The following is a 56,869-nucleotide window of genomic DNA, read 5'->3' on the forward strand; positions in this document are numbered from 1 at the left end:
GGTGCACCTGGTGCAGCGGCACCTCGTGCTCACCGGTGGCGGCGTAGAGCTTGACCGGCACGTTGACCAGCCCGAAGGCCACCGCACCCTTCCAGATCGCGCGCATCGTCGACTCCCTCCGGTGCGTGTGCGGCCGATGCTGTGGCGGATCGCGACAGCGTCCGTTCTCTGGGCAGGATGGCCCCATGCAGCCCATGCTCGCCACCGCAGCGACACCCCCGGACGCCCCGCCGGCCGGTGCCGGCTGGCGGTACGAGGTGAAGTGGGACGGGGTGCGCATCCTGGCGGACACCACCGGCGGGCGACTGCGCCTGCTGGGGCGCAACGGCCGGGACGCCCGGGCCGCCTATCCCGAGCTGGACGTCCTGGACGCGTTGCCCGGTGCGGTGCTGGACGGGGAGGTCGTCGCGATGCGGGACGGGGTGCCGTCGTTCTCCGCCCTGGCCGAACGGATGCACGTCCGGGACCGCGCCAGGGCGCTGCGGCTGAGCACCCGGCTGCCGATCAGCTACGTGGTCTTCGATGTGCTGAGCCTGTACGGGGTGGACCTGACCCGCAGCCCGCTGGACGAACGGCGGGCGACGCTGGAACGGCTCGACCTGCCGGTGCCGGTCACGCTGTCGCCGGTCTACGACGACGGCGCGTTGCTCTGGCAGGCCACCCGGGAGCAGGGGTTGGAGGGGGTGGTCGCCAAGCGCGCCGGGTCGACCTACCAGCCGGGCCGACGCTCCCCGGACTGGGTGAAGGCCGTGCACCGTGCCACCCGCACCGCCCTGGTCTGCGGCTGGCGGCCGGAGAGCACCGGCTCGGGCCGCCTCGGGTCGCTGCTGCTGGCGGCACCCGGGCCCGACGGCGAGCTGCGCTACCTGGGCAAGGCGGGATCGGGCCTCACCGACGCGATGGGGCTGCAGGCGCTGCTCGCCCCATTGCGCCGGGACGGCTCGCCGCTGGCCGAGGACCTGCCGCCGGAGGACAGCCGTGGCACCGTGTGGGTCGAACCCCGGGTGCTGGTGGATGTCCGCTACCTGGCCCGCACCCCGACCGGGCGGTTGCGCCAGCCGGTGATCCGGGGCGTGCGCGATGACACCGACGTCGACCCGTGGGAGCAGCGATGACCGACCAGCCGCAGATCGTCCGGGTCGGCGACCGGGACGTGAAGCTCACCCACCTCGACAAGGTGCTCTACCCCGGCGGCTTCACCAAGGCCGAGGCGGTCGACTACGTGGTCCGGGTGGCCGCACCGCTGCTGGCCCAGCTGCGCGACCGGCCGGTGACCAGGATCCGGTTCCCGGACGGCGTCGGTGGCCAGCAGTTCTTCGAGAAGAACACCCCGCGCGGCGCGCCGTCCTGGCTCCGGCGGCAGACCCTGCGCGCGGCACCCGGTGCGGAGGACGAGGGCAAGGAACTCGACCTGCCCTTCCTGGACGACGTGGCGGGCCTGGTGTGGGCGACCAATGCCGGGGCGCTGGAGCTGCACACCCCGCAGTGGCGGGTCGGCCCGCGCGGTGGGCTGCGGAACCCGGACCGGCTGGTGATCGACCTCGACCCGGGTGCCCCGGCCGGACTCGACGAGTGCGCCCGAGTCGCCCACCTGGTCGCCGACCGGCTGGCCGAGGACGGGCTGACCGACACCGTGCCGGTCACCTCCGGGTCCAAAGGCCTGCAGCTGTACGCGGTGCTGGACGGCAAGCGGGACGCGATGACGATCCGGCAGTACGCCCGCGACCTGGCGCACGAGCTGGCCGCCGCCCACCCGGGGCAGATCGTGGCGACCCAGAAGAAGGAGCTGCGCCGGGGCAAGGTGCTGCTCGACTGGTCGCAGAACCACCCGGCCAAGACCACCATCACGCCGTACTCGCTGCGCGGGCGCGAACGGGTGGCGGCGGCGGCACCGCGCTGGTGGCCGGAGGTCGAGCCCGGCCTGACCCAGCTCTCCCCCGCCGAGGTGATCGCCCGACTGGACGAACGCGGGGACCCGTTCGATCGCCTCTGACGTGTCATCTATCATCGCGGGGCGCCCGGACGCATAGGGGTGGGCCACCAGCCGCGGTGGCACAGCCGGCGTGCACCCGACGTCGGAGGACCCAACCCCGTGATTCGGATCGGCATCGTCGAGGACGACCCGGCCAGCGCGCAGCTGCTGGTCGGCTACCTCCGGCGCTATCAGGACGAGCACGCCGAGGAGTTCGACGTCCGGGTGTTCTCCGACGGCGCCCAGGTGGTCAAGCACTACCGGCCGGACTTCGACATCCTGCTGCTGGACGTGCAGATGGCCGAGCTGGACGGCTTCGCCACCGCCGAGCGCATCCGCGCCGTCGACCGGGACGTGGTGATCGTCTTCATCACCAACATGGCCCAGTACGCGATCCGCGGCTACGAGGTCGACGCGCTGTCCTACCTGCTCAAGCCGGTGGCCTACTTCCCGTTCTCCCAGGAGATCGCCCGGTCGTTGGAGCGGATCCGCCGCCGCAGCGCCGAGTACCTGCTGCTGCCGGTGGACGGCGGGGTGGCCCGGGTCGACGTCGCCGACGTGATCTTCGCCGAGAGCGTCAAGCACCGGATCGTGCTGCACACCACCGCCGGGATGTACGGGATGACCGGTGCGCTGAAGACCCTGGAGGGCCAGCTCGGTGCGCACGGGTTCTTCCGGTCGAACTCCTGCTACCTGGTGAATCTGCGACACGTGCAGGGGGTGCGGCAGAACAGCTGCCAGTTGGTCGGCGGCCATGACCTGGTGATCAGCCGCCCCCGGAAGAAGGCGTTCCTCGCCGCACTCACCGACTACCTGGCCGGGCGGCCGCTGTGATCACCCAACTGCTGCCGGACATCCCACGGGAGCTGACCGGCTTCGCCGAGTGGTCCGCCTGCCTGGTCTACGTGCTCCTGCTGCGCAAGCGGATGCGCTGGCGGCGGCTGGTCCCGGTGCTCGCGGTGGGTCTCGGGGCGCAGATCGGCGTGCAGATGCTGGCCGGGACCTTCCCGCTGGCGCTGTGGTCCTTCGGCATGGCGCTCGCCGTCGTCACCATGTTCGGCACCATCTGGGCGGCGGCCCGGGTCACGGTGCGCGAGGCCGGGTACTTCTGCGCCCGTGCCCTGGTGCTGGCCGAACTGGTCGCCGCCCTGCACTGGCAGCTGCACTGCTACTTCTTCGTCGAGGGTCGGCACCCGTTGACGCTGCGGGCGCTGGTGTTCGCGCTGGTCTACCTGGGCGCCTTCGCCCTGGCCTGGCTGATCGAACGGCGGCATTTCGGCCCGGAGGCACCGCTGGACATCACCCGGCGCGACCTGGCGTCGGCCGCGGCCATCGCCGGGGTGACCTTCCTGGTGAGCAACCTGAGCTTCCTGACCGCGAACAGCCCGTTCAGCGGGCGGCTCGGGTTGGAGATCTTCTACATCCGCACCCTGGTCGACCTGTGCGGCTTCGTGGCGCTGTACGCCCAGCAGGGTCAGCACCTGGCGCAGCGGGCCGCCGCCGAACTGCGGGCGATCGACGACATCCTGCGCACCCAGCACGCCCAGTACCTGGTCTCGAAGCGGAGCATGGACCGGATCAACCGCAAGTACCACGACCTGAAGCACCAGATCGGGGTGATCCGCGCGGAGATGGATCCCGGCCGCCAGGCCACCTACCTGGACGAGCTGGAAGCCAGCGTCCAGACCTACGAGCAGCAGGCCCGCACCGGCAACGGCGTGCTGGACGTGCTGCTGACCACCAAGTCGATGGCGGCGGCCGAACGGGACATCGACCTGACCTGCGTGGCGGACGGGCAGGCGCTGGACTTCCTGTCGGTGATGGACATCTGCACGGTGGTCGGCAACGCGCTGGACAACGCGATCGAGGGCGCGCAGGCGGTGCCGGACACCGAGAAGCGCCTGGTCAAGCTCGCGTTGCACAGCCGGAACGGGTTGACGGTCTTCACCGTGGAGAACTACTTCACCGGTGAGCTGCGCACCGAGGACGGCCAGATCGTCACCAAGCACGCCGACCGGGACAGCCACGGTTACGGACTCAAGAGCATCCGGTACACGGCGGAGAAGTACGGCGGCTCGATGACGGTGCACGCCGCCGACAACTGGTTCTCGCTCCGGGTGCTGCTGCCCGCCCCCGACGGGCGTCAGCGCTGAGCGCTCATCCGGTCCCAGAGCGCCAGTGCCGACGCGATCGCCATGTGCATGTCGAGGTAGAGGTAGCTGCCCAGCCTGCCGCCGAAGTGCACCTGGGGTTCCCCGGCCGCCAGTTCCCGGTACGCGGCCAGGCGTTCCCGGTCCTGCGCGGTGCCCACCGGGTAGTACGGCTCGTCCTGCGGCCCGGCGGTGTGCGAGAACTCCCGCATGATCACCGTGCGCTCCTGGCTGTGCCGGTCCTCGCGCTCGGGGTGGAAGTGCCGGAACTCGTGGATCCGGGTGTAGGGCACCTCGGGGTCGGCGTAGTTCATCACGCTGGTGCCCTGGAAGTCCCGGGTGTCGACCACCTCGGTCTCCAGGGTCAGCCCGCGCCACCCGAGCACCCCGGCGCTGTGGTCGAAGTACCGGTCCAGCGGTCCGGTGTAGACGATCGGCAGCTGCCCGCGGGTGGCCGCCTGGTGCAGCGGCTGGGACGGGTCGAAGAAGTCCACGCCCAGCGCCACGTCGATCCGCGGGTGGGAGGCCATCGCCTCGAACCAGGCCGGGTAGCCGTCGCGGGGCAGCCCCTCGTGGGTGTCGGAGAAGTACCGGTTGTCGTAGGCGTAGCGCACCGGCAGCCGGGTGATCACCGACGCCGGCAGCTCCCGCGGATCGGTCTGCCACTGCTTGGCGGTGTAGCCCTTGATGAAGGCCTCGTACAGCGGGCGCCCGATCAGCGAGATCGCCTTCTCCTCCAGGTTCGACGCCTGCGACCCGTCCACCTCGGCCGCCTGCTCGGCGACCAGGGCGCGGGCGGCGTCCGGACCCAGCGCGGTGCCGAAGAACTGGTTCAGGGTCCCCAGGTTGATCGGCAGCGGGTACACCGTGCCGCCATGCGTGGAGTACACCCGGTGCCGGTAGTCGGTGAAGGCGGTGAACCGGCGCACGTACGCCCAGACCCGCTCGTTCGAGGTGTGGAAGATGTGCGAGCCGTAGCGGTGCACCTCGATCCCAGTGCCCGGATCGACCTCGGTGTAGGCGTTGCCGCCCAGGTGCGTCCGGCGGTCGATCACCTGCACCCGCAGCCCCGCCTGCGCCGCCCGCTCCGCCACGGTGAGTCCGAACAGCCCGGCGCCGACGACGAGCAGATCCATGCGAGCAGAGCCTTCCAGGTGACACGACCGATCCGGGCGAGTGTAGCCAGCCGCGCCCGGCGACAGATCGTGGCCCCGAACCGACAGATCGTGCACCACACCCCTCCCGCGCGCGGTGACTCGGCTGTGCTGTGCCCACACACCGACGTCGCCGGCTACGACAGCCGCGCGCGCCCACTCGAAGGAGAGCTGTGACGGACAGGGCGGCAAGGAAGCCGATGAGCAACAAGAAGTTCCTGGCGATCTGGGTCCCCGTGCTCAGCGTCGTCCTGGTGCTGGTGGTCGGGGCGAACATCGCGCTCGGCATCTTCTCCAACTGGGTCTCCTCCCAGCTGGGCACCGGCACGTACACGATCACCAACGCCGAAGGCACCGAGGACTGGGACACCGAGTACTCGAAGGCCGACTACGCGACCGCCGACGAGGCCGAGGACGCGGCCGACGCGCTGGTCCGGGAGATCGCCGCCGAGGGCATCGTCCTGCTGAAGAACGAGGGCGACGCGCTCCCGCTCGGTGGCGACGACCTCAAGGTGACCCTGCTCGGGCGTGCCGCCGCCGACCCGATCTACGGCGGCTCCGGCTCGGGCTCCACCGACACCAGCAGCGCCGTCAACGTGCGGCAGGGCCTGGAGGAGTCCGGGATCGAGGTCAACGACGCGGTGTACACCGAGCTGAGCGACTTCGCCGCCGACACCCCGCGCACCAACATCGTGATGGACCTGCCCGCCGACTCGGTCTACAACATCGGCGAGATGCCCGCCGCCGACTACTCCGACGAGGCGGTGGCCTCCTTCGCCGACTACGACGACGCGGCCGTGGTCGTCATCGGTCGTGCCGGTGGTGAGGGTGGCGACCTGGCGACCAGCATGGAGGGCTGGGACGACAACTACGTCCCCGGTCAGCACCAGCTGGAGCTCAACCAGGACGAGAAGGACACCATCGCCCTGGCCCAGTCCCACTTCGACACCGTGGTGGTCGTGGTGAACGCCTCGACCAGCATGGAGCTGGGCACCGTGCAGGACGACACCGGCGTGGACGCCGTGCTCCAGGTCGGCTCCCCCGGCCAGAGCGGCTTCGCCGCCCTCGGCCAGGTGCTCACCGGTGAGGTGAACCCCTCCGGCCGCACCGTCGACCTGTACGCGGCCGACTTCACCCAGGACCCGACCTTCCAGAACATCGGCTCCTACCAGTACTCGAACGTCTCCGGCCTGGCGTCCGACGCCGGCAAGGGCGTGGACGGCAACGGCTACTTCGTCCAGTACGAGGAGGGCATCTACGTCGGCTACCGGTACTACGAGACCGCAGCCGCCGAGGGTTTCATCGACTACGACCAGGCAGTGGTGTACCCCTTCGGCTACGGCCTGAGCTACACCGACTTCCGGTGGGACGTGCTGGGCTCCACCGAGTCCGACGGCACGATCAGCACCCAGGTCCAGGTGACCAACACCGGTGACGTCGCGGGCAAGGACGTCGTGGAGCTCTACTACTCCGCGCCGTACACCCCGGGCGGCATCGAGAAGTCCGCTGTGGTGCTGGGCGCCTTCGACAAGACCGACCTGCTGGCACCGGGCGAGTCGCAGACCCTCACCCTGGACCTGGCGGTCGAGGACATGGCCTCCTACGACCAGGCCGACGCGCAGGCCTACGTGCTGGACGCCGGTGACTACCAGCTCACCGTCCGCTCCGACTCGCACACCGTGGTCGCCGACGCGATGACCTACACCGTCGAGGAGACGGTCACCTACGCCGGCGAGGACCACCGCGCGTCCGACCAGGCGCCGGTCACCAACCAGTTCGACGACGTGACCGCCGCGTTCACCGGCGAGGACGGCCACCCGCGGACCATGAGCCGGGCCGACTTCGCCGGGACCTTCCCGACCGCGCCGACCGACGCCGACCTGGTCGCCTCCGAGGAGACCGTCGCCGCCTTCGACGCCTACGACACCGAGGCAGCCGCCGAGGCGTCCGACGCCACCATGCCGACCACCGGGGCCGAGGGCGACCTGACCCTGATCGACATGCGCGGTCTGGACTACGACGACGAGCAGTGGCAGGCACTGCTGGACCAGCTCACCGTGCCGGAGATGACCTCGGTGATCCTGAACGGTGCGTACAACACCGGGGCGATCAACTCGATCGTCAAGGAGGTCACCGGCGACTACGACGGTCCGGCCGGGTTCAGCTCCTTCATCAACGACGCGATCTCCGGTGTCAGCTACCCCTCCGAGGTGCTGCTCGGCCAGACCTGGAACGTCGACCTGGCCGAGAAGATGGGCGTGTCCATCGGCAACGAGGGGCTGACCCTCGGCGCCAACGGCTGGTACGCCCCGGCGGTCAACCTGCACCGCTCCCCCTTCGCCGGGCGCAACTTCGAGTACTACTCCGAGGACCCGGTGCTCTCCGGTGAGCTCGCCACCGGCGTGGTCAGCGGTGCGGCGTCCAAGGGCGTGTACTCCTACCTCAAGCACTTCGCGCTGAACGACCAGGAGACCAACCGGGTCAACAACGGCATCGCGACCTGGGCCGACGAGCAGACGATCCGCGAGGTCTACCTCAAGGCGTTCGAGCTGCCGATCAAGAACGCCTCGGCCGAGATGACCTACCTGGCCGACGACCAGGGCACCCTGGCCACCAAGGAGATCGGCGCCACCGCGGTGATGAGCTCCTTCAACCGGATCGGGAACACCTGGGCCGGCGGCTCGCACGCGCTGATGACCGATGTGCTCCGCGAGGAGTGGGGCTTCGACGGCATCGCGATCACCGACTTCAACCTGTACAACTTCATGTACCCGGACCAGGCGATCATGGCCGGCACCGATCTGATGCTGACCTTCCAGCCGATGAAGTCGCTCGCCGACACCAGCTCCGCCGAGGGGGTGTCGAACATCCGCACCGCGACGCACAACATCCTGTTCGCGGTCGCCAACTCGAACGCGATGAACGGTGTCGCCACCGGCGCCGAGCTGAGCTACACCCCGCCGGCCTGGCGGTACTGGCAGATCGGGATCAGCGCCGTGCTGGGCCTCGGCCTGCTGGCGGCTGCCTGGGGCGTGACCCGACGGGTCCGTTCGCACCGCTGATCGACCCGCACCCACGAACGGGACGCTGCGCTAAGGTGCAGCGTCCCGTTCTGTGTGTCTGCAGGAGCTCCCCGTGAACCCGTCCGTGGCGCTGGGGACCCTGCCCCCTCGCGCGCGCACCACCACCGACCCGGTGCTGACCGTCGTCGTCCCCGCCTACGACGCCGCCGACTGCCTGGCACGAGCCCTCGACTCCCTGCTCGGCCACGACGCGGCGGTCGAGATCCTGGTGATCGACGACGGGTCCACCGACGGCACCGCCGCCGTGGCACAGCGCTACGCCGACCAGGGTCTGGTCCGGCTGATCCGGCAGCCGAACGCCGGCCACGGCGGGGCGATCAACACCGGGATCGCGCACGCCACCGGCCGGTACCTCAAGGTGGTGGATGCCGACGACTGGCTGGACCCGCAGGCATTCCGCGCCGCACTCGACACCCTGGCCGTCATCGAGCCGGTCGATCTACTGGTGTCCAACGTCGTGTACGAGAAGACCGGCAAGCGGCGCAAGCACGTCGTCCGCTACCGCAACGCGCTCCCCCGCGCCCGGGTGTTCACCTGGCGACAGACCCGCCGGATGCGGGCACGGCAGTACCTGATGATGCACGCCCTGATCTACCGGACCGACCTGCTGCGCGACGTCGGCCTGCGGTTGCCGGAGCACACCTTCTACGTCGACAGCCTCTACGCCTGCGTTCCGCTGGCCCGGGTGCGCACGGCCTACTACCTGGACGTGGATCTGTACCGGTACTTCATCGGACGCGAGGGCCAGTCGGTGCAGGAGTCGGTGATGGTCCGCCGCCTCGATCAGCAGCTGCGGGTGAACGCGCTGTTGCAGGAGCAGTTGCTGCGCGCCGACGTGGAGCACACCGACCCCCGGCTGCGCGGTCATCTGGTGCACTACTTCCGGGCGATCTGCGTGGTGTCGTCGATCATCGCGCTCAGCGCCCGGACCCCGGAGGCGCTGGCCGACCGGGACCGGATGTGGGCACGGCTGCGCGCCGAGGACCCGACGCTCTACCGCCGGGTGCGCCGCAGCGCGATCGGGGTGCTCGCCACGCTGCCCGGCGCGCTCGGTCGCCGGGTCTCACTGCTCGCCTACCGGGCCGCCCGCCGGGTGATCGGGTTCAACTGACCTGCGGTTGCGGGGTCGGGGCCGGGGCGGCACGGTGGGTCGTGAACGCTCCCAGAGATCCTCAGGAGGATGACCATGGCCCGTGCCGAACTGCCGAAGTACACCGTTCCGTCGCTCACCGTGGAGGACGGTGCCAAGGTCGCCGAGATCCTGCAGCAGCGGCTGAACGCCCTCAACGACCTGCAGCTGACCCTCAAGCACATCCACTGGAACGTCACCGGCCCGCACTTCATCGCGGTGCACGAGATGATCGACCCGCAGGTCGACCAGGTGCGTGCGATGGTCGACGCGGTCGCCGAGCGGATCGCCACCCTCGGTGTCGCCCCGGTCGGCACGCCGGGCGCCCTGGTCGCCGCGCGTGAGTGGGACGACTACTCCATCGGCCGGGCCGGTGCGATCGAGCACCTGGGCGCGCTGAACGAGGTCTACGTCGGTGTGATCGAGGACCACCGCGCCGCCGCGGAGGCCACCGAGGAGCTGGACACGGTCACCAACGACCTGCTGGTGGGTCACCTGCACGAGCTGGAGCTGTTCCACTGGTTCGTCCGGGCGCACCTGGAGTCGGCCGGCGGTGCGCTGTCCACCGACGGCGCCGATGGTGAGAAGGAGGCGGCGGCCGCCGCCTCGCACGGCTGATCCACCCGGCGCGGAGCCCCCGGAACCGAGCGGTTCCGGGGGCTTCCTGCTGTTTGGCGCGGTGCGGTCAGAGCCGCTCGGGCTGGTCCCAGTCGTCCGAGGCGGCGAGCTGTTCGTCGTCGGGCAGGAGCTCCGCGTCCTGGAGCGAGCGCGGGCCACCGGTCGGGTCACCGCCGCTGCGGGCGTCCCGGGCGCGCAGCTCGGCCTCGGAGAGGCGCTGGTCGGCGATGCCCTCGGCGGAGGGGTCGGAGGTGAGATCGGAGTGCTTGCTCATGTCACGGTTGTACCCCGCTCATCGGCTCACGACCACCGGGACCTCACAACCCGGTGACCGTGCGCAGCCAGAGGTAGATCGGCGAGTCGGCCAGTAGCAGCAGCACCGCCCAGCCCACGGCGATCTGAGCGACCGCCGTCCACAGGATCACCCGGCGCCGCCGCCGACCGGGTTCCCGGGCCACCAACAGCAGCACGTACATCGCGGTGAGCAGCACGTAGGTCTGACCGCCCGCCTGTCGCAGGCCGGACCACAGCGACAGGTACAGCCCGGCGATGGCGATCAGCGGCGCGATCAACGACCACCGGTCGCGCACCAGCCGGAAGCCGAAGGCCACCACGAACAGCGGCACCGCCAGCATGCCCTGGGCGATCAGCTCCGCAGCGGTGGCGGCACTGATCGGGAACCAGCCGTTCGTCGCACTGGCCTCCAGTCCGCCCCACGGGTCGGCGGAGAACCACCAGGACGCGTAGAGCCAGAACGCCACCGCGCCGATCGCGGGGAACATCAGCACGGCGATCGTCGCCCGGTTCGCTCCCCGTCCCAGACGGCCGGCGCGCCGGGCGAAGAACGGTGCCAGCACCCCGAGCACGATCGCGTAGAACCAGGCGCCCGGGTCCACCATCACGGCCACCCCGAGCGCGAGCCCGGCCCGGAACCCGGATTCGGTGTTCCGCTCCTCAACGAAGGAGGCGATGCCGTCCAGCGCGATCACCACGAGGGCCAGCCCGAGCAACGCCTGCAGGTCCGACGCCGCCAGGTAGTAGAGCGGCGGGGTGAGCACCAGGGTGCCGAGCACCGCTGCCGTGCCCCACAGTCCGACGCCCCGGCGCGCCAGCACCCCGGCGAGACGTTGCAGCACGAAGCCGAGCACGACGGCGGCGACCAGGTTCAGCGCCAGGTCGCTGCCACCGACCACCGCGGAGATCGCGGCCGACAGCGGCGGGAAGATCTCCGCCATCCAGCCCAGCCCGGTGTCGCCCCATTCGATCAGGTCCCCGCGCGCCGACAGCGCGCGGTTCGCGACGGGCACGAAGCCGCTGCCCTGGGTGAGCAGGGCGACCAGGAGGAAGGGGAAGGCCAGGGCCAGGCGCAGCAGCCAGCGCTGCGACGGCTCGATCGGCCAGGTGTCAGGCGCCAGCCCCCTCGGTCCGAAGCGTCGGCTGGGGTGTGAGATGGGCGGTGACGCCGGTGAGGCCATGGGCGGTCTTCTCCCAGTAGTGCGGCTTGGTGATCAACTGCCACAACGCCTTGTACGCGGCGACCGAGTGCAGCAACCAGTAGAACGGATTGGCCAGCCCCCACAGGACCAGGCCGTAGCGACGCCGTTTGAAGGCGCCCATCATCGACACGTAGATCATCAGGGCCGAGCCCACCCCGAGGTTGAACAGCGAGAGCCAGAGCACCCAGCCGGGGAACAGCACGTCGAGCTGGTGGGGCTCCAGCAGCAGCGAGGCCAGGAAGACGGCGTACAGCAGCGGCACCGCGAGGAAGGTCGCCGGGGTGCCGCCCACCAGGAACAGGAACGACAGCGTCTGGCGCAGCCCGGCGACCCGGACCAGCCGGAACGGCTGACGCAGGTGCACCAGCGTGGTCTGCATGTACCCCTTGATCCACCGCGACCGCTGCCGCACGAAGTTCGGGTAGGAGGTGTTGGCCTCCTCGTAGGTGGTCGAGTCGATCACCCCGACCCGCAGTCCCTCCGCCGAGGCCCGGATGCCGAGGTCGGCGTCCTCGGTGACGTTGAACGGGTCCCAGCCGCCGAGGCGCCGCAGACCGGAGATCCGGAAGTGGTTGGACGTGCCGCCGAGCGGGATCGCCAGCCGGTTGTACTCCAGTCCGGGCAGCATGTAGTCGAACCAGAACGAGTACTCCAGGGTGAACATCCGGGTCAGCGGGTTCTCCTCGGCGTTGAAGTAGTTGAGCGCCGCCTGGACGCAGACCAGCTCCTCCCCCGCCTCCCGGAAGGCCAGCACCGCCTTCTTCAGCTGGTCCGGCTCCGGCTTGTCCTCCGCGTCGTAGATGACCAGCAGCTCGCCGGTGGCGAACTCCAGGCCGACATTGCACGCCTTCGGCTTGGTCTGCGGCGCACCGGCCGGGACCGTGATGAACCGGAAGTGGCTCGGCGGGTTCGCCGCCTCGGCGGCTGCTCGGGTCTCGGTGTCGTCCTCCTCGACCAGGATCAGCACCTCCAGCTTGTGCGCCGGGTAGTCCAGAGCACCGAGGTTCTCGATCAGGTTGGCGACGATGTTCGCCTCCTTGTACACCGGCACGAGCACGGTGTAGCGCGGCAGCTCGTCGTCCCGCAGCGCGGCGAGGGCCGCGGGCTCGGTGCGGGCGACGCGTTCCATCCGTGCGCCACGGATCGATGCCCAGAACTTGAAGCCGGTGCCGATCAGGAACGCCAGACCGACCAGCACCGAGAGGGTCACCACCACGCCGTGCGGGGTGAACCAGACCGCCAGGGCGACCAGGACCAGCCCGACGACCAGCGCGACCCGCTGCCAGGGCACCAGCACCGTGCGCGCCGACTGGGCCGGGGATCGACCCCACAGGCCGAGGCTCGCCTTGTCCCGCAGCTGCGCGCCGTACAGGTCGAGCACCGTCTGCTGGAACTCCCACCGGTCGGCCAGCACCAGGAACGGCTCGACGCCGAGGACCGCGCGGATCGCGTCCCGCTGCAGCTCGTCCGGCTCGTCGATCACCGCCACCACCCGGCTGCCGTCCGCCCGGGTCTCCAGGGGCAACCAGCCCTGCTGCAGCACGGTGTCGACGTCGGCGGCCGCCAGATCGGCGTCGGTCAGCGCGGAGGCGGTGCGGGCGGTCTCCACGTAGGGCATCCCCCACAGGTCGGCCAGCGCCCGGGTGAGCGCCTGCGAGTCGACGGCACCGATGGCGACCAGCACCTCACCGATCTGCGCGCCGGAGCTGCGGGCCACCTCCGCGGCCGAGTCCAGCACCTGCCGCTCCACCAACCCGCGTTCGGCCAGGTAGTCGCCCACCCGGCGCACGTTCTCGTGCCGTCCCACGTCTCACCCCTCCTGTGCCACCGCTGTGACCCTAGGCAGATCCGGCGGTCGATGACCAGGCAGGGTGGTACATGTGTGCAGGACCCGCTGGATCGGGCGGCTGTGGACAGGCGAGCGCCGCGTGCTGATCGGTCAGGGCTCCCAGGAGCGCGCCTGACCCGTGGCGAACGCCACCTGCGCGGCCCGGGTCACCGGACCGGGGGTGCCGTCGCCGACCGGTCGCCCGTCCACCGCGACCACCGGCTGCACGTCGCGGGCCGAAGAGGTCAGGAACACCTCGTCGGCGTCGAGCAGCGCGTCGTAGGGCAGATCGACCTCGCGGGCGCCGACCCACTCCAGCACCAGGGCCCGGGTGATCCCGGCCAGGCAGCCGGCGGACAACGGCGGGGTCAGCAGCTCGCCGTCCCGCACCACGAAGACGTTGGTGCCGGTGCCCTCGCACAGCTCACCCCGGGTGTTGGCGAAGACCGCCTCACTGGCACCCGCCGCGTGCGCCTGCGCCAACGCCAACACGTTCTCCCCATAGGAGGTGGTCTTCAGCCCGGTGAGCGCGCCGACCTCGTTGCGGCGGTACGGCACCGTGATGACCCCGACCTGCGGATCCGGGTCGTGCCCCGGGGTCAGTCCGAGGATCAGCGTCGGCGTGGTCGCGGTCGGGTCGAGCCGACCGGAGCCGAGCACCCCGGGTCCGGCGGTGAAGGTGATCCGCAACAGGTCGTAGTCGGTGGTCAACGCCGAGCGGTTGGCCGCGATCACCTCCGCCGCCGCCCGACGGACCCGCTCGGGGTCCAAGCCCGGCAGGCCCATCCCGGCGGCCGACCGGGTCATCCGCTCCAGATGCCGGTGCAGCGCGAAGGTCTGGCCGCGCACCACCTTGACCGCCTCGAAGACGCCGTCGCCGACCACCAGTCCGTGGTCGCGTGCCGACGTCGTCGCCTGCTCCGCGGGCAGGAGCTCGCCGTTCACCCAGAAGATCGTCCCGGTCACGTCCATGTCGGCACGGTACCCGGGGTACGGGTGCCCGAGGTCAGTTCGGGTACTGCGGACCGCCCGGCAGGCCGAAGAGCTCCTCCAGGGAGTCCGCGCCGCGCAGGTGGAGCTGGTGGACCAGGTCGGTCCCGACGAAGCGCAGGTGCCACCCCTCCGGCCGGTAACCGGTCCGGCCGGAGTTCGCGGGGGTGTACCGGACGACGAACCCGAAGTCCTCGGCATGGGCCGCCAACCACTGGCCCTCGGCGGTCTCGGCGAAGCACTGCTCCAGGTCGCACTCCGGGCGGGTGCTGCTGCCCAGGTCGACGGCGAGGCCGGTCTGGTGCTCGGAGTAGCCCGGGCGGGCGGAGACCTCGTCCGCACCGGCAACGCCCATGCTGCTCGCCCAGCCGGCGTAGACCTCGTTCTGCCGCTCCGCGGACCGGTACCCGGAGATCAGGGTCGGGGTGATCCCGGCGGAGGCGGCGGCGGCGCGCAGGGCGGCGAGCGCGTCGGCTGCCTCCGGGCGCAGCTCGATGGTGCCGCCGTCGACCGGGACCAGTGCCGCCGGTACGTAGTCGAGGGGCAGCGGACGCTGCTTGTTGACGACCACGGCGAGCGAGGCGGGGTCCTCGGTGGGCGTGAGCGGGTCGACCCGCAGCACACCGGCCAGCCGATCACCCTGCGGTCGCGGGTCGGGCCACGGTCCGGCGACCGCGGGACTCACTCCGACACCGGCGAGCAGCATCCCGGCCAGCGCCGTCCCGGCGAGTCGTCGACGGGCAGCCCGGCGTGCGCCCACACCGCCGGAACCCGGCGGCACGCCGGGAGTCGACGCGGCAGGGGGCGTCACAGAGGGTCGCAGCAGGGTCATCGCCATCGTTCGTACTCGGTGGAGGGGGCTCCAGTCTGGCCCGGCACGCCCGTCCTGACCAGCCCACGGGTGCCAGAAAACGGCACCGATCAGCCGCGCCGGGGGCGCATCCGCCAGAGCAGCCAGATGAAGTACGGCGTGCCCACCAGGGCGGTGACCAGCCCGGCCGGCAGCTGGGCGGGGGCGAGCACCGTCCGGCCCACGGTGTCGGCGACGCACACCAGCAGGGCCCCGAGCACCAGGGTGAGCGGCAGCAGCCAGCGGTGGCGCTTCCCGATCAGCATCCGCGCCGCGTGCGGGGCGACCAGTCCCACGAAGGTGATCGGGCCGACGGCGGCGGTGGCGGCGGCGGTCAGCAGCACGGCGATCGCGATGTGCACCCGGCGACTGCGCGCCAGCGCCACGCCGAGCACCCGGGGCGTGGTGTCGTCCACCTGCACCAGATCCAGGTCCCGGTGGGTGCGGGCGACCACCAGCACCGCGACGAGCAGGGCGACCAGCATGGGCAGCAGCTGCTTGGTCCCGGCACCGAAGGTGGATCCGCCGAGCCAGGTGATCGCCCGGTTCTGGTTCCACGGGTCGGTGCGGACCAGCAGCAGGGTGGTGATCGCACTGGCGGCGGCCTGCACCCCGATCCCGACCAGCACGATCCGCCCCGACGCCATGCCGCCGCGGGCTGCCATCCCGAAGACGATCAGCGCGGCGACCAGCGCACCGATCACCGCACCGCCGACCACCGACGCGTAGGAGCCCGCACCCCCGGCGACGATCACCGTCACCGCGCCCAGACCCGCCGCGTTGGCGACGCCGAGCACGCCGGGATCGGCCAACGGGTTGCGGGTCACCGTCTGGACCAGGGCACCGGCCAGGGCGAGGCAGGCACCGGCCAGCAGGGCGGCGAGCACCCGCGGCACCCGCGAGTCGAGGATGATGTCCAGGCGGACCGATGCCCGACCGGCCAGCCAGTTGCTCACGTCGCCGAGCAGCACGGTCGAGTCGCCGAGCAGGACGCCCGCGACGATCGCGCCGACCAGCAGGGCGACGCCGAGCAGCAGGATCAGCCAGGGCAGCCGGCGAGCGAGGGCTCCCCCGGCCCGCAGCGTGGCCAGGGTGTCGGCCTCCAGCGCCGACTTCGCACGGCGCGCCAGCAGGATCAGGGCGATCGCGCCGATGATGCTGGTCACCACGCCGGTCGGGATGCTGACGCTGCGGGTCGAGCCGAAGACCGCACGCAGCGCGACATCCGCTGTCAGCACCAGCGCGGTCCCGGCCAGGGCGGCCGCCGGGATCATCAGGCGGTGCTTCGCCAGCGGCCGCACCCAGCCGGCGGCGAGCCGGACCAGCAGCGGTGCACAGAGTCCGACGAAGCCGATCGGGCCGGTGGCGGCGACCGCCGCGGTGGCCAGCAGCACCGCGAGCACCACGACCAGCACCCGGGTGCGTCCGACGTCGATGCCCAGCGACCGGGCGGCGTCGTCACCGAGCTGCAGCAGGTCGATCCGGCGTCCGGCCCAGATCAGGCCGACCAGCCCGACCCCGACCACCGGCAGGATCATTCGGACGGTGCCCATCCCGTTCTGCCCGAGCGACCCCGCGCCCCAGGCGAACAGGCCCTGGGTCTCCCACGGGAACAGCAGCAGGAGCGCGGAGGTGATCGAGTGCAGCCCGAGGGTGATCGCCGAGCCGGCCAGCACCAGGCGGACCGGTGAGGACGCGGCACCGCCGGACAGCCCCATCACCAGACCGGCGGTCAGCAGACCGCCGATGAACGCCACCAGCACCCCGGACAGCGACCCGAGGTTCAGACCGAAGGCGGCGACCACGGTGAGCGCCAGGTAGGCGCCGGCGTTCACCCCGGTGGTGTCCGGCGATGCCAGCGGATTGCGGGCGACACCCTGCATCGCCGCGCCGGAGGCACCCAGGGCACAGCCGACCAGCACCCCCGCCAACAGGCGCGGCACCCGGGAGGCGGTGACCACCGCGGCCGCCTGGTCCAGGGCGTGCTGACCGGTGAGCGCCCCCCACAGTTCGCCGACGGTCACGTCCGCGGTGCCCTGGGTCAGGTGCACGGCAGCGACGACCAGCAGCCAGACGATCAGCACGACACCCACGACCACCGTGCGGGTGGTCTGGCGGGACGTCGGCGTCACGACCGGTGTCGGACGGACGATGGGGGGCGCGGCGGTCATGCCGCGGTGAGCTGTGCGACCAAGTCGTCGCTCCACGCCGCCAGGGACTCAGGGCCGCCGTAGGCCCAGATGCCGACCCCGGCGCGGTACACGTGGCCCTGCTGGACGAAGGGCAGCGACTGCCAGATCGGGTTGTCGGCGAGCACCGTGGTGACGGTGTCCTCCTCGTCGTCGTTGCCCCAGTACAGGAAGCGGGTCTCGGCCGGCAGGGCGGTCAGGCCCTCCACGTCCAGGTAGGACAGACCGTAGGCGTCGTCGCCCGGGTCCTCGGTGGCCGAGGCCAGACCCATCTGCAGCGCCACCGCCTGGAAGGCCGAGCGCGGACCGTGCATCCGGACGGTGACGTTCGCACCCTCGGCGTAGGGCGAGGCGAAGACGATCGGGGTGCCGTCCAGCCCGGCGTCCGCGATCGCCGTGGCGTTCTCCTCGATCCGGGCGTTCGCGGCGTCGATCACCTCGGCTGCCTCGTCGTCCTTGCCGACCAGGGTGCCGATCGCGGTGGTCACGTCGTTGACGTAGCCGATCGGGTCGGCGGCATCGGCACCGTCGAACAGAGCCACCGGCGCGATCCGGTTGAACTGGTCCAGTGCACCCTCCGGGATGGAGGAGGTGACGCCGACGATCAGGTCCGGCTCCAGGGAGGCGATGGCCTCCACCGACGGCTCACCACGGGTGCCGACGTCCTCCGGGTCGCCCGGCAGCGGCACGGAGTTGCCCACCCAGGAGGTGTAGCCCGCCACATCCGCGGCGCCGACCGGGGTGACCCCCAGCGATGCCAGGATCTCGGTCTGCATCCACTCCAGGCTGACCACCTTGACCGCCGGGGCGTCGAGTTCGACCTTCTCCCCCCGGTCGTCGGTGATCGAGACCGGTCCGGCACCGGAGGCCGTCGTGGTGGACTCGTCGGCCGGGGCGTCGGTGGTGCCACAGGCGGCCAACAGCGCCAGCGCCCCGGCGGTGCAGACCGCCGCCAGCGTGCGTCGCGTGCTCATCGGTTCCTCATGTCTGCGCAGGGAGGAGGAGGGCGCCTGCGCGTCGCGCCCGGTGAAACAGGTCAGAACGTCAGATGACGGCGTGTTCGGCCGCGCGCACCCGGCGCAGCTGGAGCCGGGGCGCTCGCACGCTGACGTGTCCCGAGGGGGTCAGGCCCGCCTCGATCTCGATCTCGTAGACCTCGCTGAGCAGCGCGGAGGTCATCGCCTCGCTCGGCGGCCCGTCGGCGACCACCCGGCCCGCGGCGAGCACCAGCACCCGGTCGGCGACCGCCGCCGCCTGCTCCAGGTCGTGCAGCACCACGCCGACCGCGACCCCGTGCACGTCGGCCAGCTCCCGGACCAGTTCGAGCACCTCCACCTGATACCGCAGGTCGAGGTGGTTGGTCGGCTCGTCCAGCAGCAGCACCCCGGTGTCCTGGGCCAGCGCGCTGGCGAACCAGACCCGCTGCACCTGGCCGCCGGAGAGGGCGTCCATGTCCTGGTCGGCGAGGTCGGCGATCCCGGCGAGCACCAGGGCACGGTCGACCGCCGCCCGGCCGTCCGGGTCCAGCCCTCGCCAGCCGTGCCGGTGCGGGTGCCGACCGAACTCGACGGCGTCCCGGACGGTGATCCCGGCCGGGGTGGGGCGGGACTGGGCGAGCAGCGTGACCCGGCGGGCGAACTCGCGCGAGCTCAGCGCCGCGGCGTCCGTGTCGGCCAGCGCGATGTCGCCGCCGGAGAGCTTCTGCAGCCGGGCCATGCCGCGCAGCAGCGTCGACTTGCCGGAGCCGTTCGGTCCGACCAGCGCGGTGACCCGGCCCGCCGCGACATCGACGTCGGCGCCGATCACGACGGGGTCCCCGCCGTAACCGATCGTCACGTCGCGAGCGGCCATCGCGGCTGTGTGGGTGGTCACGAGGTGGGAGATTAGCTGAGCCTTACCTTTCCTGACAACGTGCCGCCATTCACGTGGGCCACGGCCAGGTTCCCGCGCGCCTGGTCGTCCGTCTGCGACCGTGGTGGCCACGACGACCTCGGTGCTCCGCATGCACCGGGGCGCAGGAAGGATGAGCGATGTTCCACGGTGTCTCGGCGTTCCCCCTCACCCCGCTCCGGGGCGACCGCGTGGACCGCCCGGCGCTGGGCCGGATCATCGACCGGCTCTCCGGGGTGGACTCGATCGGGGCGCTCGGATCGACCGGCGCCGCCCCGCTGCTGTCCCGGGACGAGCGCGCCACCGCCCTCGGCACGGTCATCGAGCACGCCCGCGGCATCCCGGTGATCGCCGGAATCAGTGCCCTGCGCACCCGGGACGTGATCGACCTGGCCCGCGACGCCCAGCACCTCGGCGCCGACGCCCTGCTGCTCGCCCCGATGGCGTATCAGCCACTGGTCGCCGACGAGGTGGTCGGACTGTTCGACACGGTACTGGCGGCGGTCGACCTGCCGGTCGTCATCTACGACAACCCGCGCACCACCCGGTTCGCCTTCACCCCCGAGCTCTACGGCCGCATCGCCGCCCTCGGGGGGATCGCCGCGATCAAGGTGCCCGGGGTGCCCGCCGATCTGGCCGGGACCCGGGCGCTGCTCCCACCGGGCACGGCCGTCGGCGTCTCCGGTGACGGCTCCGGCGCCGCCGGACTGGTCGCCGGGTGCGACCTGTGGTTCAGCTCGATCGCCGGAATCCTGCCGGAGGCGGTGCTCGGGGTCGCCCGGGACGACGACCCCGAGGCGCGGTCGGCGGCCCTGGCACCGCTGTGGTCGTTGATCGCCGAGCACGGCGGTCTGCGGGTCTCGGCCGCGGTGGCCCGGCTGCTCGGCCTGGTGGCGGAGGAATGCCTGCCCGCACCGCTGCGGGTGCCCGAGGATCCGCGGATCGCGGCGGCGCTGCGCGCGCTGGGACTGCTGGACGGCTGATGGGAGCCCGGCGGCTGGGAAGGGACCCCTGCCGGGCGGCGCTCAGCCGACCAGCACCCGACCCCCGCCGATCACGACCTCACGCGGCGGCGTCCGCACCAGGGCGTCCATCGGGTTCTCGGCGTCCAGCAGCACGAGGTCCGCCCGGCCGCCGACCACCACATCGTGCTCGGCCTCGGTGCGACCCACCGACCAGGCGCCGCCGCTGGTCAGGCCGCGCACCACCCGGGTGAGGTCCTCGTCCCGGACCAGGGAGGACGACCGGGCGTACTGCCAGCCGATCCCCATCGTGTCGCCGGTGCCGTACGGGCTCCACAGGTCGCGGATGCCGTCGGTGCCGAAGCCGAGGCGCACCCCAGCGGCGTCCAGCTCGGCCAGGGGCAACTGCGGCAGCCGGAGCGGCGCGACCGTGGTCATCGACACGCCCGCCTCCCCCATCGCCGCCAGCAGGTCACGTCGTGGTCCGTCCGGGAGCTGGGCGACCGCGAAGCCGTGCGCGATCGTCACCCGGCCCTGCAGCCCCAGCGCCACGGTCCGCTCGACGATCAGCTCGATCTGGAACGCGCCCAGCTCGGCCGGGTCGTGCAGGTGGATGTCCACCCCGACGCCCTCCTCGGCCGCCAACCCGAGGATCGCGTCGATCTGACCCACCGGGTCGCGGTCGATCCCGGCCGGATCGAGGCCCCCGACGTGGTCGGCACCGGCCCGGGCGGCGTCCCGGAGCAGGTCGAGCACCCCGGGCCGACGCAGCACACCGTCCTGCGGGAAGGCGACGATCCGCACGTCCAGCGCGCCGTCGTAGGCGGCCGCCGCCTCGCGCACCGCCTCGATCCCCCGCAGGCCGACACCGAGGTCGACGTCGACGTGGCTGCGGATCGCGGTGGTGCCGTGCTTGACCATCTCGGCCAGCACGGCGGCGGTCGGCCGGACCCCGGGGATGCCCAGCTCGTCGCGGCGGGCGCGCTCGTGCCGGATCCGACCGTCGGTGCCGCCCTCGCCGCCGTAGGACTGCCACGGCAGGCCCCACCACGACTTGTCGACGTGTGCGTGCGCGTTCACGATGCCCGGCAGCGCGAGCAGGCCGCGACCGTCGATGACCTGCGCCGGATCGATCCCGGTCGGGTCGACGGCACCGAAGCGCTCGAACCGCCCGGTGCTGTCGATCAGCGCGTCGGTGCGGTCACCACCCCACGGCCGGATGTCGCGGACCAGACGAACGGGGCTCAGGACGGGGCTCAGTGCTGCGGTGCTCATGGTCTCGCATCCTCACACACCGCCGCGCAGCTCCAGGCTGAACTGCTCGGCGTCGATCGCCTCCAGCGCACCGCTCAGCGCCTCCGCGTCGAAGGTGCCGTCGTCCCGGGCGTCCAACAGCGCCGTCCGTTGGGCGCGCAGCCGGGCGACGGCCGCCTCCTCGTCGTCGCCCTCCACCGTCTCGCCCGCCGCCTGCATCAGGTCCAGCAGACGGGAGTGCTCGGCGGCGGTCTCCGCCTCCTGCCGGGCGACGGCCTCCTCGTCCGGGCCGAGCCGAGCCGCGAGCCAGCCGATCGTGCCGCCCTGCGCCAGCAGGGAGAACGCCGCGACGATGAAGGCGATCACGACCAGCAGGGCGCGTGCTGGCGTCTCGGCGGGGAGGGTCTGGGCGGCGGCGACCGTGACCGCGCCCCGCATCCCGGCCCAGACCACGATCACACCGTCCCGCTTGCCGAGTGGCGACCGCCGGAAGTAGTCGATGTCGGCGAGCATCCGGCGCACCCGGGTGCTGAACCTGCTCAGGTCCTCCGGCCGCGCACCGGGCCGACCATTCCGCCGCGCCCGCCGTGCCCGCCGCACGGCGAGCTTCACCCGCAGCCGAGCGGTCCGCCGCCACGGCCGGCGCTTGGCAGCGGAACGGGTCGGGTCCCACGGCGCCGCGGCGCGTGCCAGGGCCTGCCGAGCGGTTGCCTCGGCGAGCACCACGTCACGAGCCGGCCGGGCGTCGTCGTCACGGGTCGTCGCCCGGGCGTCGTCGTCACGGGTCGCCCGGTGGTCGTCGTCACGAGTCACCCGATGGTCGTCGTCACGGGTCACCCGGACGTGGTCGGGGCGGGCACCGGCGTCGGCGTGCGGGGCGGCGGTCCCGGGTGCCCCGTCGCCGGGCGTGGCGTGATCGGTGTCCGGGGCCGCGCTGGACGGGGTGTCGACCGCGCCCTGCGTGCTCAGCACGTCCCGCCGGGCGCCGGGTCCGCCGAGGCGTGGCAGGCCGGACCGTGTGCCGTCCGCACCCGGACGACCCGGCAGTTCCCCGTTCTCCCCCCGGGCCCACGCCTCCCGCTGCCGAAGCAGGAACTTCTGCGCCCACTCCGGGTCGGCGAGGGTCTTCTCGATCGCCGTCAGCCGTGGCGCCACCGCCGCACCCCGGGCCGCCTTGCGCCGCAACCAGGCCAGCATCGGGATCACGAAGCCGGCCCGCAGCAGGACGGTGAGCACCAGGGCGGCGGCGGCCAGCCCGATCGCGGTGCCCATTCCCTGGTGTTCGGCGTGCACCTCCTCGACCAGGCCGTAGAGCTGCAGGCCCATGGTCAGGAAGATGACTCCCTCCAGCATCAGCTCCACGGTGGCCCAGTTCTGCCGGTCGGAGAGCCGGTGCTCCGGCGACAGCAGCCGCGGACCACGCCACCCGGTGATCAGCCCCGCGACCACCGCCGCGACCAGCCCCGAACCGTTCAGCTCCTCGGCCGGGATCGACGCGAGGAACGGCACGGTGAAGCTGATCAGGGTGTTCACCGTGGCGTCCGTGACCCGCGCCCGGAGCCGGACGTTCACCCGCCCGACGATCCAGCCGATGACCACCGCGATGCCGACCGAGTACAGGAATGTGCCCAGCGCGTGCCAGAACGAGAACGCCACCGCGGTCGCCGCGATCGCCGTGCGCAGCACCACCAGGGCGCTGGCGTCGTTCAGCAGACCCTCGCCCTCCAGCAGCGCGACCACCCGGGGTGAGGCGCCGGCGTTCTTCACGATCCTGGTCGCCACCGCGTCGGTCGGGCTGATGATCGCACCGAGCGCCACCCCCCAGGCCAGGTCGATGCCGGGGATCACCCAGGCGAAGAACAGGCCGAGCACCAGGGACGTGCCGACCACCAGCACCACCGACAGTCCGCTGACCGCACCGAAGTCCCGGCGCAGGCTCATCGTCGGCATCGACACCGCCGCCGAGTACAGCAGGGGTGGCAGGACCCCGGCCAGGATCCACTCCGCCTCGATGTCGACGGCGGGCACCACCGGCAGGAAGCTCACCAGGATGCCGACCAGCACCAGGATCAGTGGCGCGGGCAGACCGAACCGTGGCGCGTACACCGCGGCGGCCGCGGTCACGAGCAGGGTCAGGACGATGACGACGATGGCGAGCACGTTCGCGACCCTAGCCCCGGCTCAGGCCTGGACGGGAGCCTCCTCGGTGTCCGGGTCCGTCACCGCCGCCGCGGCGAACTGGGACTGGTACAGCCGGTGGTACGCCCCCTCGGTGGCGATCAGCTGGTCGTGGGTTCCCTGCTCCACGATCGACCCGTGCTCCATCACCAGGATCAGGTCGGCGTCACGGATGGTCGACAGCCGGTGCGCGATCACGAAGGAGGTCCGCCCCTGCCGCAAGCTCGCCATCGCCTGCTGCAGCAGCCGCTCGGTACGGGTGTCGACGGAGCTGGTCGCCTCGTCCAGGATCAGCACCGAGGGCTGGGCGACGAACGCCCGGGCGATGGTGATCAGCTGCTTCTCCCCGGCGGAGATGTTCGCGGCGTCCTCCTCCAGCACCGTGTCGTAGCCCTCCGGCAAGGAGTGCACGAAGCGGTCGACGTAGGTGGCCCGGGCGGCGTCCAGCACCTCCTCGTCGCTGGCGGACTGCCGGCCGTAGCGGATGTTCTCCCGGATCGTGCCGGAGAACAGCCACGGGTCCTGCAGCACCATCCCGGTCCGGGCGCGCGCGTCGTGCCGGCTCAGGGTGGCGATGTCCTGCCCGTTGACCAGGATCCGCCCGCCGTCCAGCTCGTAGAACCGCATCAGGAGGTTGACCAGGGTGGTCTTGCCGGCACCGGTCGGACCGACGATCGCCACGGTCTGGCCCGGCCGCACGGTGAACGACAGGTCCTCGATCAGCGGCTGGTCCTCCCGGTAGGAGAACCGGACGTGCTCGAACTCGATGGTGCCGTCGCCCTCGGCCGGCGCGGGTGCCTGCGGGTCGTCGACCGACTGCTCGTCCTCGTCCAGGAGCTGGAACACCCGCTCGGCGGAGGCGGTGCCGGACTGGACCACGGCCGCCATGCCGCCGAGCTCGGACAGCGGCTGGGTGAACATCTGCGCGTACTGGATGAAGGCCTGCACGGAGCCGAGCCGCATCGACCCGTTGGCGACCATCAGGCCACCGACCACGGCGATCCCGACGTAGGTGAGGTTCCCGACGAAGCTCATCCCGGGCCAGATGATCCCGGACAGGAACTGGGCCTTGAACGACGCCTGGTACAGCTCCTCGTTCTCGGCCTGGAACTTGTCCTGGAAGTCCTGGCGGCGACCGAAGACCTTGACCAGGGCGTGGCCGGAGAACGACTCCTCGACCCGGGCGTTCAACCGGCCGACCTTGCGCCACTGGATGCCGAAGGCCCGCTGCGACTTGGGGCCGATCACCCCGAAGATGACCCCCATCAGCGGCAGGGAGACCAGCGCGATCAGCGCGAGCTGCCAGGAGATGGAGAACATCATCACCAGCACACCGATCACGGTGAGGATGCTGGTCAGCGCCGTGGACAGCGACTGCTGCATGGTCTGGGTGATGTTGTCGATGTCGTTGGTGACCCGGCTGATCAGCTCGCCGCGCTGCACCCGGTCGAAGTAGCGCAGCGGAAGCCGGTTGATCTTGGCCTCGACGTCCTCGCGCAGCCGCCACATCGCCCGCACCATGACGATGTTGATGATGAAGCCCTGCGCCCAGGTGAGGAACGCCCCCGCCAGGTAGAGCGCGAGCACGGTCAGCAGGATCGACCCGAGCCGGTCGAAGTCGATGCCCTGGCCCGGGATCAGCCGGTCCATCGCCTCGACCATGGCGGCCAGCTGGTCCTGCCCGGTGGCCTGCAGGTTCTGCACCGCCTGCTCCTGCGTGGTCCCCGCCGGCAGCTGGTTCGAGACGTAGCCCTCGAAGACCTCGTTGGTGGCGTTGCCCAGCACCCGCGGCGCGAGCACGGTGAGCACCACACCGCCGGCACCCATCAGGGAGACCGCGATCAGGGCGGCCAGGTACGGCTTGAGCAGCCCGAGCATCCGCCCGAAGCTCTCCTTGAAGTTGTCGGCCTTGCCGGGGGCGACCGAGTCCCAGGAGTCCGAGGCGATCCGGGCCTGCTCGCCCAGCTCCAGCTCGTACTTCTCCTCCTCGGTCAGCTCCGGCGTGCTCTGCCCGGTGGTGGTCTTCTCGCTCATGCTCCGGCCTCCACCGACAGCTGGGACTCGGCGATCTCGCGGTAGGTCTGGTTGCCGGCCAGCAGGTCCTCGTGCGTGCCGATCCCGGCGATCTGCCCGTCCTCCAGGACGATGATCTGGTCGGCACTGGTCACGGTGGACACCCGCTGGGCGACGACCACCTTGGTGACCTGCGGCAACTCGGTCCACAGCGCCTGGCGCAACCGGGCGTCGGTGGCCAGGTCCAGCGCGCTGAACGAGTCGTCGAAGACCAGGATGTCCGGCTGCCGGACCAGGGCACGGGCGATGGCGAGCCTCTGCCGCTGACCGCCGGAGACGTTGGTGCCGCCCTGGGCGATCCTGGCCTCCAGGCCACCGTCCATCTGCTGCACGAAGTCGCTGCCCTGCGCGATCTCCAGGGCACGCCACAGGTCGCCGTCTGAGGCGTCCTCGTTCCCCAGGCGCAGGTTGGAGCCGACCGTCCCGGCGAACAGGAACGGACGCTGCGGCACCAGTCCGATCGTCGACCACAGGCGTTCCAGGTCGGCGTCCCGCACGTCCACGCCGCCCACCCGCACGACGCCCGAGGTGGTGTCGAACAGCCGCGGCAGGAGGGAGATCAGGGTGGTCTTCCCGGCGCCGGTCGACCCGATCACCGCCAGGGTCTGGCCCGGTCGCACGTCGAAGCTGACCCCGGACAGCACCGGGTGTTCGGCACCCGGGTAGGTGAAGGTCACGTCCTGGAAGCTGACCGCGCCGGGCTCCGGGAAGTCGCGCACCGGCTGCTCCGGGACGCTGAGCGTCGATTCCGAGCGCAGCACCGCCGTGATCCGCTCCGCCGACACCGCCGCCCGCGGGATCATCACGGTCATGAAGCTGGCCATCAGCACACCCATCAGGATCTGACCGATGTACTGCATGAACGCCAGGAGGGTGCCGATCTGGACGCTGCCCGCATCGACCTGGATCGCGCCGAACCAGATGACGCCGATGGTGGTCACGTTCAGCACCAGCATCGCCAGCGGGAACAGGATGACGAACAGCGATCCGATCTTGCGGCCGACCACCAGGATGTCGGTGTTCGCGCCCCGGAACCGTTCCGCCTCGATCGGCTCCCGGACGAAGGCCCGCACCACCCGCACACCGGTCAGCTGCTCGCGCATGATCCGGTTCACCGTGTCCAGCTTGGTCTGGTAGCTGCGGAACAGCGGCACCATCCGGCTGATCACGATCCCGGCGATCAGCAGCAGCGTCGGCACCGACACCGCGATCAGCCAGGACAGGCTCACGTCCTGACGCAACGCCATCACGATCCCGCCGATCGCCAGCAGCGGGGCGGTGACCAGCATGGTCGCGCCCATCATCGTGACCATCTGGACCTGCTGGACGTCGTTGGTGTTCCGGGTGATCAGCGACCCGGCGCCGAACTGGGACACCTCCCGCTCGGAGAACCCGGACACCCGGCCGTAGATGTCGTCGCGCAGGTCCCGCCCGACCTGCATCGCTGCCCGGGCGGCGAAGAAGGTCGCGACGATCGCCGCGAGGATCTGCCCCAGCGACACCGCGAGCATGAAGCCGCCGGTGCGCCAGATGTAGGCGGTGTCCCCCTGCGAGACACCCTTGTCCACGATGTCCGCGTTCAGGCTCGGCAGGTACAACATCGCCAGGGCGGAGGCGAACTGGAACGCCAGCACGCCGAGCAGGAACCATCGGTAGGGCGCCAGATAGCGCCAGAGCAGTCGGCCGAGCACGGGGTCTCCGAAGGGGTGAGTGCCCGCCACAGAGGGCGAACCAGCTGGTGAACGAGCACGTCCGCCCCGAGGAGCCGGGTCGCGACGGTGTGGCCGGACAGAGCCGAGCGATCGGTTCACAGGATAGGCATGGGGGTCTGACACGCCCAGGGGTTTTGCCGATCGGTCAGCTCACAGCTTCGGCACGGATCACACCCCCGACCGCTCCCCCAGCCACGGCTCCAGCACATCCGCCCGCCCCAGCCAGGCGTGCATCCCCTCTCCGTACTCCTCCGCGGTCAGCAGCACGTCCTCGAAGGCCGCCACCAGCTCGTGCCGCCCGGGCCCGATGCCGGTGATCACCAGCCGGGTCGCCGGTTCCCGCCCGCCCCAGTGCCCCATCGCCCCGAGGGAGAGCTGGTGGCCCGCCCCGTCCCAGACGCAGATGCTGTCGGGGCGGCTCGGCACCCAGAAGTGGCCCCGACTGCGGAACGGGGTGTCGCCCAGCCGGTGGACGTCGGCGACCAGGCGCTCGGGGTGCAGGGGGCGGTCCGAACGCAGATCGAGGGTCCAGACGCCGTGAGCGGTGGGTGCCTGCGGCCGGGGCGCGACGGCCAGCGGGTCGAGGCGGCGTTCCCCGGCCGTCCGGTCGTGGGTCCCGGCGACGACGGCGTCGACGGAGAGGGCGGCGAGACCGGCGATCCGCCCGGAGTCGGCGGCGCGCAGGTGGTCGAGCAGGTCGGAGCCGACCGGGTCGATGGCCCCCTCGACCACGACCAGGTCGGCATGACCGAGCTGCGCCGCTGCGGCTTCCGCGACCGCGCGGCCGTCGTCTTCGGTGAGGGCGATCCCCCGTTCGACCAGCAGATCGTCGCCGAGCAGGTCGTCCTGGGCGGTGCTGCCGTCGATGACGGTGAGCACTCGGGCGAGCCGCAGTCCGCGCAGGTCGTTCAGCGCGCGGACCACCGGCAGGGATTCGGCGGACACCGGCAGGGCGAGCAGCACCGCATCCCAGCGCGGGTCGGCGGCCAGGCGTTCCAGGGTGGGCACCGCGTCCTCACGCACCGAGCAGCTCAGGCAGGCGTGCGCGAGCGGGACCAGCAGATCCTCGATCACTCCTCCGGCGTCGACCACCACCCGGCGGATGCCGCCGTCGACGATGTCGTGCCGGAGCACCACGAGCCCGGGCCGGTCGATCACGAGGCCGAAGATCGCGGTGTCGCGCAGCACCGGGTCGAGGGTGGACAGCACGGACAGCGGCTTGCGAGGCACGGGTGGACTCCTTCGACGCGGGGACGGACGCCCCACCGTAACCGATTGCTGCTAATGGTTCTCACTAGCGTTAGAGTGTGCGCCATGTCCGCTTACTGCCAGGTGCTCGGGACCGTTCCCGGGTTCGGCCACTCGATCTCGCACTCCCACCGTCGGACCAAGCGCCGGTTCGACCCGAACATCCAACGCAAGCACTACTGGGTGCCCACCCTGGGCCGCACGGTCACGCTCCGGGTCAGCGCCCGCGGCATCAAGACCATCGACAAGCTGGGCATCGACGTCGTCGTGGCCAGGATCCTCGCCCGCGGGGAGAAGGTCTGATGGCCGGGCGCGTCGACCTGCGACCGGTGATCAAGCTGCGCAGCACCGCCGGCACCGGCTTCACCTACGTCACCCGCAAGAACCGCCGCAATGACCCGGAGCGCCTGATCCTGCGCAAGTTCGACCCGGTGGTCCGGCGGCACGTCGACTTTCGCGAGGAGCGCTGATGGCCAAGCAGTCGAAGATCGCCAAGAACGAGCAGCGCCGGGCGGTGGTCGCCCGCTACGCCGATCGCCGCCGGGTGCTCAAGCGCGCCAGCGTCGACCCGGCGGGCACACCGCAGTCCCGCACCGAGGCGATGGCCGCCCTGCACGCCCTGCCCCGGGACGCCAGCCCCACCCGGGTGCGCAACCGGGACGTGGCCGACGGGCGACCGCGCGGACACCTGCGCCGGTTCGGGCTCTCCCGGGTCCGGATGCGGGCGATGGCCCACCGCGGCGAACTGCCCGGTGTCACGAAGTCGAGTTGGTGAGGACCATGAAGCCGCACATCCATCCCGAGTACCGCCCGGTCGTCTTCCGCGATCCATCGGTCGGCTACGCCTTCCTGACCCGCTCCACGGTCCGCACCGACCGGACCATCGAGTGGGAGGACGGCCACACGTACCCGCTGGTCGACGTCGACGTGTCGTCCGCCAGCCATCCGTTCTGGACCGGCAAGGGCCGGGTCCTGGACACCGCAGGCCGGGTGGAGAAGTTCCACCGCCGCTACGGCACCGGAGGCGACCGATGAAGGTCCGCGCGTCCCTCGCGTCGCTGAAGAAGAAGGACGGGTCGATCGTGGTCCGTCGCCACGGGAAGACCTACGTGATCAACAAGCGCAACCCGCGCTGGAAGGCGAGGCAGGGCTGATGGCGGTCCCCAAGCGCAAGCTCTCCCGCAGCAACACCCGCGCCCGGCGCGCCCAGTGGAAGGCGAGTCCGGCGGTGCTGGTCACGGCGCGTCGGCCCGACGGCGAGCTGGTGGCGGTGCCGCGGCGTCTGGTGCGGGCGGTGCAGCGCGGGCTGATCTGAACCGACGGCTGGTGGAGGGGCTGCGCGACCCCTCCACCGGCCGGGCTCAGCGGGCGGTTCACCAGCCAGGCTCAGCGCGCCATCCGCCGGTCGCGCTCATCGCCCCGCCCACCACTCCAGCACCCGCAGCGCCTGGAACGTCAGCCACGGCGACGCCTCGCCCTCCGGCACGTCGACCTCGAACCACACCTCCCCCGCCAGCACCGGCCCCTGAGCCCAACGCCCGTCGGGTCGCTGCGCGTCCTCGATGAACCCGATGGCCTCGGCCAGTCGCGGATCGGGTGGTGTGCCGTCGTGTCGACCGGCGGCGCGGAAGTAGTCGGCGGCGGACAGCACGTTGTACTTCCACCGCGCCGGGTTCCGGAAGACCGTCGTCCAGGGTCCAACCGGCTCGCCGGTGGACAGGCGTCGGTGCAGTCGCCGGGTGAGCAGGTACTCCTCGCCCCGGTGCCGGACCGCCGCCGTGCGGTCCCGGTCGCCGGTGCGCCGTTCGTAGTCGAGCAGGCCACGCAGCGCGTTCAGGGTGGAGTGGAAGGACGAGCGGGTCGAGCCGTCGATCCACTCGCAGTTCCAGCCGCCGTCCGGCAGTTGGTGTGCGCCGAACCAGTCGACCAGGGCGTCGACGTCGGCACCGAGCCAGAGGCCGTTGGACAGGGTCCAGGAGTTGATGCACACGTCGACCTCGCCGCCCCAGTAGGGCAGGTCGTCGTACTCCCAGCGCACGGCGGCCAGGCGTTCCGCGGTGTCACCGAGCGCCGCGGCGTCCACGCCCCACTCGCGCAGGCTGGTCAGCGACCAGGTCGTCGCGGTCCACGGCTGGCCCGGACCGCTCCCGTCGAAGCCACAGGGGAAGAAGGCACCACCCGCCCACTGGCCGTCCGGGTCCTGCCGAGCGAGCAGCCGGGCACCGAACCCCCGGACGGCGACCTGTCGCCGGGTCTGCTGCCAGACCGGTTCGGGCTCGTGCAGCAGGTCGCGTTGCACCTGCCAGCGCAACGCGGGATCGGTGTCCAGCAGCCAGGTGACGAGCTCCGGTGCCGTCGTCATCCGGCCAGGCTACGCGCGAGCACCGGCGACGTCAGCGCCGGACCCGACCGGGCTCAGGACACGTCGTGACCGCACCACTGCTCGGCCGGGACCGCCGCCCGCACGTCGTCGACATGCTGTCCGCAGCCGGACCAGGTGGTCTTGCCGCACTCGGAGCACTTCACCGGGATACACATGCGCCCAGTGTCGCAGCTTCGACCTGCGGAACCCGATCCGGACGGTCACCCTGGTGGGATATGTCGCTACGCACCTGGCTCTCCCTGCACCCTCGCGTGACCGGCGCGGTCAAGGCCACCGTGTCCGCGCTGCTCGCCTGGGCGCTGGTGCACGCGGTGCCCGGGCCGTGGAGCGAGTACCCGTACTACGCGCCGCTCGGGGCGGTGATCGCCTCCGCCGTCACGCTGCGCGCCTCCACCCAGGGGGCGTTCCAGGCGATCGGCGCGATGGCGGTGGGGGCGGTGCTGGCCCGCGCCGTCGATCTGCTGCCGCTGCCGCAGTTCCCGTCGCTGGGGATCGTGGTCCTGCTCGGCGTGCTGGCCTCCGGGTGGCGACTGCTCGGGTCCTCCGGGTCCTGGGTGACGACCTCCGCGCTGTTCGTGCTGGTCATCGGGCACTCCGACCCAGTCGACTACACGCTGGCCTACGTGGGGCTGACCACGGTCGGGGCGCTGATCGCGATCGGGGTCAACGCACTGATCCCGGCACTTCCGCTCACCCCGGCGCAGCGGGCACTGGACCGGCTGCAGGAGCGCACCGCCGAGCACCTGGACGCACTGGCCGCCGCGATCGCCGCGGACGAGCTGCCGGACGATGCCACGTTGCGCACCGCCCTGGACACCGCCGACACCGCCACCGACCAGGCCCGGGATTCCGCCCGCGCCAACTGGAACGCCCGGCGGTACCGCACCTGGCGAGCCAGTCTGGACCGGCAGTCCGAGGCGCTGGTGCAGGCGGCGCGCACGGCGCAGGACGCGCACCGGGCACTCAGCGCCGCCTCGACCGGTGTGCCCGGCCTCGCGGAGGGGCCGGCCGGACCCGGGCGCTACCCCGACGACGCGACCGGCACCGCGTTGAGCACCGCCGCCGAGCTGGTCCGGTCCATCGACGACGGCGCCCCGGACCCGGAGGCCGTCGAGCGGCTGTCCCGGGCCATCGCGGAGGCCGAACGCGCCGCGATGGACCCCGAACCCGGGGCGCCGGACCGACGGACCCCCGCGGTGCTGGTCGCGCTCGCGACGCTGCTCCCGCACCAGTCGGAGCAGAGCGACAAACCCTGATCCCTCACCCGGACCCGGTCAACCGCACCGGGCCCTGACCGCGCTCGGCCAGGACGTCCTCCGGGTTGAGCAGGGCGCACGCCTTCAGCGACAGGCAGCCGCAGCCGATGCAGCCGACCAGATCGCGTTCCAGACGCTCGATGGTCCGGCGTCGCTCCTCCAGATGGACCTTCCACGCCCGGGACATCCGCTGCCACTCGGTGGTGGTCGGCGGCCGGTCCAGCGGCACGGTGGCCAGCACCTCGGCGACCTCCTCCAGCGGGATGCCGAGCCGCTTGGCGATCACGATCAGCGACACCCGCCGCAACATGTGCCGGGGATAGCGGCGCTGGTTCCCGGCGGTGCGGGTGGCCGCGATCAGGCCCTGGCGCTCGTAGAAGTGCAGCGCGGAGACGCTGACCCCCGTGCGGTGGCTCACCTCGCCGACCGACAGGGTGTCGTCGGGCTGCAGGGTCATCCGCGCTCCCAGGCCGCCGCGAGGATCTGGTCCCGGGTGCCGAACTTGGTGCGCTCCCGACCACGGGCGGCGCCGGCGGCGAGTTCGGCGGCGTCCACCCGGAGCCATTCTGCCCAGCCGACCGGGCGGCGGGTGAGCAGGTCGTCCACCCGCTGCCCGGCCCCGTTCGGCACCAGGTCCTCGACCAGGGACTCCACGGTCTCCTTCGCGTCCGACTTGGTGGAGCCGATCAGACCGACCGGGCCGCGCTTGATCCAGCCGGTGGCGTACAGCCCGGGGACCGGCTCGCCCCGGTCGTCGAGCACCCGACCCGCCCGGTGCGGGATGGACCCGCGCACCGGGTCGAAGGGCACGCCCGGCACGGGTGAGCCGGTGTACCCGACCGCGCGGTAGACCGCCTGCACCGGGTAGCTCTCCTGTTCACCGGTTCCGCTTACCCGGCCGAGCGGGTCCGGCGCGGTGCGCTCGACGGTCACTCCGGTCACCCGGTCGGTGCCGTCCACCCGGACCGGCGCACGGTAGAAGTGCAGGTGCACCCGCCGTGCTGCCCCGGTCGGCTCGCGGCTCGCCCACTGCTGCAACGTGTCGACGATCTGTCGCTTGGGGCCGAACTGCGCGACCATCCGGCGACCGTGCTCGTCCAGATCGACCTCCGCCGGGTCCACGATCACGTCCACCTCGGGCTGCTCGCCGAGCTCGCGCAGCTCCAGCGGGGAGAACCGGGTGTCGGCCGGGCCACGGCGGGCGAACAGGTGCACGTCCCGCAGTCGACTGTCGGCGAGGCCCGCGTGCACGTGGTCGGGGATGTCGGTGTGCACCAGGGCGTCGGCGGGCTTCGCCAGCATCCGGGTGATGTCCAGCGCCACGTTCCCGGCGCCGATCACCGCCACGTCGGTGGCCCGCAACGGCCAGGACGGGGCGGCGTCGGGATGGGCGTCATACCAGGCGACGAAGTCCGCGGCGCCGTAGGAGCCGGGCAGGTCGTGACCGGGGACGTCCAGCAGCGCGTCCCGGTCGGCGCCGGTGGCGAGCACCACCGCGTCGTACCGGGCGCGCAGCTGGTCGACCGTCACGTCGCGGCCCACCTCGACGTCGCACAGCAGCCGGATGGCCGGGGCCGCCACCAGCTCGTGCAGCGAGTCGACGATCCGCTTGATCCGGGGGTGGTCCGGGGCGACGCCGTACCGGACCAGGCCGTAGGGCACCGGCAGCTTCTCCAGCAGGTCCACCGTGACGTCGGGCCGGGCCCGGGTCAGCAGGTGGGCGGCGTAGATGCCCGCCGGGCCGGCGCCGACCACGCAGACGGTGGGCACGTCAGCGGCCCCGTGCCGCGGCGAACCGCTGCGCGACGTCGGCCCAGTTGACCAGGTGCCAGATCGCCGCGACGTAGTCGGCCTTCACGTTCAGGTAGTCCAGGTAGAACGCGTGCTCCCACATGTCGAGCATGAACAGCGGGACGATCCCGGCGGGGACGTTGCCCTGCTGGTCGAACAGCTGGAACACCAGCAGGCGCTCGCCGACCGGGTCCCAGGCGAGCACCGACCACCCGGAGCCCTGGATCGAGGTCGCCACCGCCCCGAAGTGCTTCCGGAACGCCGCCATCGAGCCGAACTGCTCGACGATCGCCGCCAGCAGCTCGCCCTCGGGGTCGCCACCGCCGTCCGGGGACAGGTTCTGCCAGAAGATCGAGTGGTTGCTGTGGCCGCCGAGGTGGAAGGCAAGGTCCTTCTCCAGCTGCGGGACGGTGCCGAAGTCGCCGGACTCGCGGGCCGCGGCGAGCTTCTCCAGCGCGGTGTTCGCCCCGGTGACGTACACCGCGTGGTGCTTGTCGTGGTGCAGCTCCATGATCCGGCCGGAGATGTGCGGCTCGAGGGCGGAGTAGTCGTAGGGCAGGTCGGGCAGGGTGTACATGGAACTCCTTCAGTCGGTGAGCAGGTCGGCGTTGACGTCGGCGGGCAGGGCGGTCACCAGCGGGTGGTCGGCGTCCACCGGTCCCTGGCGGGCGGCGCCGCCCGGTGAGCCGAGCAGGTCGAAGAACTCGACGTTCGCCCGGTAGTAGTCGCTCCACTGCGAGGGCACGTCGTCCTCGTAGTAGATGGCCTCCACCGGGCAGACCGGCTCGCAGGCACCGCAGTCGACGCACTCGTCGGGATGGATGTAGAGGGAGCGCTTGCCCTCGTAGATGCAGTCGACCGGGCACTCGTCGATGCACGCCTTGTCCTTGATGTCGACGCAGGGCTGCGCGATCACGTAGGTCATGCTGCGAACCTAGAACCTCAACCGCAGTTGAGGTCAAGGCCCTTGGTCGGAGAGACATGGGACGACTGGGTGCAGAATGGTGCTATGAAGGTCCGCACCCGCCCCGAGCACCCCGCCACCGGTGCCGCCCTCGCGGTGGTCGGCGGCTTCCTGGACGCCTACACCTACGTCGCCCACGACGGCGTGTTCGCGAATGCGCAGACCGGCAACGTGGTCTTCGTCGCCATCGATGTCGCCCACGGCCAGTGGGCACAGGCGGCGCACTACCTGCCGATCATCGGCGCCTTCATCCTCGGGCTGATCGCCGCCGAGTGGCTGGCCGCCCACCGCGGTCTGCCCGGGCTGAGCGACCCGACCAGGATCGTGCTGGGTCTGGAGATCGCCGTCCTGCTGGCCGTGGCGGCACTGCCGACGACGCTGGCCTCCGCGTGGACCACGATGGCGGTCGCCTTCGTGGCGGCGCTGCAGGTGACCACGTTCCGCCTGGTGCGGGAGACCACCTACAGCACCACGATGACCACCGGGAACCTGCGCAATCTGGTGACCGCGACCTACGAATGGCTCGGCGGCTACAACCCGGCGCAGAAGGTGGTCGCCGCCCGGCTGAGCCTGATCGTGCTGGCCTTCGCCAGCGGTGCGGCGGTCGGTGCGCTGGTCAGCGCGCCGGACGCACTCGGCACCCGGGCCACCGTCCTCGCCGCCCTGGTCCTGGTCGGCGTCCTGGTCGCGATCGAGACGCATTCCCGCCGGACGGTCACCACCCAGGTCCTCCGGTCGGGTGAAACCGTTCGGGTCTGAGCCCGACCTGCCGATCGGGTCGACATGACGATCTCCATCAGCAGCAGCAGTGGCAACCGCGCACCGGCGGTGGGCTCCCCCGCACAGGTCGCCTACGACCGAGCGGTCAAGGCCCTGGTGCAGGCCCAGCAGAAGCTGGCCCAGGACGGCATCTCGGGTGCCGGCGAGGACCAGGTGAAGGCCGACCAGCTCGCCGTGGAGCTGGCGCAGGTCGCGGTCGAGCAGGCCGCTGCCCGTCTGGCCCAGGAGCAGAAGTCCGCGGAGCCGACGGTGATCCAGCGGGAGCGGGTCGGCACCGTGCGGGAGCCCGAGGGCGCCCTGGACGTGCTGGCCTGACCCGACTGACGGTGGGTACGGCGCCGGACCGGGCCGTACCCACCGGGTGAGTCAGTAGCGGAAGGTCGAGACCTGACCCCGCAGCTCCTCGCTCATCCGGGCCAGCTCGCGCACGGCGTCACCCATCTGGCCGAGGGTCTGGCTGGACTGCGCCGACGCCTGGGCGACGCCGGTGATGTTGTGGGCGATCTCCCCCGAGCCGGTCGCGGCCTCGGCCACCGACCGGGACATCTCCGTGGTCGTGGCGGTCTGCTCCTCCACCGCACTGGCGATCGTCAACTGGTAGTCGTTGATGCTCGCGATGATCGTCGAGATCTCCCCGATCGCGGTCACCGCACCCGAGGTATCGGCCTGGATGGTCTCCACCCGGCGCGCGATGTCCTCGGTCGCCTTCGCCGTCTCCTGCGCCAACTCCTTGACCTCACCAGCCACCACCGCGAAGCCCTTACCGGCCTCACCGGCACGCGCGGCCTCGATGGTCGCGTTCAACGCCAACAGATTCGTCTGCTCCGCAATGGACGTGATGACCTTGACCACGTTGCCGATCTCCACCGAGGACTCCCCCAGCTTCGCGACCTGATCATTGGTCACCGCAGCAGCATCCGTGGCCTGACCAGCGACCTTCGCCGCCTGCGACGCGTTCTGCGCGATCTCCCGAATGCTGGCACCCATCTCCTCGGCACCAGCCGCCACCGTCTGCACATTCCGCGACACCTGCTCAGCAGCAGCAGCCACCACACCCGCCTGCGCCGACGTCTGATCCGACCCGGCGGCGACCTCACCGGAGGCGGCGGACAGCTGCTCGGCGGCCGCGGCCACCGCCTGGGCGGTCTCCACCACACCGGCCATCGTGCCGCGCAGGCTGTGCTGCGCGCTGGCCAGGGCGGTCGCCATCTCGCCCAGCTCGTCCTTGGTGTGCACCTCCGGCACCCGGGTCAGGTCACCGGTGGCCATCGCCTCGGCGGTCGACTTCACCCGGCCGGCGGCCCTGGCCATCGACCCGGCGATCCGCAGGCCGAGGGCCATCGCCACCGCTGCCCCGGCGAGCAGCAGCACGAGCACCACGATCCGGCCCGTGGCGGCGGCGCTGGCGGCGTCCTCGGTGGCCGTCACGGTCCGCTCGCGCAGCGAGTCCAGCAGGGTGGTCGTCGCGTCGCCGAGCTTGTAGTAGATGTCGTAGGCGTCCCCGGTCACCAGGGCGTCCCCGGCGTCCAGCTCCTCGCTCTGGTAGGCGGCGACCACCCGGTCGTCGGCGGCGAAGAAGTCCTGCCACTGCGACTCGATCTGGGCGAAGGTCTCCGCCTCCGCACCGGTCAGCTGTGCGGGATCCACCGCGTCCAGCGCGGCCTCCAGCTGCTGCTTGGAGGTGAGGAACCCCGCACGGTTCACGCTCTGCGGGTCGACAGCGGCCGGGCCGCCGACCTTGCGGGCGTCCCAGGCGTAGGCGGTCTGCCAGCCGGACACGTCCGCGTTCATCGTGCGGATCTCGCCGACCTCGGTGGAGACCTCCTGGAGCTCCGCCAGCTGCTCATTGGCCGACGCGACCCGGCCGAGCACGACCTGGGAACCGATGCCGACCAGCACCGCCGTGGCGGCACCCACGGCCGCCACTCCCAGCACCTTGACCCGTACACCCGCCATGTTGTCCTCCCGTCAGAACCCTGCGTCCCAGCGAATCGACTGCGCGGAGATGGTTGAAAGGAAAACCGACGGGCGATCTTCGACCGCAGCGCAGCGCACTGTTGTGCTAATACGCATAACTGCCTACGGTCCCAGAGCAGCGGGTGATCCACGGTTCGCCCCACCACACGACGGCGTGTGCGTGCACGCCGTCCCCAGCGCCAGCGATCGGGGAACCATCCATGACAGTGAGCACGGACGTCGTCATCATCGGGGGTGGACTCGGCGGAGTCGCCGCCGCCCTGGCGGTCTGCCGGGCGGGACGGCGCGCGATCCTCACCGAGGAGACCGACTGGCTCGGCGGACAGCTCACCTCCCAGGCGGTGCCGCCGGACGAGCACCCCTGGGTGGAGCAGTTCGGGGTGACCGCTGCCTACCGATCACTCCGGGACGGCATCCGCGACTACTACCGCCGGCACTACCCCCTGCGCCCGGAGGCGGCCGCCGACCCACGTCTGAACCCCGGTGCCGGCCGGGTCAGCAAGCTCTGCCACGAGCCGCGGGTCGCGGTGGCGGTGATCGATCAGCTGCTCGCCCCCCACCGCAGCGCCGGGCTGCTGACCGTGCTCACCGAGCACCGTCCGGTCGCCGTGCGGATGGACGGCGACACCTGCGCCGCCGTCACCGTGGTCGACCGGGACGGCCGCACCACCACCCTGGTCGGCGAGTACGTCCTGGATGCGACGGAGACCGGCGACCTCCTGGCCCTCGGTGACGTCGAGCACGTCACCGGCGCCGAGTCCCGGGCCGAACACGGCGAGCCGCACGCGCCCGAGCAGGCCGACCCGCTGAACCAGCAGGGCATCACCTTCTGCTTCGCGGTCTCGCACCACGAGGGTGAGGACCACACCATCCCCCGCCCCGAGCAGTACGACTTCTGGCGCGCGTACGCGCCGGAGTTCTGGACCGGGCCCCTGCTCAGCTTCACCGCCCCGGACCCCCGGACGCTGGAGGCGGGCACCCGCAGCTTCGAGCCGAATCCCGATCAGGACCCGTTGGCGGTCAGCGCGGACCAGAGCGCCGACGCCGGCGACAAGGAGCTGTGGGGGTTCCGCCGGATCCTCGCCCGGAAGCTGTTCGCCGACGGCGCCTTCGACTCCGACATCTGCCTGGTCAACTGGCCGTTGAACGACTACTGGCTCACCCCGCTGGTCGGCGTGGACGACGCCACCCGGGAGCGTGCGCTGGCCGAGGCCCGGCAGTTGTCGCTGTCCGTCCTGTACTGGTTGCAGACCGAGGCGCCGCGACCGGACGGAGGCACCGGATTCCCGGGCCTGCGGCTGCGGCCGGACGTCACCGGCAGCGCGGACGGTCTGGCCAAGGCCGCCTACGTCCGCGAGTCCCGACGGATCCGGGCCGTCACCACCGTGGTCGAGCAGCACGTGTCGGCCGCGATCGTGGGCAGCACCAGGCGGACCCGGTACCCGGACGCGGTCGGGGTCGGCAGCTACCGGATCGACCTGCACCCCTCCACCGCCGGGGACCACTACATCGACGTCGCCAGTGTCCCGTTCGAGATCCCGCTCGGCGCCCTCGTGCCGGTCCGGGTGACCAACCTGCTGCCCGCCGGGAAGAACATCGGCACCACGCACATCACCAATGGCTGCTACCGGCTGCACCCGGTGGAGTGGAACGTCGGCGAGGTCGCCGGCGCGTTGGCCGTGCACTGCCTGCGGCACGGCCTCACCCCCCGCGAGGTCCAGGCCGACCCGGCCCGGTTCGCCGACTTCGCCGCGGTCCTGGACGCCCAGGGCGTCGAGCGGCACTGGCCCGAGGTGCAGGGCTACTGAACGACCCGGGTCGACGGCGATCCGGTACACGACCGGCGGCAGCCCCGCCGAGGAGGAGAGACGAACGTGGTGGAACACCAGGACGTGAGCGCCCCGGCCCGGCTCCGGGTCGGCATCGACGTCGGCGGCACCTTCACCGATGCCGTCGCGATCGACGCGGCCACCCTGCAGTTGGTCGGCCAGGCCAAGACCCCGACCAGCCACGACCACCCGGACGGCGTGGCCCACGGCATCGTCACCGCCCTGCACCAGCTGCTCGACCAGGTCGGCCGGTCCGCTCGGGACGTGGTGTTCCTGGCGCACGGCACCACCCAGGCGACCAACGCGCTGCTGGAGGGCGATGTCGCGCCGGTCGGGCTGATCGGGATCGGCACCGGGGCGTCGGCGGTCTTCACCAAGCGCCTGGCGGGTCTGCGCACGATCGAGATCGCCCCCGGCAAACACCTTCCGGTGGAGTACGCGCACCTGCGCGACCCGCACGACGCGGCGGCGATCGGGGGCGTGCTGGACCGCTTCGACGCGGCGGGCATCCGGTCGGTCGTGGTCAGCGAGCCGTTCTCGGTGGATGTGGCCGAGGGCGAGGACCTGGTCGCCGACGCCGCCCGGTCCCGCGGCTTCCTGGTCACCGCCGGACACGAGATCTCCTCGCTGTACGGCCTGAGCAAGCGCACCCGGACCGCGGTACTGAACGCGGTGATCCTGCCGCGGATGTTCGCCACCGCCGATCTGGTCGCCGACTCGATCGCCCGGGCCGGGATCACCGCGCCGCTGATGGTGATGCGGTGCGACGGCGGGGTGATGAGCCTGGACGAGATGCGCCGCCGCCCGCTGCTCACCGTGCTCTCCGGCCCGGCAGCGGGGGTCGCGGGCGCACTGATGCAGGAGAAGGTCACCGACGGGGTGTTCCTGGAGACCGGCGGCACCTCCACCGACATCTCGGTGATCCGGAACGGCCGGGTGGCGGTGCAGTACACCGAGTTCGGCGGCAGTTCGACCTTCCTGTCGGCCCTGGACGTCCGCGCGGTCGGGGTCGGCGGCGGGTCGATGGTGCGGGCCGACCTGGGCGCACGCAGCGTCGTCGGCGTCGGACCGCGCAGCGCACACATCGCGGGGTTGCCGTACGCCTGCTTCGCCTCCGCGGACGACCTGACCGGAGCCCGGCTGTCCACCGTCGCGCCGGTGCCCGGCGACCCGTCGGACTACCTGGTGCTCGACGGGCCGGGTGGCCGGTTCGCCCTGACCCTGACCTGCGCCGCGAACGCCCTCGGGCTGGTCGGCGAGCAGGACTACGCCCGCGCCGACCAGGAGGTGGCAGCGCTGGCCCTGACCCCGGTGGCCGAGGCCCTCGGCCTCAGTGTGCGGGACGCCGCCCAGCGCGTGCTGGCCACCGGTACCGAGCCGGTGCTGGACGTGGTGCGCGCCCTGATCAAGGACTACCGACTCCCCGAGGACCAGGTGGTGCTGGTCGGCGGCGGTGGCGGCGCTGCCGCGGTCACCCCGTTCGCGGGACATGTCGGCGAGCTGGAGTGGCGGATCGCCGACCACGCCGAGGTGATCAGTCCGATCGGCGTCGCGCTGGCCCTGATCCGCGAACAGGTCGAGCGGGTGATCCCGGGCGCCACCGACGAGCAGATCCTCGGCGTGCGGCGGGAGGCCGAACAGGCGGTGATCGCGCAGGGCGCCGACCCGCACGAGGTCTCGGTCGACGTCACGGTGGACCCGCAGTCCCACACCGTCCGCGCGGTCGCGTCGGGGGCGACCGAGCTGCGCACCCAGGACCGGTCGAGCCGGTTGTCCGACGACGATCTGCACCGGCTGGCGGCCCGCAGCCTGCGTGTGCCGCCCGAGGAGGCGCAGGTGCTGGCCAGCACGGCGGCGCACCGGGTGTACGGGGCGCGTCGACGGCGACCCTGGTGGCGCCTCGGCGGCGGCCCCGAACACCCGGTCCGGGTGCTCGACCTCGATGGTGTGGTGCGCTTCGCCTCACCGGACGCCCGGGTCGAGCAGGGCACGGTCGGTGACGGCACCGCGATGCTGCCCCGCGCGGTCGCTGACCTGACCAGCTACGGCGACGGCGGCAGCCGGGCCCCTGCGCTGCGCCTGCTGGTCGGCCCCCGGATCTCCGATCTGTCCGGTGTGCTGGACGAGTCCTCGCTGATCGCACTGGCCCGCTCGGAGCTGGAGGGTCGGGACCGCCGCGAGGACCTGGTCGCGGTGCTGGAGCGTCGGGCATGACGCGGACCCTGCGTCGGCTGGACGCGGTGGACGACGTCGAACTCGGCATCCGGTTGCTGCGCGGCACGCCCACCAACGAGGGCCGGGACGACGCCCAGCTCCGGCGGATCAGCATCGCCGCCCAACGGTTCGGTGCGGACCTGGCCGCCGACCACACCGAACCGGCTGACGGCGCCGTGGTCGTCGAGCGGTCGGGCGGTGATCGGTCCGTGGTCGCTCGCTATCTGCCGCGTCGCGGCCGGATCGAGCTGTTCACCGACACCGTGGCGCACTGCGAGTCAGTGGTCGCGCGCCTCGGCTGGACCGACCGCTTCCCGCCGGGCACGGTCCGGGCGGCCGCCGTCCTGCACGAGCGGGCCCACGAGCGGATCACCCATCGGCACGCGGCGGAGTTGCGCGCGGCGGTCGGCGTGCCCGCGTTGCGGCTGGGCCGGTGGACCCGATGGGCGTACGTCGCGGGCGCCGAGGAACTCGCCGCGCACGCCTACGCCGGAGCGGTGCTCGGACTGCCCCGCTCCCCCCTGCTGATCACCGCGGCGGCGATGGCCGCCATCGAGGAGGACTGACCCGTGGGATTCGTCATCATCGGCATCATGGTGGTGGGGGTCGTCCTGATCCTCACCGGCAAACTGCCGACCGCCTTCGCGCTCGCCCTGCTGGCCTCCGCCATCGCCCTGGTCGCCGGGGCGTCCCTGTCCGGCGCCGAGAACAGCCTGCTGACCACGGTGTACCAGGAGGGCGCGGTGAAACTCGCGTCCACCATGATCGCGGTCCTGCTCGGCTCATGGCTCGGCTCCCTGCTACGGGAGACCGCGATCGCCAGCACCCTGGTCCGCAAGACGGTCGAGTTCGCCGGTGACCGACCCGTGGTCGTCGCGCTCGGCATCCTGCTGGTCTCCGCGCTCTGCGGGTCGGTCACCGGATCGGCACCCGCCGCGCTGCTGGCCGGCGTGATCGGAATCCCGGCCATGATCGCGGTCGGCATCCCCAAGGTCACCGCGGCCGGCACCATCCTGATGGGCATCGGCGCCGGCGTGCCCTTCGAGCTGCCGGTGTGGCAGTTCTTCTCCACCGCGCTGGACATCCCGGTCCCGGACGTGCGCTCGTTCATGCTCTACCTGTTCCCGTTCGCGGCGGTGGCGGCAATCGCCTACGTGCTGATCGAGTCGCGTCGGCGCGGCCCGGTGCACGAGTGGTCGATGGCCGCGCTGTCCACCCGGGGACGCGCTCCGTCCCGTCGCCAGCGGTTGGGCGACGCGCCCTGGTTCTCGCTGCTCACGCCGCTGGTGCCGATCGTCCTGGCGCTGGTGTTCCTGGTGCCGATCATCCCCTCGCTGCTGGCCGGGGTGGTCTACGCCGTGGTCACCACCACCCGTCCGAGTCAGATGGCGACCCGTCTGCTCCGTTCGCTGTACGACGGCTTCACGGTGGCCGCTCCCCCGATCACCCTGTTCATCGCGATCGGCATGCTGCTGGCCGCGGTGAATCTGCCCGGCGCGGTGGGTGCCCTCACCCCGATCGTCGAGGGCATCACCCCGACCAACCCGGTGCTCTACGTCGTGGTGTTCTCCGCCCTGGTGCCGCTCTGCCTGTACCGCGGGCCGCTGAACCTGTTCGGTCTCGGTGCCGGGATCGCCGGTGCGATGACCGCGATCGGGGTCTACCCGGCGATGGCCGTCCTCGGCCTGATGACCTCCTACAACCAGGTGTTCGGCGTCTCCGACCCGACCAGCACGCAGACCGTGTGGGCGGCGCAGTACTCCGGGGTCAAGCCGCAGCAGGTGCTGGTGCGGACACTGCCGTACGTCTGGGTGGTGGCCATCGGCGGCATCACGACCTCGGCGGTGCTCTACCTGTGAGGCCCCTGGTGCCGCCGGTCAGCCGGCCGGCGGCACCAGCGTCGCACCCTCGACCACCGGACAGTCCAGGAGCGTGCGCAGCTGCTCGGGGTCGGGCCGGTCGTCGGCGGACAGCAGCCGGGCCAGCAGCGCCAACGACCGGCGGCCCAGCTCGGTGCGGGGCGGGTCGAGCCGGGTCAGCTCCTCCGGCCCTGGCTCGGCCCGCCCCGGCGCACCCAGCGCCACCACACTGAGCTGCTCCGGGACGCGTAGCCCCGCGGCCCGGGCCCGCGCCAGCACCGCCGCCGCCAGGGCGGCGTCCTCCACGATGGCCAGGGTGGGCGCATGCTCCTCGATCGCCGCCCAGGCGAGGTCGACCTGCCCCGGGCCTGCCTCCACCTCGATCGGGTGCGCGCCGGTCGACCCGTCGCGGACCCCGGTGCGCCGGTCCCATACGGATTCGCCGCCGGCCGGCAGATGCAGGAACAGCATCCGGCGGTGCCCGAGCTCGACAGCTCCGCGCACCAGGTCCCGGGTGGCGGACACGTAGTCGATCCCCACATACGGGATCTGCGGGGCGTCACGACGTCCGACCGCGACCACCCGGAACCCGCCGTCCACCAGCCGGCCGAGCTCGGCGGCATCCATGGTGAGCCCGAGCAGCAGCACGCCGTCGGCCAGCCGCAATCGGGTCGGACCGTCGAAGAGGCGCCGCCGTCCGTCCCGCACCGGGGCACTGGTGAAGAGCATGAGATCGCAGCCGACGCGTTCGGCCTCGGCCTCGATCCCGGTGAGCAGCGGAGCGTAGAAGTCCTGGCTGCCGGTCGGGAACGCCGGTTCGTAGGTGAACACCCCGATGATCCGGTTGTCCATCCCCGCCAGCCGCCGCGCCGAGGGATCGGCGACGTACTGGGTCTCCTGGATCACGCGCAGCACCCGGTCCCGGGTCTCGGGCGGGATCCGACTCTTCCCGGCGCGTTCGTTCAGCACCAGGGACACCGTGGCCTGGCTCACCCCGGCCAGCTCGGCGATCCGGCGCTGGGTGACCCGGCCCGAACTGGTGCGCGCCATCGCGGCTCTCCTCCCCGCGCGCTCATACGCATGACCGCGCGGGGACAGCCTGTCAGGTCGTCCCGCGCTCCACCAGCGCCGTGGGCAGCGTGATCCTGGCCGGTTCCGCCCCGTCCACCACCTCGAGCAGCAACCGGACCATCTCGGCCGCGATCCGTTCCAGTGGTTGGCGGATGGTGGTCAGCGGCGGCTCCAACGTGGCCGCCAGGCCCGAGTCGTCGAAGCCACCCACCGCCACGTCCTGCGGCACGGTGCGGCCGGCCTCGCGCAGGCTCGCCAGCGCCCCGGCCGCCATCAGGTCCGAGGCCACGAAGACCGCGTCCAGATCCGGTCGCCGGTCCAGCAGGGTCCGCATGGCCTGCTGTCCACCGGCGCGGGTGTAGTCGCCGTGCGCGACCAGCTCGGGGTCGTACCGCTCCCCCAGCGCGTCCCGGTAGCCCGCCAGTCGCCGCAGACCGCCCGGGGTGTCCTGCGGGCCGGTGATGGTCGCGATCCGGCTCCGCCTCCGGGACAGCAGGTGCTCGGTCATGGTGCGCGCGCCACCGAAGTCGTCCGCCGACACCCAGCCGATCCGGTCCTCGTAGCCCAGCGGCTCACCGCAGGCGATGGTCGGCACGCCCTGGCGCAGCAGATCCCCGACCACCGGGTTGCCGTGGTGGGAGGAGATCAGCAGCACGCCGTCGACGTGCCCGGCGGCGACGTAGTCGGTGATCCGGCGACGCTCCTGCGGGGCACCGGCCACCATCAGCAGCAGTGGCATCTCCCGCGCGGACAGGGCCTCCGCCGCGGCCCGGAGCAGGATGGAGAACGTCGGGTCCTCGAACAGCAGGTGCTGGGGTTCGGTGAGCAGGAAGGCGACCGAGTTGGACCGGCCGGTCACCAGGCTTCGCGCGTGCTGGTTCGCCGCGTAGCCGGTGGAGCGGATCGCGTCCCGCACCGCCTGCTCGGCCTCCGGCGACACCCAGTGCCCGCCGTTCAGCACCCGGGACACCGTGCCCCGGGACACCCCGGCCACGGCTGCCACGTCACGGATCGTCGGGCGTCTGCGCCCGGTCGAGGACTCCACGGGCCCGACCTTACGGGCTGGCCGGGTCGCGGAGCGGGAGGTCGGGGCGGTGCTGGGCGCACCGTCACCCGTTGTGCCCAGAGCGAGGGCAGTCGACCGCGAGGTGCCCGAGGGCGCAGGGGTGCCGATCCGGGTCGCCCCCGGACCGCTCCCGCCTGCGCCCTCCTGACGCTCAGGCACCCGAGGGCCGTCGCCGCACCGCGCGCACCGCCCCGAGCACCACCACACCACCGAGCAGCAGCAGTCCGGCCGCGAGCACTGGTCCGGCCATACCGGAGCCGGTGGTGGCCAGCGTGGAGGCGGGCGAGGTGGGGCGACCGGACGTGGTGCCCGGGGCCTGTGCGGTTCCCGAAGCTGGGGTCCCCGGGTTCGGGGTCCCAGGGTTCGGGGTCCCAGGGTCCGGCGTTCCCGGGTCGGGCGTTCCGGGGTCCGGGGTCCCCGGGGCGCCCGGATCCGGCGCGCGCTCCAGCCCGGCCAGTGCCGTCCGCAGCTCGGCGACCGCCGCGTCCACCGCCGCCTGCCCCGGACTCGGCGCGTCCAGCACGAACCGGCCGCGGTCGACCGCTCGGTCCAGCGCGACCAGCGAGGCGGCCGTGAACGCGGCCCGGTCGATCGCGTCCGCGTCGTCGACCAGGCTGCGCAGCGGTGCGACGTCCCCGGCGGCCGAGGTCGGCATCGCCACCAGCGCCACCTCGTCCAGCGTGCCCCAGGCACCCGCGCTGAGCTGGAAGGACGCCGACACCACGACCACCCCGTCGGAGGCGACCGCCAGCGGTGCCGTCTGCGGCTGCTGCCAGTTCTGGTACCCGCTGAGCCGGAAGTCGGCGGATACCGAGGAGATGCCGGAGCTGGCACTGATCCGGGTGACGTCGGCGGATCCCGACCCGTCGCCCTGCACCTGCGCCGACAGTCGGTACTGCCCCGCCGGCACCCCGGTCAGGGTCTGCTCCACGGTGAAGGAGTACGCGCTGCCGGACCAGAAGTGCACCGACCGGTTCCCGGCGTAGGGGTCGTCGGTGGAGCTGATCGTGTACCCCGTCCCGGTGCCGGTCCACGGCGCGACGCCGTCCTCGAAGCCGGAGTTGACCACCAGGTTGGTGCCCTGGCCCGCATCCGCCAGCACCGTGACGGTGGCGACCACCGGGTGTCCACCCGTGGTCACGCCGGTCACCCGGTAGGTCCCGGCGCCGAGGATCCACGCGGTGTCGCCACGCCAGGTGACCGCCTGGTCCTCGCCGGTGCCGTCGTTGTAGCTGACCCGCACGGTGGTGGGCAGCGTGATCGGGTCACCGTCCACCACGGTCAGCGCCGGGTTGGTCACCGCGTCCACCTTGCGGGGAGCGACCGAGCCGGTCACCGCGTACTGGTACACCCGCAGTGACTCCAATGGGGTCCCGTCGTGGGCGAACATCGCCTGGTTGTCCCAGCCGGAGCCGCCGAAGTCGTCGGCCCACTCCCCACCCAACGCGCCGTCGGGGTCGTAGAACTCCTGGGACGCCGGGCTCGCCCAGCCGGACCCGTCCCGGTCCCAGAGCAGCCGATTGGCGGCCGCCTGGTCCGCCGGGCCCACCGCCAGCCAGGCGGGTTCCCAGTAGAAGGTGCCCAGCCCGTGGCCGCCGGAGACGTTGGCCACCGCCTGCATCACGTCGCGCACCGCCGATGCCTGGCCCTGCACGGTGGCCGGGTAGGCGGACGGCTCGGTGCGGATCACGTTCGGGTACCCGTCGCCGTCGGCGAGGGTGTACGCCCAGGAGGTCTCGGCGACCGCCACGTCCTTGCCGTAGGTGGTGGCGACCTGGTTCAGCACCGCGGTCAGGTTCTCCGGTGTGCCGTGCCAGAACGGGTAGTACGAGCTGAGGAAGACGTCGTAGTCCACGCCGCGGTCGTCCAGTGCCTTCGCCGCCGCCGCGTACTGGCCGGCCCGCTCCGGGTTGGTGAAGTGCACGGCGACCTTGACCTGCGGCCCGAGGGTCGACCGGACGGCCTCCGACCCGGACTGGAACAGCCGGGCGGTGTCGTCCCAGCCGGTCGTCCCGGCGATCTCGCCACCGGTGGTCTCGTTGCCGATCTGCACCATGCCCACGTCGACACCGGCCGCGGCCATCGACGCCAGGGTGTCGGCGGTGTAGTCGTGCAGAGCGGTGATCCGGCCGTCCAGGTCCAGCCCGCGCCAGGCCTTCGGCAGCTTCTGCTGCCCCGGGTGCGCCCAGAAGTCCGAGTAGTGGAAGTCGACCAGCACCTGCATCCCGGCGGCGGTGGCCCGCTGCCCGATCTCGATCGCCCGGGCCGCGTCCACGTTGCCGCCGCCGTACCCGGCCCCGTCGGCGGTGAACGGGTCGTTCCAGACCCGGATCCGGGTCCAGTTCACGCCGTGGTCGGCCAGCAGCTCGAACAGGTCGGCGGGCTGCCCGGCCTCGTCACGGAACACCACCCCGGATGCCTCCAGGGACAGCACGGTGGAGACGTCCACCCCGTTGATCCAGTCCGCGCCCATCCCCTCGACCCGGGGCACGGTGATTCCCGCGTCCACCGGCCCGTCGTCGGCCATCGCCGGAGCGGCTCCCAGGGCCAGCGCCCCGGCCAGGATTCCCACCATCAGTCGTCTCATCAGCCCTTCACCGATCCCGCCGACAGCCCGCCGACGATGTAGCGCTGCAACGACAGGAACAGCGCCAGCACCGGGATCGAACCGATCACCGCACCGGCGGCGAACAGTCCCCAGCGCGAGGTCAGCTGGTTGGAGACCCACTGGTACATCCCCACCGCGAGGGTCCAGTTCTCCTCCGAGGTGAGCACGATCCGGGCCAGGATGAAGTCGCCGAAGGCCGCGATGAACGCCAGCAGCGCGACCACCGCGAGAATCGGCGTCACCAGCGGCATGATCAGCCGCCAGTAGATCTGCGCATGGGTGGCACCGTCGATGGTCGCCGCCTCGTCGATCTCCCGGGGCACCGAGTTGAAGAAGCCGTACATCAGGAAGGTGTTCGCGCCCAGCGCCCCGCCCAGGTAGACGCAGATCAGCGCGATCCGGGAGTTCACGCCCAGCGCCGGGATCACGTTCCCCAGCGAGATCAGCAGCAGGAACACCGCCACGAACGCCACCGTCTGCGGGAACATCTGGATGATCAGCAGCGTGGTCAGCGAGGCACGGCGACCGCGGAACCGGAACCGGCTGAACGCGTAGGCGGCGGCCGCCCCCATCAGCACGGCCCCGAACGCGGCAGCACCGCCGATCACCAGGGTGTTGGTCACCCAGGTCCAGAACATCGTGCCGCTCAGCGCGCTGAAGTTGTCCAGGCCGATCGAGCTGAACAGCCGACTCGACCCGGCCAGCGAACCGCGCGGGTCCAGGGCGGCCGACAGCGCGTAGACCAGCGGGAACACCGCGTAGAACACGATCACCGCGCCGACCGGGTACTTCCAGCCGACCTCGGCCCACCACCGACGGTTACGGGTCGTCATCACATCTCCTCGAGCTTGCGGGTGCGGCGGAAGGCCAGCGCGGAGATCACGCCGATCACGATGAACACCACGATGGAGAGCGCACTCGCCAGGCCGTAGTCGGCCCGACCGCCGGAGACCCCGGAGATCTGGTAGATCGCGCTGATCAGGATGTCGGTCGACCCCATCGGCGTGCTGGACCCGCTGAACGCCGGGCCACCGCCGGTGAGCATGTAGATGATGGTGAAGTTGTTGAAGTTGAAGGCGAAGGAGGCGATCGCCAGCGGTGCGGTGGAGACCAGCAGCATCGGCAGGGTGATCGACCGGAACTGCCGCCACCGCCCGGCACCGTCCACCCGGGCCGCCTCCATCACGTCACCGGGCAGTGCCTGCAGCGCGCCGGTGGTGACCAGGAACCAGTACGGGTAGCTCAGCCACAGGTTCACCCAGAGGATCGCGAGCTTGGCCAGCCACGGGTCGCTCAGCCAGCCGATGTCCGCGCCGAGGAAGAACCACTCGTTGACCACCCCGAACTCGCTGTTCAGCATCCCGCGCCAGAGCAGGGCGGACATGAACGCCGGGAAGGCGTACGGCAGGATCATCAGCGTCCGCAGCACCTTGCGGCCGCGCACCCGGGGGTCGTTGTAGATCAGCGCGAACAGCAGCCCCAGCCCGAAGCTGGTCAGCACGGTCAGGATGGCGAAGGCGAACGTCCAGAGCGTCACCTTGAGCAACGGCGAGGCGTAGGTCGCGTCGGTGAACGCCCGGACGAAGTTGTCGAAGCCGACGTTGACGTACCACCCGGCGGCGAGCCGGTCGCCGTCCGGGCTGACGAAGCTCCCCCGGTCGTCGGGCGCGTAGACGACGCCGGTCTCGGTGTTGGTGATGGTCTGCTCGTCGGCGTCCCAGACCAGCCGGGAGGTGTAGATCGCGCCGGTCGATCCCTCCCGGGTGCGCAGCGAGCCGTCCTCGGCGTCGTCGGAGATCGGCACCCGGAGCGCGACCACCTGCTGCTGCAGGTCGGTGTCGGTGAACAGGTCGGCCCGCGGGACGACGGTCCAGCCCGGCACGACGTCGGGGGTGCCGTTGTCACCGATCGTCGCGCCCTCGACCTCGGTCAGCGGCTGCTCGGTGGTGCCGACCCGCACTCTGCCCGTGTCGCCAGCATCCACGATGGCGAAGCCCAGCTCGTCGCCATTGCGCACCACCGCCAACGGGTACTGCGGGGAGTCCGCCACCGGCCGCTCGTCCTGGATCAGCGCCGCGTCCACCGCCTGCTGCATCGAGCCGAGATGGCCGGTGCCGTAGTTCGTGAAGGCGACGTAGCCGGTGTACAGCAGCGTGAACATCTGGAACACGGCCAGGAACACCAGACCGGGGAACAGGTACTTCAGCGGGACGGCGCGCTTGCTGAAGTAGATCCAGTCGGCGGCCAGCAGCCCGACCAGCAGCGCGGCCAGGATCACCCAGGCTCCGGCGGTGTAGGCGGACAGGATCGCCGTGATGCCGGCCGCGTTGACCAGCATCATCAGCAACAGCTTCGCCACGAACCCGCCGCCCAGCCCACGCCACGACCGGGCGTGCGACTCGCGGGGTGGTGCTTCGGACATGGCAGGGGACTCCTCGGATCGCCGGACGATGACGGGGCCGGACGGGGCGCGGGGATGGCGCCCCGTCCGGGTGGATCAGCCGCCGATCGCGGTCTGGATGCTGCCGACCGCGCCGGTCCAGGTGGCCTGCGGGTCCTCCCCCTTGATCAGCGCGATCTGCGCCGCGTTCCAGAAGTCCCAGACCGCGCCCATCTCCGGGATGTTCGGCATCGGGACGCCGTTCTGCGCCGAGGCGATGAACCCGGCGATGATCGGGTCGTCGGCGACCTCCTCGGCCACCGCGGTCAGCGCCGGGATGCGCGGGTCGGCGTCGTAGAGCGCCTGCTGCGCCTCGTCGGTCGCCACGTAGTTGGCCAGGAACTCGTTGGCCAGCAGCGCGTTCTTGGACTGCGCCGACAGGTAGAAGCCCTGCACCCCGACGAAGGGCGAGGCGGTCTCGCCACCGGCGGACGGGATCGGGTTCACCGCGACGTTCACGCCGGCGTCCTGGAAGGTCGGGATCGTCCACGGACCCTGCACGATGAACGGCGACTGTCCGGTGGCGAACAGCTCGTTGCCGATGTCGTAGTCCACCGTGTCGGTGAAGTACCCGGTGCCCGCGGCACCGTTGTCGTGGATCCACTGCGCGTAGGCCACGCCGGCGTCACCGGCCATGCCGACCTCGCTGGTGTACGACCCGTCGGTGTCCTGCACGAACACCGGCGCCCCGAAGGACGTCTGGAAGGCGTAGGAGGTGTACATGTCACCCTCGGCGCCGTTGGTGTAGAGGATGAACGGCCGGTCACCGAACCCGGCGTCGGTCGCCATCTGGATCATCTCGTCCCAGGTGGTCGGCGCCGTGTCCCCCACCAGGTCGGTGTTCTGGATCAGCGCCACCGACTCCTGGGCGTAGGGCAGCGCGTACAGCTGACCGTCGTAGGTGAACGCCTCCAGGGTCACCGGCTCGAAGTCGGCCGCCCGGTCGGCCAGGTCCAGGGTGTCCACCACGCCGGACTCGACGAACTCGCCCAGCCAGTCGTGCGCACCCACGGTGATGTCCGGCCCCTCACCGGTCGGCACCTGGGACAGGAAGTCGGCGCGCAGGTCCTCGAAGTTCTTCTGCACGATCGTCACCGTCGCGCCGGTGTCCGCCTCGAAGTCGGCGGCGGCGTTCTTGATCGCCTCGGCCCGCTCGGCATCGGACCAGATCACCAGCTCGGCACCCGAACCGTCCGAGCCACCGGCGCTGCTGGACTCGGGGGTGTCGCCACCGCCGCCGCAGGCCGCCAGGAGGGTCATCGTCGCCACAGCGGCGAGGCCCACTGCGAAGTTTCTCCGCATCTTGCTGTCCTTCCGACGTCGGGCCGCCTCGTCGCGGCCCTCACTGCCCACGGCGCCTCGTCGCGCCGCGGGGTACTGCCGCGTCATGCCGGTCCGCCTGCGCGATCACCCCCCGCACGGACGACCGCCGTCGCGCCCGCCGCCAGCCGGAGACCGTCGACCTCCGCACCGGAGATCAGCTCGGTCCCGGCCAGGTCCAGCCGCACGTCCTGGTCCCGGTGGTTCACCGCCACCAGGTAGTCATGGGTCTCGCCGTGCCGGGTGATCACCTCGACCCCCTCCGGCCGGCCCGGCGGCACGATCCCGGCATCGGCGTAGACCGCCGCGACCACCGGGGCCAGCGCCTCGACCGACAGCGCGGTGCTGACGTACCAGCCGGTGCCCGACCCGTGGGTGTGCCGGGTGATCGCCGCCATCCCGTCCGCCGGACCGCCCCGGTACACGCCGCGGGTCTCGGCCCCGTCCAGCACCAGGTGTTCGGCCCAGACCTCGGTGGGCAGCCGCTCACCGGCGAGTTCCACCTCCGCGGCACCCCGGATCGGGAGGAACTCCTCGGTCGCCACCCCGAGCACCGTGCGCAACGGGGTGCCGAAGCCGCCCGGGTGCACGGCGTCGTACTCGTCCACCACCGCGGCGAAGCAGGACACCAGCAGCGTCCCGCCCTCGGCGACGTAGCCGGTGAGGTTCTTCGCCGCCGCGTCGGTCACCAGATACGACGCCGGTGCGACCACCAGCCGGTAGCCGGACAGGTCGTCCTCCGGGTGGGCGAAGTCGACGGTCACGCCGTCCCGCCACAGCCGCTCGTAGTAGGTCCGCATCCGCTCGCGGAAGCCGAGCCGGTCCGACGGTCGCCACTCCAGCTCCTGCGCCCACAGCGACTCCCAGTCGTAGAGCACCGCGACCTGCGGCCGCACCCGCGACCCGGCGACCTCGGCCAACGACCCCAGCGTGGACCCCAGCTCGACCACCTCGCGGAACACCCGGGACCCGGTCCCGGCGTGCGGCAGCATCGCGGAGTGGAACTTCTCCGCGCCGGAGCGCGAAGCGCGCCACTGGAAGAACAGGATCCCGTCCGCCCCCCGGCCCAGGTGGGTCAGCGCGTTGCGCCGCATCTCCCCCGGACGCTTGGCGATGTTGTGCCCCTGCCAGTTCACCGCCGAGGTGGAGTGCTCCATCAGCACCCAGGGCTTGCCCCGGGCCACCGACCGGGTCAGGTCGGCCGACAGCGCCAGACCGATGTGCGCCTCCGGGTCCGGCGACCACAGGTAGTGGTCGTCCGAGACGATGTCCACCTCCCGCGCCCACCGCCACAGGTCGGTGTTGTAGGACTGGTGGGCCATGAAGTTCGTGGTGATCGGCTGGCGCGCGTGCGCCCGGATCGCGTCCCGCTCGGCGATGAAGCAGGCCCGCATCTGGTGGTCGGTGAACCGCGCGAAGTCCAGCTGCTGCGCCGGGTTCGCCGTCGACGCCGTGGCGGCCGGTGCCCCGACGTGCTCCCACTCCCCGTACACCTGACCCCAGAACGCGGTGCCCCAGGCGGCGTTCAGCGCGTCCAGCGACCCGTACCGCTCGCGCAGCCAGTCGCGGAACGCGGCCACCGACTGCGGCGAGTAGTCGTCGCTGACCGGTGCGCCGTACTCGTTGTGCACGTGCCACATCACCACCGCCGCATGCTCGGCATAGCGCTGCGCCAGTTCCCCCGCGATCCGGGTCGCCGCCCGCCGGTACGCGGCCGAGCTCGGCGACACCATCCCGCGCGAACCGGGTCCGATCACCACACCGTCCCGGGTCACCACCCGGCTGTCCGGGTAGGTGGCGTAGAACCAGGCAGGCGGTGCCGCGGTCGGCGTCCCGAGGTCGACCGCGATCCCGTTCGCGTGCAACAGGTCGAGCACCTCGTCCAGCCAGCCGAAGTCGAACTCCCCCTCGCGCGGCTCGAGCATCGCCCAGGAGAAGATGCCGACGCTGACCAGGTTCACCCCGGCCTCGCGCATCAGCGCCACGTCCTCGTCCCAGACGTGGCGGGGCCACTGTTCGGGGTTGTAGTCGCCGCCGTAGGAGATCCCCGGGGTCGGCCAAGTCCACTCGCTCATGCTGTGTCGCTCCCTTGCGATGCTGTGCACGGTCACAGTACGCGGATGAGCTGGCATGGTGGGAAGTGGGCGATTGTGTTCGTTATGGGACTGTGACCGTGCACGGTGCAGGTGGCCGACAACGGGATTCCCGTCGTCGGCGCCGCTCCGGACGCGCGCGACGGCAACCTGTTAGCCGGCGCGCACCGTGCAGTGTCCGGTGCCTGGTGTCCGGCGGCGGCGCGTCAGTCCGTGCGGATCACCCGCACCGGTCCCTCGTCCGCCCCCGGGGCCTGGAACCCGGCCAGGTGTCCGTCCATCCGCTCCCCGGTCACCGGGAGGTCATCCGGGCCCGCCCCGCCGCGTGCCGCCACCCGCGCCCGCATCGTCGCCTCCGACGCCACCAGGTGATGCACCACCGGCACCACCCCGGGCGCCGCCAGCACCGCCCGGTACCGATCACGAGACGCCCGCGACCAGAAGCTGGTGTCGACGACCACCCGCTGCCCGGCGCCGACCGCCGCGAGCATCCGGTCCTGGATCAGCGCGTGCACCCGATCAGCCACCGCCGCCGACACCGGGTGCTCCCGATACCCGCACTCCCAGGCCAACCGGTCGAAGGACAGCCAGAGGTAGCCGCGTGCCGCCAGCCGGGCAGCATGGGTCGACTTGCCCGCACCGGCCGGCCCGCAGACCAGCACCACCCGCTCGTCGAGGTCGCTGGACCCCGGCTCCGCCGTCGACCCGTCCATCTCAGCCCCGCGTCACCCGCAGGATCACCCGATCCCCCGGTTTGCGCTGTACCCGGCGCACCAGCCGCTCGAAGCCCAGCACCAGCGCCACCTGCACCCCGTACTTCCTCCGCAGCGCGGCCGTCGCCTCCGGCAGCGCCCGGTCCGACCCGGCGATCACCGCGCGCGCGTCCACCGTCACCGCGCCCTCGGCCACCTTCCCGAACCGGTCGCACGGCCGCAGCCGCACCCGCTGGTCGTGGCGCAGCCGCCTCACCTTCCCGGTCGACGCCTCCGAGGTGACCACGAGCGCGTCGCCCTCCGGAGCGATCCACACCGGCGTCGACACCGGGTCGCCGTTGCGCCGGTACGTGGTCAGCGAGACGAAGCGCGCCTGGGCGATGGTGCTCCACGGATCCATCGGCTCACGGTAGTGCTGGTCACCCCCGCACGCCCCCGCTGTCGAGCGGGCTCGCTCAGGCGGGCTCGCCGTCGGGCAGCCGCCGGGCGTGCTCGCCCAGCACCCCGTCGATCAGCACGTCGATCGCCCATCCGGCCCGCGCCCCCGGGCTCCCGACGGTGAACAGCTCCGGACCGGTCGCCGCGAGCAACGGGTGCCGGGTCGGGTCGGCGGCGGCCAGCGTCGCTTCCAGGTCGGTCAGCTCCTGGCCGTCCACCGCAGCGTGCGCCGCCCATTCGACCGCCGACGCGGTGGCGTGCTGCAGCAGCAGGTCGACCGCCCGTGCCGCGACCGGGGCGTCCAGGCCGAGGTCGCCGAGCAGACGGAGCAGGAGTTCGAGCAGATCCAGGTAGTGCGGCCCCTCCGGCCAGGTGACCAGTGCGGCCTGGGCGAGCGCCGGCTGTCCGGCGAGCAGGTGGGTGTAGTCGCCGATCACCCGGTGCAGTCGTGCCCGGGCGGACTCCTGGCCGTCCCAGTCCAGATCGAGTTCGGCCAGGTGCCGGTCGATCAGCAGCGCGTTCAGCTCGGTGATGTTGCGGACGTACACGTAGAGCGAGGCGGGGCCGGTGTCCAGTGCCGTCGCCAGTCGGCGCATCGTCACCGCCTTCGCGCCCTCGTTCCGCATCAGGTCCATCGCCGTGTCGACGATCCCGGCACGGGACAGCGGGGGCTTGGCGGGGCGGTCGCGGCGGCTCACCGGTTCAGGGCGCTTCACCCGCCCGATCCTACGCACCATTGCATCCTGACGAACGCGTTCGTTACGATGCCGTTCGTCCCGATTGAGGAGTTCCCATGACCACCACCCAGACCCCCGCGACGCCCCGCTTCGTGTCCAACCGGACCGTGTGGCTCACGCTGATCGTCGTCCTGCTCGCCGACGCGATGGACCTGATCGACTCGACCATCACCAACATCGCCGCCCCGTCGATCGTCACCGACCTCGGCGCCGACGACAGCCTGATCAAATGGCTCGGCGCCGCCTACGCCCTGGCCCTCGGTTCCCTGCTGGTGCTCGGCGGCCGCCTCGGTGACCGCTTCGGCCAGCGCCGCACCTTCCTGCTCGGGATGACCGGCTTCATCCTGGCCTCGGCCGCCGCCGGGTGCGCCGGGTCGCCCGGACTGCTGGTCGCCGCCCGCGCTCTGCAAGGCATCTTCGGCGCGCTGCTGATCCCGCAGGGCATGGCGATCATGTCGGCGACCTTCCCGAAGCCGATGCTGCAGAAGGCGTTCAGCGTGTTCGCGCCGATGCTCGGGGTGTTCGCGGTCGCCGGACCGATCCTCGGCGGCGTG

Annotated in this window: 54 protein-coding genes (2 of these 54 only partly in view); 22 read left to right on the forward strand and 32 right to left on the reverse strand. The window is 71.8% G+C overall.

The annotated features are described in order from the left end of the window. Positions 1 to 106: the beginning of a non-homologous end joining protein Ku gene (ku, locus tag HGK68_RS08240; RefSeq protein ID WP_169165529.1), read on the reverse strand. 1,058 nt of this gene lie to the left of the window's left edge; the window shows 106 of its 1,164 coding nt (coding positions 1-106); the start codon lies at positions 104 to 106; its stop codon lies off the left edge, out of view. Positions 107 to 185: 79 nt separating this feature from the next. Here ku and ligD (HGK68_RS08245) point away from each other — a divergent pair, with 79 nt between their 5' ends. The 4 genes from ligD (HGK68_RS08245) (at position 186) to HGK68_RS08260 (ending at position 4,125) form a co-directional block, all read left to right on the forward strand. Then, positions 186 to 1,115, forward strand: coding sequence for a non-homologous end-joining DNA ligase (gene ligD / locus HGK68_RS08245; RefSeq protein WP_169165530.1), 930 nt, complete (start codon positions 186 to 188; stop codon positions 1,113 to 1,115). After that, on the forward strand, positions 1,112 to 1,993 hold the full coding sequence (gene ligD / locus HGK68_RS08250) for a non-homologous end-joining DNA ligase (RefSeq protein ID WP_169165531.1): 882 nt from the start codon (positions 1,112 to 1,114) through the stop codon (positions 1,991 to 1,993). The genes ligD (HGK68_RS08245) and ligD (HGK68_RS08250) overlap by 4 nt, the downstream gene beginning before the upstream one ends. A gap of 99 nt (positions 1,994 to 2,092) precedes the next feature. Next, complete coding sequence (locus tag HGK68_RS08255; protein WP_169165532.1) at positions 2,093 to 2,806, forward strand: LytR/AlgR family response regulator transcription factor; 714 nt, start codon at positions 2,093 to 2,095, stop codon at positions 2,804 to 2,806. Continuing rightward, complete coding sequence (locus tag HGK68_RS08260) at positions 2,803 to 4,125, forward strand: ATP-binding protein (protein WP_169165533.1); 1,323 nt, start codon at positions 2,803 to 2,805, stop codon at positions 4,123 to 4,125. The genes HGK68_RS08255 and HGK68_RS08260 overlap by 4 nt, the downstream gene beginning before the upstream one ends. Here the strand turns inward: HGK68_RS08260 and glf are convergent. Continuing rightward, entirely contained in the window at positions 4,116 to 5,258 is a 1,143-nt protein-coding gene (gene glf, locus HGK68_RS08265; protein ID WP_169165534.1) for a UDP-galactopyranose mutase, read from the reverse strand. The two genes, HGK68_RS08260 and glf, sit on opposite strands and share 10 nt — an antisense overlap. Positions 5,259 to 5,476: 218 nt before the next feature. On the opposite strand from glf, the gene HGK68_RS08270 reads away from it, so the two are divergent. The 3 genes from HGK68_RS08270 to HGK68_RS08280 all read left to right on the forward strand — a co-directional run bounded on the left by HGK68_RS08270 (position 5,477) and on the right by HGK68_RS08280 (position 10,106). After that, positions 5,477 to 8,338, forward strand: coding sequence for a glycoside hydrolase family 3 C-terminal domain-containing protein (locus HGK68_RS08270; protein WP_169165535.1), 2,862 nt, complete (start codon positions 5,477 to 5,479; stop codon positions 8,336 to 8,338). Between the two features lie 73 nt (positions 8,339 to 8,411). Then, entirely contained in the window at positions 8,412 to 9,470 is a 1,059-nt protein-coding gene (locus HGK68_RS08275; protein WP_246260204.1) for a glycosyltransferase family 2 protein, read from the forward strand. Positions 9,471 to 9,545: 75 nt separating this feature from the next. After that, positions 9,546 to 10,106, forward strand: coding sequence for a Dps family protein (locus HGK68_RS08280; protein ID WP_169167021.1), 561 nt, complete (start codon positions 9,546 to 9,548; stop codon positions 10,104 to 10,106). Positions 10,107 to 10,173: 67 nt separating this feature from the next. Here the strand turns inward: HGK68_RS08280 and HGK68_RS08285 are convergent, their stop codons facing one another. The 8 genes from HGK68_RS08285 to HGK68_RS08320 all read right to left on the reverse strand — a co-directional run bounded on the left by HGK68_RS08285 (position 10,174) and on the right by HGK68_RS08320 (position 19,310). Continuing rightward, positions 10,174 to 10,380 carry a hypothetical protein gene (locus HGK68_RS08285; protein ID WP_169165536.1) on the reverse strand — a complete coding sequence of 69 codons (207 nt, stop codon included), beginning with the start codon at positions 10,378 to 10,380 and terminating at the stop codon, positions 10,174 to 10,176. Positions 10,381 to 10,423: 43 nt separating this feature from the next. After that, the gene (locus HGK68_RS08290; protein WP_169165537.1) at positions 10,424 to 11,581 is read right to left on the reverse strand and encodes a hypothetical protein; all 1,158 of its coding nucleotides are present in this window, start codon (positions 11,579 to 11,581) and stop codon (positions 10,424 to 10,426) included. Next, positions 11,511 to 13,409: a glycosyltransferase gene (locus HGK68_RS08295; RefSeq protein WP_246260206.1), complete on the reverse strand. Its 1,899-nt coding sequence runs from the start codon at positions 13,407 to 13,409 to the stop codon at positions 11,511 to 11,513. Before HGK68_RS08295 ends, HGK68_RS08290 begins: the two co-directional genes overlap by 71 nt. Positions 13,410 to 13,541: 132 nt before the next feature. Beyond that, complete coding sequence (locus tag HGK68_RS08300) at positions 13,542 to 14,402, reverse strand: aminotransferase class IV (protein WP_169165538.1); 861 nt, start codon at positions 14,400 to 14,402, stop codon at positions 13,542 to 13,544. Between the two features lie 34 nt (positions 14,403 to 14,436). After that, complete coding sequence (locus HGK68_RS08305) at positions 14,437 to 15,201, reverse strand: M15 family metallopeptidase (protein WP_206155722.1); 765 nt, start codon at positions 15,199 to 15,201, stop codon at positions 14,437 to 14,439. Between the two features lie 140 nt (positions 15,202 to 15,341). Further along, a complete protein-coding gene (locus HGK68_RS08310; protein WP_246260208.1) occupies positions 15,342 to 17,402 on the reverse strand; it encodes an iron ABC transporter permease in 2,061 nt (686 codons plus the stop codon). Positions 17,403 to 17,437: 35 nt separating this feature from the next. Further along, positions 17,438 to 18,433, reverse strand: coding sequence for an ABC transporter substrate-binding protein (locus HGK68_RS08315; protein ID WP_169165541.1), 996 nt, complete (start codon positions 18,431 to 18,433; stop codon positions 17,438 to 17,440). A gap of 70 nt (positions 18,434 to 18,503) precedes the next feature. Beyond that, entirely contained in the window at positions 18,504 to 19,310 is an 807-nt protein-coding gene (locus tag HGK68_RS08320; RefSeq protein WP_169167023.1) for an ABC transporter ATP-binding protein, read from the reverse strand. A 179-nt stretch (positions 19,311 to 19,489) separates the two neighbouring features. Here HGK68_RS08320 and HGK68_RS08325 point away from each other — a divergent pair, with 179 nt between their 5' ends. Beyond that, positions 19,490 to 20,332, forward strand: coding sequence for a dihydrodipicolinate synthase family protein (locus HGK68_RS08325; protein WP_169165542.1), 843 nt, complete (start codon positions 19,490 to 19,492; stop codon positions 20,330 to 20,332). A 42-nt stretch (positions 20,333 to 20,374) separates the two neighbouring features. On the opposite strand, the gene HGK68_RS08330 is transcribed toward HGK68_RS08325, so the two are convergent. The 5 genes from HGK68_RS08330 to HGK68_RS08355 all read right to left on the reverse strand — a co-directional run bounded on the left by HGK68_RS08330 (position 20,375) and on the right by HGK68_RS08355 (position 28,758). Next, a complete protein-coding gene (locus HGK68_RS08330; protein WP_169165543.1) occupies positions 20,375 to 21,586 on the reverse strand; it encodes an amidohydrolase family protein in 1,212 nt (403 codons plus the stop codon). A gap of 12 nt (positions 21,587 to 21,598) precedes the next feature. Then, the gene (locus tag HGK68_RS16110) at positions 21,599 to 23,725 is read right to left on the reverse strand and encodes a cation:proton antiporter domain-containing protein (RefSeq protein WP_246260209.1); all 2,127 of its coding nucleotides are present in this window, start codon (positions 23,723 to 23,725) and stop codon (positions 21,599 to 21,601) included. A 21-nt stretch (positions 23,726 to 23,746) separates the two neighbouring features. Further along, the gene (locus HGK68_RS08345; RefSeq protein ID WP_169165544.1) at positions 23,747 to 25,777 is read right to left on the reverse strand and encodes an ABC transporter ATP-binding protein; all 2,031 of its coding nucleotides are present in this window, start codon (positions 25,775 to 25,777) and stop codon (positions 23,747 to 23,749) included. Then, complete coding sequence (locus tag HGK68_RS08350) at positions 25,774 to 27,507, reverse strand: ABC transporter ATP-binding protein (protein ID WP_169165545.1); 1,734 nt, start codon at positions 27,505 to 27,507, stop codon at positions 25,774 to 25,776. Before HGK68_RS08350 ends, HGK68_RS08345 begins: the two co-directional genes overlap by 4 nt. 189 nt (positions 27,508 to 27,696) lie before the next feature. Next, entirely contained in the window at positions 27,697 to 28,758 is a 1,062-nt protein-coding gene (locus HGK68_RS08355; RefSeq protein WP_169165546.1) for a CobW family GTP-binding protein, read from the reverse strand. Between the two features lie 84 nt (positions 28,759 to 28,842). Between HGK68_RS08355 and rpmB the strand changes: the two genes are divergently transcribed. From rpmB to rpmF, 6 genes are read left to right on the forward strand one after another with little or no spacing between them, the layout of a single operon-like run. Then, positions 28,843 to 29,079, forward strand: a complete 237-nt coding sequence (gene rpmB / locus HGK68_RS08360) for a 50S ribosomal protein L28 (RefSeq protein WP_169165547.1) — start codon at positions 28,843 to 28,845, stop codon at positions 29,077 to 29,079. Continuing rightward, on the forward strand, positions 29,079 to 29,246 hold the full coding sequence (gene rpmG / locus HGK68_RS08365; RefSeq protein ID WP_169165548.1) for a 50S ribosomal protein L33: 168 nt from the start codon (positions 29,079 to 29,081) through the stop codon (positions 29,244 to 29,246). Before rpmB ends, rpmG begins: the two co-directional genes overlap by 1 nt. Next, positions 29,246 to 29,551 carry a 30S ribosomal protein S14 gene (gene rpsN / locus HGK68_RS08370; RefSeq protein ID WP_169165549.1) on the forward strand — a complete coding sequence of 102 codons (306 nt, stop codon included), beginning with the start codon at positions 29,246 to 29,248 and terminating at the stop codon, positions 29,549 to 29,551. Before rpmG ends, rpsN begins: the two co-directional genes overlap by 1 nt. A gap of 5 nt (positions 29,552 to 29,556) precedes the next feature. Further along, complete coding sequence (locus HGK68_RS08375; RefSeq protein WP_169165550.1) at positions 29,557 to 29,811, forward strand: type B 50S ribosomal protein L31; 255 nt, start codon at positions 29,557 to 29,559, stop codon at positions 29,809 to 29,811. After that, entirely contained in the window at positions 29,808 to 29,930 is a 123-nt protein-coding gene (gene ykgO / locus HGK68_RS08380) for a type B 50S ribosomal protein L36 (RefSeq protein WP_013882594.1), read from the forward strand. Before HGK68_RS08375 ends, ykgO begins: the two co-directional genes overlap by 4 nt. Continuing rightward, complete coding sequence (gene rpmF, locus HGK68_RS08385) at positions 29,930 to 30,091, forward strand: 50S ribosomal protein L32 (RefSeq protein WP_169165551.1); 162 nt, start codon at positions 29,930 to 29,932, stop codon at positions 30,089 to 30,091. Before ykgO ends, rpmF begins: the two co-directional genes overlap by 1 nt. A 96-nt stretch (positions 30,092 to 30,187) precedes the next feature. Here the strand turns inward: rpmF and HGK68_RS08390 are convergent, their stop codons facing one another. Further along, positions 30,188 to 31,138 (reverse strand): squalene cyclase, encoded by a 951-nt coding sequence (locus HGK68_RS08390; protein ID WP_169165552.1) that lies wholly within the window; start codon positions 31,136 to 31,138, stop codon positions 30,188 to 30,190. Between the two features lie 53 nt (positions 31,139 to 31,191). Continuing rightward, a complete protein-coding gene (locus HGK68_RS16265; protein ID WP_281358337.1) occupies positions 31,192 to 31,314 on the reverse strand; it encodes a hypothetical protein in 123 nt (40 codons plus the stop codon). Between the two features lie 60 nt (positions 31,315 to 31,374). Between HGK68_RS16265 and HGK68_RS08395 the strand changes: the two genes are divergently transcribed. Further along, positions 31,375 to 32,415 (forward strand): FUSC family protein, encoded by a 1,041-nt coding sequence (locus HGK68_RS08395; protein WP_169165553.1) that lies wholly within the window; start codon positions 31,375 to 31,377, stop codon positions 32,413 to 32,415. 4 nt (positions 32,416 to 32,419) lie between these two features. Here the strand turns inward: HGK68_RS08395 and soxR are convergent, their stop codons facing one another. Genes soxR through fdxA form a run of 4 tightly spaced genes read right to left on the reverse strand, consistent with a single transcriptional unit; the run spans position 32,420 to position 35,131 of the window. Then, entirely contained in the window at positions 32,420 to 32,872 is a 453-nt protein-coding gene (gene soxR / locus HGK68_RS08400; RefSeq protein ID WP_169165554.1) for a redox-sensitive transcriptional activator SoxR, read from the reverse strand. Then, positions 32,869 to 34,185 carry an FAD-dependent oxidoreductase gene (locus tag HGK68_RS08405; RefSeq protein WP_169165555.1) on the reverse strand — a complete coding sequence of 439 codons (1,317 nt, stop codon included), beginning with the start codon at positions 34,183 to 34,185 and terminating at the stop codon, positions 32,869 to 32,871. Before HGK68_RS08405 ends, soxR begins: the two co-directional genes overlap by 4 nt. 1 nt (position 34,186) lies before the next feature. Further along, positions 34,187 to 34,783 carry a superoxide dismutase gene (locus HGK68_RS08410; RefSeq protein ID WP_169165556.1) on the reverse strand — a complete coding sequence of 199 codons (597 nt, stop codon included), beginning with the start codon at positions 34,781 to 34,783 and terminating at the stop codon, positions 34,187 to 34,189. A gap of 9 nt (positions 34,784 to 34,792) precedes the next feature. Then, positions 34,793 to 35,131 (reverse strand): ferredoxin, encoded by a 339-nt coding sequence (gene fdxA, locus HGK68_RS08415; RefSeq protein ID WP_169165557.1) that lies wholly within the window; start codon positions 35,129 to 35,131, stop codon positions 34,793 to 34,795. Between the two features lie 84 nt (positions 35,132 to 35,215). On the opposite strand from fdxA, the gene HGK68_RS08420 reads away from it, so the two are divergent. Continuing rightward, entirely contained in the window at positions 35,216 to 35,929 is a 714-nt protein-coding gene (locus tag HGK68_RS08420; protein ID WP_169165558.1) for a YoaK family protein, read from the forward strand. A gap of 24 nt (positions 35,930 to 35,953) precedes the next feature. Then, positions 35,954 to 36,265: a hypothetical protein gene (locus HGK68_RS08425; protein WP_169165559.1), complete on the forward strand. Its 312-nt coding sequence runs from the start codon at positions 35,954 to 35,956 to the stop codon at positions 36,263 to 36,265. Positions 36,266 to 36,316: 51 nt separating this feature from the next. On the opposite strand, the gene HGK68_RS08430 is transcribed toward HGK68_RS08425, so the two are convergent. After that, positions 36,317 to 37,906 (reverse strand): methyl-accepting chemotaxis protein, encoded by a 1,590-nt coding sequence (locus HGK68_RS08430; protein ID WP_169165560.1) that lies wholly within the window; start codon positions 37,904 to 37,906, stop codon positions 36,317 to 36,319. A gap of 221 nt (positions 37,907 to 38,127) precedes the next feature. Here HGK68_RS08430 and HGK68_RS08435 point away from each other — a divergent pair, with 221 nt between their 5' ends. From HGK68_RS08435 to HGK68_RS08450, 4 genes are all read left to right on the forward strand, one after another. After that, complete coding sequence (locus HGK68_RS08435; RefSeq protein ID WP_169165561.1) at positions 38,128 to 39,735, forward strand: FAD-dependent oxidoreductase; 1,608 nt, start codon at positions 38,128 to 38,130, stop codon at positions 39,733 to 39,735. Between the two features lie 66 nt (positions 39,736 to 39,801). Beyond that, entirely contained in the window at positions 39,802 to 41,970 is a 2,169-nt protein-coding gene (locus tag HGK68_RS08440) for a hydantoinase/oxoprolinase family protein (protein WP_206155723.1), read from the forward strand. Beyond that, on the forward strand, positions 41,967 to 42,536 hold the full coding sequence (locus HGK68_RS08445) for a hypothetical protein (protein ID WP_169165562.1): 570 nt from the start codon (positions 41,967 to 41,969) through the stop codon (positions 42,534 to 42,536). Before HGK68_RS08440 ends, HGK68_RS08445 begins: the two co-directional genes overlap by 4 nt. A 3-nt stretch (positions 42,537 to 42,539) precedes the next feature. After that, a complete protein-coding gene (locus tag HGK68_RS08450) occupies positions 42,540 to 43,829 on the forward strand; it encodes a transporter (RefSeq protein ID WP_169165563.1) in 1,290 nt (429 codons plus the stop codon). Positions 43,830 to 43,847: 18 nt separating this feature from the next. Here HGK68_RS08450 and HGK68_RS08455 read toward each other — a convergent pair whose 3' ends face one another. The 10 genes from HGK68_RS08455 to HGK68_RS08500 form a co-directional block, all read right to left on the reverse strand. Continuing rightward, complete coding sequence (locus HGK68_RS08455) at positions 43,848 to 44,879, reverse strand: LacI family DNA-binding transcriptional regulator (protein WP_169165564.1); 1,032 nt, start codon at positions 44,877 to 44,879, stop codon at positions 43,848 to 43,850. A gap of 52 nt (positions 44,880 to 44,931) precedes the next feature. Next, positions 44,932 to 45,945, reverse strand: a complete 1,014-nt coding sequence (locus HGK68_RS08460; protein WP_169165565.1) for a LacI family DNA-binding transcriptional regulator — start codon at positions 45,943 to 45,945, stop codon at positions 44,932 to 44,934. Between the two features lie 172 nt (positions 45,946 to 46,117). Next, entirely contained in the window at positions 46,118 to 48,553 is a 2,436-nt protein-coding gene (locus HGK68_RS08465) for a glycosyl hydrolase 53 family protein (RefSeq protein WP_169165566.1), read from the reverse strand. After that, on the reverse strand, positions 48,553 to 49,407 hold the full coding sequence (locus HGK68_RS08470; protein WP_169165567.1) for a sugar ABC transporter permease: 855 nt from the start codon (positions 49,405 to 49,407) through the stop codon (positions 48,553 to 48,555). The genes HGK68_RS08465 and HGK68_RS08470 overlap by 1 nt, the downstream gene beginning before the upstream one ends. Next, on the reverse strand, positions 49,407 to 50,996 hold the full coding sequence (locus HGK68_RS08475) for an ABC transporter permease subunit (RefSeq protein ID WP_169165568.1): 1,590 nt from the start codon (positions 50,994 to 50,996) through the stop codon (positions 49,407 to 49,409). Before HGK68_RS08475 ends, HGK68_RS08470 begins: the two co-directional genes overlap by 1 nt. A 75-nt stretch (positions 50,997 to 51,071) precedes the next feature. Then, positions 51,072 to 52,274 carry a sugar ABC transporter substrate-binding protein gene (locus HGK68_RS08480; protein ID WP_246260211.1) on the reverse strand — a complete coding sequence of 401 codons (1,203 nt, stop codon included), beginning with the start codon at positions 52,272 to 52,274 and terminating at the stop codon, positions 51,072 to 51,074. A 125-nt stretch (positions 52,275 to 52,399) separates the two neighbouring features. Beyond that, complete coding sequence (locus tag HGK68_RS08485) at positions 52,400 to 54,409, reverse strand: beta-galactosidase (RefSeq protein WP_169165570.1); 2,010 nt, start codon at positions 54,407 to 54,409, stop codon at positions 52,400 to 52,402. Positions 54,410 to 54,633: 224 nt separating this feature from the next. Next, complete coding sequence (locus tag HGK68_RS08490) at positions 54,634 to 55,140, reverse strand: P-loop nucleotide/nucleoside kinase family protein (RefSeq protein ID WP_246260213.1); 507 nt, start codon at positions 55,138 to 55,140, stop codon at positions 54,634 to 54,636. Between the two features lies 1 nt (position 55,141). After that, positions 55,142 to 55,540: a PPOX class F420-dependent oxidoreductase gene (locus HGK68_RS08495; RefSeq protein WP_169165571.1), complete on the reverse strand. Its 399-nt coding sequence runs from the start codon at positions 55,538 to 55,540 to the stop codon at positions 55,142 to 55,144. A 55-nt stretch (positions 55,541 to 55,595) separates the two neighbouring features. After that, the gene (locus tag HGK68_RS08500; protein WP_206155724.1) at positions 55,596 to 56,294 is read right to left on the reverse strand and encodes a TetR/AcrR family transcriptional regulator; all 699 of its coding nucleotides are present in this window, start codon (positions 56,292 to 56,294) and stop codon (positions 55,596 to 55,598) included. A gap of 77 nt (positions 56,295 to 56,371) precedes the next feature. Between HGK68_RS08500 and HGK68_RS08505 the strand changes: the two genes are divergently transcribed. Next, positions 56,372 to 56,869: the 5' portion of an MFS transporter gene (locus HGK68_RS08505; RefSeq protein WP_169165573.1), read on the forward strand. 921 nt of this gene lie beyond the right edge of the window; the window shows 498 of its 1,419 coding nt (coding positions 1-498); its start codon is at positions 56,372 to 56,374; the stop codon falls past the right edge of the window.

It is taken from the genome of Cellulomonas taurus (assembly GCF_012931845.1).
Taxonomy (GTDB): Bacteria; Actinomycetota; Actinomycetes; order Actinomycetales; family Cellulomonadaceae; genus Cellulomonas; species Cellulomonas taurus.

Coding starts and splice junctions, on each gene's coding strand:
- ligD (WP_169165530.1), top strand. CDS start 186: ATGCAGCCCATGCTCGCCACCGCAGCGACACCCCCGGACGCCCCGCCG.
- ligD (WP_169165531.1), top strand. CDS start 1,112: ATGACCGACCAGCCGCAGATCGTCCGGGTCGGCGACCGGGACGTGAAG.
- glf (WP_169165534.1), bottom strand. CDS start 5,258: ATGGATCTGCTCGTCGTCGGCGCCGGGCTGTTCGGACTCACCGTGGCG.
- HGK68_RS08270 (WP_169165535.1), top strand. CDS start 5,477: ATGAGCAACAAGAAGTTCCTGGCGATCTGGGTCCCCGTGCTCAGCGTC.
- HGK68_RS08280 (WP_169167021.1), top strand. CDS start 9,546: ATGGCCCGTGCCGAACTGCCGAAGTACACCGTTCCGTCGCTCACCGTG.
- HGK68_RS08285 (WP_169165536.1), bottom strand. CDS start 10,380: ATGAGCAAGCACTCCGATCTCACCTCCGACCCCTCCGCCGAGGGCATC.
- HGK68_RS08290 (WP_169165537.1), bottom strand. CDS start 11,581: ATGGCCTCACCGGCGTCACCGCCCATCTCACACCCCAGCCGACGCTTC.
- HGK68_RS08300 (WP_169165538.1), bottom strand. CDS start 14,402: ATGGACGTGACCGGGACGATCTTCTGGGTGAACGGCGAGCTCCTGCCC.
- HGK68_RS08315 (WP_169165541.1), bottom strand. CDS start 18,433: ATGAGCACGCGACGCACGCTGGCGGCGGTCTGCACCGCCGGGGCGCTG.
- HGK68_RS08320 (WP_169167023.1), bottom strand. CDS start 19,310: ATGGCCGCTCGCGACGTGACGATCGGTTACGGCGGGGACCCCGTCGTG.
- HGK68_RS08325 (WP_169165542.1), top strand. CDS start 19,490: ATGTTCCACGGTGTCTCGGCGTTCCCCCTCACCCCGCTCCGGGGCGAC.
- HGK68_RS08330 (WP_169165543.1), bottom strand. CDS start 21,586: ATGAGCACCGCAGCACTGAGCCCCGTCCTGAGCCCCGTTCGTCTGGTC.
- HGK68_RS08345 (WP_169165544.1), bottom strand. CDS start 25,777: ATGAGCGAGAAGACCACCACCGGGCAGAGCACGCCGGAGCTGACCGAG.
- rpmB (WP_169165547.1), top strand. CDS start 28,843: ATGTCCGCTTACTGCCAGGTGCTCGGGACCGTTCCCGGGTTCGGCCAC.
- rpmG (WP_169165548.1), top strand. CDS start 29,079: ATGGCCGGGCGCGTCGACCTGCGACCGGTGATCAAGCTGCGCAGCACC.
- rpsN (WP_169165549.1), top strand. CDS start 29,246: ATGGCCAAGCAGTCGAAGATCGCCAAGAACGAGCAGCGCCGGGCGGTG.
- HGK68_RS08375 (WP_169165550.1), top strand. CDS start 29,557: ATGAAGCCGCACATCCATCCCGAGTACCGCCCGGTCGTCTTCCGCGAT.
- ykgO (WP_013882594.1), top strand. CDS start 29,808: ATGAAGGTCCGCGCGTCCCTCGCGTCGCTGAAGAAGAAGGACGGGTCG.
- rpmF (WP_169165551.1), top strand. CDS start 29,930: ATGGCGGTCCCCAAGCGCAAGCTCTCCCGCAGCAACACCCGCGCCCGG.
- HGK68_RS08390 (WP_169165552.1), bottom strand. CDS start 31,138: ATGACGACGGCACCGGAGCTCGTCACCTGGCTGCTGGACACCGATCCC.
- HGK68_RS16265 (WP_281358337.1), bottom strand. CDS start 31,314: ATGTGTATCCCGGTGAAGTGCTCCGAGTGCGGCAAGACCACCTGGTCC.
- HGK68_RS08395 (WP_169165553.1), top strand. CDS start 31,375: ATGTCGCTACGCACCTGGCTCTCCCTGCACCCTCGCGTGACCGGCGCG.
- soxR (WP_169165554.1), bottom strand. CDS start 32,872: ATGACCCTGCAGCCCGACGACACCCTGTCGGTCGGCGAGGTGAGCCAC.
- HGK68_RS08410 (WP_169165556.1), bottom strand. CDS start 34,783: ATGTACACCCTGCCCGACCTGCCCTACGACTACTCCGCCCTCGAGCCG.
- fdxA (WP_169165557.1), bottom strand. CDS start 35,131: ATGACCTACGTGATCGCGCAGCCCTGCGTCGACATCAAGGACAAGGCG.
- HGK68_RS08420 (WP_169165558.1), top strand. CDS start 35,216: ATGAAGGTCCGCACCCGCCCCGAGCACCCCGCCACCGGTGCCGCCCTC.
- HGK68_RS08425 (WP_169165559.1), top strand. CDS start 35,954: ATGACGATCTCCATCAGCAGCAGCAGTGGCAACCGCGCACCGGCGGTG.
- HGK68_RS08430 (WP_169165560.1), bottom strand. CDS start 37,906: ATGGCGGGTGTACGGGTCAAGGTGCTGGGAGTGGCGGCCGTGGGTGCC.
- HGK68_RS08435 (WP_169165561.1), top strand. CDS start 38,128: ATGACAGTGAGCACGGACGTCGTCATCATCGGGGGTGGACTCGGCGGA.
- HGK68_RS08445 (WP_169165562.1), top strand. CDS start 41,967: ATGACGCGGACCCTGCGTCGGCTGGACGCGGTGGACGACGTCGAACTC.
- HGK68_RS08455 (WP_169165564.1), bottom strand. CDS start 44,879: ATGGCGCGCACCAGTTCGGGCCGGGTCACCCAGCGCCGGATCGCCGAG.
- HGK68_RS08465 (WP_169165566.1), bottom strand. CDS start 48,553: ATGAGACGACTGATGGTGGGAATCCTGGCCGGGGCGCTGGCCCTGGGA.
- HGK68_RS08470 (WP_169165567.1), bottom strand. CDS start 49,407: ATGACGACCCGTAACCGTCGGTGGTGGGCCGAGGTCGGCTGGAAGTAC.
- HGK68_RS08475 (WP_169165568.1), bottom strand. CDS start 50,996: ATGTCCGAAGCACCACCCCGCGAGTCGCACGCCCGGTCGTGGCGTGGG.
- HGK68_RS08480 (WP_246260211.1), bottom strand. CDS start 52,274: ATGACCCTCCTGGCGGCCTGCGGCGGCGGTGGCGACACCCCCGAGTCC.
- HGK68_RS08485 (WP_169165570.1), bottom strand. CDS start 54,409: ATGAGCGAGTGGACTTGGCCGACCCCGGGGATCTCCTACGGCGGCGAC.
- HGK68_RS08490 (WP_246260213.1), bottom strand. CDS start 55,140: ATGGACGGGTCGACGGCGGAGCCGGGGTCCAGCGACCTCGACGAGCGG.
- HGK68_RS08495 (WP_169165571.1), bottom strand. CDS start 55,540: ATGGATCCGTGGAGCACCATCGCCCAGGCGCGCTTCGTCTCGCTGACC.